This window comes from Halomonas citrativorans (assembly GCF_014898005.1).
Lineage (GTDB): Bacteria > Pseudomonadota > Gammaproteobacteria > Pseudomonadales > Halomonadaceae > Vreelandella > Vreelandella citrativorans.
Genome location: NZ_JABUYX010000005.1, coordinates 173,014 through 227,289 on the forward strand (window position 1 = coordinate 173,014; position 54,276 = coordinate 227,289).

A 54,276-nucleotide genomic window follows, 5' to 3' on the forward strand; every position below is an offset into this window, starting at 1 on the left:
TGCCGCATCCGGGGGCATAAAACGGCTTAGTTCATAAAGCTGCCGCCCTGCTTCCACCGGATCAAACAGCAATCCCCACAGCGATATTACCGCTGCAATGGTAGGAAATAGTGCCAGCAAAGCGTAAAACGCGACACCAGCCGCCAACATGGTAAGGCGGTCACGCTTAGCGGCGCGCAACACCCGCCATACAACATCAAACCACCCATAACGTGGAATCTCATCGGGCTTTTTGGCACGTCTCCCTCGGTGGTTCTGTGAACTCTCGTGGCTCATGGCGACCCTTCCCAGATTAATAACAGTGCCAAAACAATGGCTAACGCCATCATCAAGCCGCTCGTATGGTGGCGCATCCAGCTTTCCATAGCCGTTAGTTGAGTTAAGCGCGCCATCATCCGCTTTTCAATGGCCAGAGCAATACCCACAGACGCTGCTTTAACATCGCCACACCACTGCCCAGCAGAGCGAACCCCTACCAAGGCATTTTGAACGAGCCACGCATAAGGCCACCATAAGTCGCCGGCAGGCAGGGGGCGTATACGCCAATGGCGCGTTAACCACCATCCCGCCCACGTTAACACGATGCCTACGGGCAGTGGCCACATCAGGCTAAACCACTCTTTCAACGGGGGGATTTCCACACTCCCTTGAGGGAGCGGTAGCCATATCGGCGTCACAAGAGCGGCCGTTAATGCAGCAAGCCAGCCACCCCACTGACCAGGATGGCTGCCACCGGTGCTGCGCTGCTGCCACTGCCGCCAGAGACTGACACTCACCAACGCAGAGGTGCCAATTGCCGCCCAGGTTAACAGCGCGACCAGTTGCTCATGATGCATCTCATACAGCGCGCTTTTGACGCCCCACTTGCTGACGAGCCCAGCGCCAAAGGCGCCGGTAAGCGACAAGGCAGGCAGCGCCAGCAGCACCCAGACAAGCGCCAACGGCCACCGAGGTAAATGCTCACTAACGCTGGTCCCCATAAATAGCGCGCCTTTGGCCAGCGCGTGGTGAGCCGCAAAGAGGACCACGCCCGGCAGCAACAAGGGCCACACCTCGGGCGCTGCCAATCCCATAGCGACCATGGCGGTCAGCATGCCCATTTGGCTGATGCTGGAGTAAGCTAATACGGCCTTGGGATGCCTCTGCCATACCCCATACAGCGCCGCGCCAAAGGCAGCGGCCAAACCAGCGATCACCATGATGTCGCCAAGCCGGGTGAGCGCACCGGAAAGCGAGGTTTCCCCCAGAGGTAATACGTAGATCCAGCCAAGCAGCCCGGCCTTGATCATCGCGCCGCTTAACACCGCGCTGGCCGGAGCGGGGGCCGCCGGGTGCGCAAGCGGTAGCCACACGTGTAAGCCGATAACGCCTGCCTTCACGCCCAGCCCAAGCCACAGTAAGCATGCCATTAAGGCGCCATACTCAGCCGTGGCGATCCCCTCACGTACGCCTGCCAGCAGTACGGTTTCCGCACTACCGGCCGCCCACAGCAAACCTCCAAGAATCAATCCTTCGCCGACCACCGCGAGAATCAAATAGGCCCTCGCCCCCAGTTTCGCATCCGGCGTACCGTTATGTACGACCAGGCCATAGGCGGCAAACGTCATCAGCGCAAAGCCCAGGTAAAAAGTGGCGATATCCTGGGCGATAATCAGAAGTACGTTACCGACAAACGTTAATGGCCATAACAGAGCCAGGCACAACAACCGGCGCTCAGCGGCACTGTCGCCCGCTTGGGCGCTGGCCTGCTCCTTGGCAAAGTATCCACGCGCATGAATCGCTGCAAAACACCAAAGCAGCGCGGTGAAAGCAAGCCAAGGGCGGCTCAGTGCGTTAAGCGACCAGTGCCCACCCAGCATCCAGGCATCTATCACCCACTGGGCTTCCCCTATATACGCCAACAGTAGCGCCGGCCATGCCGCACTGAGCCAGCCCCACGAGAAGTAGCGGCGCTGAGCAGCGGGTGTACGATAAGCCTTCCATACGCCCATCAACGACACGCAGACCGGCCAGCAAAGTGTTATCACCAAGAGTAGCGTTATCATTGCAGGTACTCCCCCTCGGCTACACGCGTTGCCCAATCCAGTGGGCTAAACGGCAACCCGGCAAGTGCGCCAGCAGCGATACTGAGAACGGCAGTAAACACCGCAGGCCAGAGCAGCCAACCGTGAGTTTCCAAACGCCCAAGACGCTGATCTTTTGGCCAGCTCCCATTGCCATGGGCAGGCCCAACACGAAACCAAAGACGATGCACGATCGGCAGAAAATAGAGGGCATTTAGCGCACTGCTTGACACCAGCACGGCGACAACCCAATACATGTCGGCCTGAATGGCGCCAATTCCCAAATACCATTTAGTGATAAATCCGGCCACAGGCGGTAGACCAATCATGCCAAAGGCGCCCACTGTAAAGGCCAAGCTGGTGAGCGGCATACGCTTACCCGCTCCATCCATCTCATCAATGCGGTGGATGCCCAGCTCTTCTGCATAAATACCCGCACAGAAAAATAGCGTTACCTTCATGATCCCTTGGTGCAGTAGGTGAGCAAGCGCGCCAATGGTGCCAAAAGGACCCACCAGGCTAACCCCAAGCACGATATACGACACTTGGCTGATGGTTGAAAAGGCCAGTCGCGGCTTTAACTCCTGCTGCGCGATGGCGCGTATTGAGCCGTATATAATAGTGATCGAGGCCGCCACTGCTAGCACCGTCGTAACCCCAAGCTCTACGCTTAGCTCAATGCCATACAAGTCGTAAATAATTCGCAAAATGCCAAAGGCACCGGCTTTTACCACCGCGACTGCGTGCAATAGTGCGCTTACCGGTGCCGGTGCGACCATGGCCCTGGGCAGCCAGCCATGCAGCGGCACCATGGCAGCCTTAACGGCAAACCCACCCACCAGAAGCGCAAATATAAACGTTAGCAGGCTGCGGTGGTCTACTAAGTAGCCTTCTAGACCGCGCTCGGAGGCGAACGAATGGTCGCTCGTTAAACTATATAAAAGCACCGTACCCAACAGCAGTACTACGCCTGCGGTCAGGGTGTAACGTAGATAAATTCGCCCAGCATTTAAGGCTTTATCAGTGCCCGAATGGACCACCAACGGATAGGTGGACAGCGTCAGCATTTCGTAGAAAATCAGAAAGGTAAACAAGTTACCGGCCAGCGCAATACCCAGCGTACTGGCAACACATAAGCTGAAAAACCCAAAAAAGCGCTTACGGTTCGCGGTTCCTTCCAGATAACCAATGGCGTAAATCGTAGTGCATAGCCATAAGAGCGACGAGAGCCCGGCAAACATGACGCCCAACGCGTCAGCACGCAGTACAAAGTCGATATTACCGACCACCTGAAAGCTGAACACGGCCTCCTCGCCACGTGCTACGAGCGTTACCATTAGCGCCACCAGGCTGATTTTGATGACAGCCGCCAGCAGGTTGATACTGGTACGCATCCGCCTGGATGCTTCAGGCAGTATAAAAATAATCACTACGGCCAGTAGCGATGCAGCCAACGCAGTCAAGGGTAGCCAAGCGATATTCATGCGTGATCTCCATGAAGAAGCTCAAGCGGAAAGTGCGCTAAAAGCCCTAACGCTAACGCCGCCATGGCTAAGCAAAGCGCAACCGCATCCATACCCGGAGCAAGAGGCTGAAAACGGTGGCGCGGGGCCTCCTCCAGGAACGAATAGCGGAAAAAGCGAAAAATATAGGCGGCGGTTAACAGTGTACCTATAAGCAATACTGCCACTGCCAGCCACTGGTGGGAGAGCACCATGGCTTGCAGGAGCAGCCATTTAGCCGTAAAGCCCGCACTTGGTGGCAGCCCCATTAAAGTTACCGACGCAATTCCAAAAACCAACAGTGAAAGCGGTAGGCGGCGGCTGGTGCCAGCAAGCCCCTTTAGGGTCGTTTCACCGGTGGCCATTATCAAATTACCGGCGGCTAAAAACATCGCGGCTTTCGCTAGCGCATGGCCTATTAACTGCAACCAGAACCCTTCCCACGCCAGCGCCTTTACCACTGATGCTACATTGGGGCCTAGCAATAAGGGGAACACCACCATCAAGTAGCCCAACTGCGCCACGGTTGATGAAGCCACCACTGTTTTGAGCGTTTCAGCACGCCAGGCAATTAAGCCACCCCATATAATGGCCAACATGCCCAGCCAAGCGATTAATCGCGGCGCCCAAAAGGTGTCCGGTAATAAAAGACTCCACAGCTGAAGCAGCACGAATAGCGATGCTTTAACCACCAGCCCAGCATGCAATACGCTCACAGGCGTCCAGGCGCTGGAATGCACCGGAGAAAGCCAAGCATGAAGCGGAAAGAGAGCAGCTTTCAAGGCAAGCCCCGCCCCTATTAGCGCCGCTGCGATCCAGACAATCGGCCCTGGCTCAATAACCTGCGCAAGCCCGACCAAATCAAGCCGCCCCCAAGTGCCCAACAGCAGCGCGACGCCCAGTAAATAGGCAAGCGACCCCACCAGCGTAAGCAACAGATACCGCATACCGGCCAACAACGCCGCGGCCTTACCTGAAAGCAGCAGCATGCCTACCGCAGCCAACCCCATGGCCTCCAGCGCAAGGTAGAGCGTGATCAAGTCAGTGGCCAGCCAAATCAACGAAAGCGCGCTGACCATAACGCCCATCAACGGCCATATCCAACGGGCCAACGGTTCGGGTGCCGAAAGCCGCAGCGAGCCTGGGGTATAAAGCGCCGCTGCCGCTGCCAGCCACTGCGTTAACAGTAACATCAGCACGCTTACCCCGTTTAAGCGCAGCGCAACATTAATTCCCCAGGTTTCCCAGCCCCAGTGCAGTAGCCCTACTTGCTGGTAGTCGATCAATAACGATAGCCCGGCGGCCAATACAGGAACGCATGCCAACGCGATAGGCCACATTCGCTTAGGTGGCCAGAGTGCGGCTAGCCCACCGAAAACAAGCGGCAAACACACGGCGGCAGCCAATGCCCAATGGCTAGTTAAAAGCGGCTCGAATGTACTGTCTGTCAGGCCAAATCGCTCTATCATTTAGCCTTCTCCTCACGCCCGTCATCCTCTAACAGGGCCTCTTGCCCTTCAAGCTGGTAAAGCTTTCGGATCACTAATGCCCCCAGCAGTGATCCGAGCCAGGCGATCACCAGGCCCACTATAACCAGCGCCTGCCCTTGGGGAATTGCGCCTGCGACCCCGGCCAAGAGCAGAAACACACCCGACCCCAGTACGTTAAAGGCAAGCAAACGGCGCAATAAGTGGCGCTGCCAGGCAAAAGCGCCCATTGCTGTGGCCACCACCGCCACTCCGGCCAACACCAGAGGGTGCTTTGCAGGCGAGTAAGCCATTTCAGGTAGCACAAGGAAAATGGCAACTCCGACCATCAAACACCAGGCAAGCGCTAACACAATGCGCGTGACTCTATGCGTTAGTGGCGGCTCAAAATGATCGTAACGGGGTAATTTAGAAGCGCTTGAGGGAAAGATACCTAACGCGTAAAAAAAGCAGGCGACGGTTAATACCGTGCCCAATAGCCCTTCGACAGCCGCTAACCAGGGCATCCCCAGGGTTAGCCAGGCAAGCGCCATTGTGAGCGTAAAGGCAAAAAAGGCGCGACACGCACGCACCAAATGGCGGTCAAATAGGCAAATCAGCGCTGCTATCAAAAGACACAGCGCTAATACAGCCTCGATGAGGTCGACAGACGAGATTACTGCCATTGCTATCCTTGCAGCGGCTTATAGACAAATTACTTTGCCTATCTTTTGATCACTTGTCGATGTAAGGATTACTTCAGAAGAGTGCTCAACCACTGACCAATATCGCCCACTTGCTGAGGGCAAAGTGCGTGAGCCATAGGATACTGGCGATAGTTGGCGGTGTAGCCTTGGGCTTTTAAGCGCTCAAACCCAGCCCGTCCCAAACTCTCTGCCACGATAGGGTCCATATTACCATGATGCACCTCAATCGGAATTGCCTTGTTGGCATCACTCAATTCGATACTGTCTGCCGTGGCAAAGTAGGTCGACATTGCCAGCAACCCACCTAACGGCAACGGAAAAGATAACGCCGCCTGATAAGCCACCGCGCCCCCCTGAGAGAACCCTGCCACGATAATCCGCTGGCTATCGATACCGTGATCAATCTGTTCCTGTATCAGCGCCTGAATACGCTTGGCAGAGCATTTCAGCTGTACTTCATCAACACGGCGCCCGAGGTCCATCGCCAGAATGTCGTACCAGGCGGGCATCACCATGCCGCCGTTAACGGTCACCGGCAGCCGTGGCGCGTGCGGCATAATAAACCGTACGTGGGCATCTTCAGGAAGGTTAAGCGCGGGCACCAGAGGCTCGAAGTCATGCCCATCGGCACCTAAGCCATGAATGATAAACACACAGGCATCGGCAGGTTGACCGTTTTTCGGTTCAATAATCAGTTCGCCTGGGTCCGTCATGATATTTATCCTTACTTAATTGAAAAAGCACGCGATTAGGGCGCTTGAACGCTTAGCGCAAGCGGCGATGAAACATTAACAGACCCTAACGTAAACCGGCATTCACAGCGAGTGATTACGCTTAAAAGGGCCACACATGAGGAATCAATATGAGTGCGATGGCCCCGGTTAGCACGTTTAGGCCACCGCCTACGCGCATAAAATCACTAATACGATAACCGCCGGGGCCATACACCATTAAGTTGGTTTGATAGCCAATAGGCGTTAAAAAGCTGGCCGAAGCAGCAAACATTATTGCAATCACGTAAGGCATTGAGCTTACGCCAAGGCTCTCGGCGGCGGCCATGACGACCGGAAAAATGATCACCGCCGCACCGTTATTAGTGACAAGCTCGGTTAGTAGCGCCACAACACAGTACGTACCTATCAAGAGCAGCCAAGGGTTACTGCCTACGACATGCAGTATGCCACCGGCAATCGCATCTGCGGCGCCCGAACTCTGCAGCGCAGCCCCCACACCAAACGAGGCAGCAATCGTCAAAAGCACTTGGCTATCCAGCCCGCGCCGGGCAGCTTCAACCGAACAGCAGCCGCTTAACAGCGCCAGTGCAGCGCCCAGCATCGCGGCATTTAACATGCTCAAAACGCCGAATGCAGCCAGCAATACTGCCCCCAGCAGAATCCCCCAGGCGAGCGGCGCTTTTTCATGAACAGGCCGCGCAGAGCCGTTTAGCTCACTGATCAAGAGAAAGTCTTTTGACTGACGGTGGCGTTCAATAAATGGAGGACGCGCTTCCAGTAGCAGCACATCAGCGGGCTGCAGGCGTACCTGCCCCAGATTGCCGGTGACACGCTCACCGCCTCGGCAGATAGCCAGTACGGCCGCACCATAAAGCGTCCTAAAGCGGCCGTCTCGAATGCGCTGGCCAATGAACTGGCACTGGTTCGACACTACGGCTTCGACCAAGCGGCGCTCTTTGAACTCTTTTTCCAGGCTGGAGGTATGATCATGCGAGGGTATTAATCCACGAATTTGCTGTAGTTCGACAGCGGCATCGCTGGTGCCCACAAACACCAACCGGTCGCCACCCTTTAACTGCTCACCAGGCCCCACAACACTCACAACGTTACCGTCACGCTCGATCTCAACCAGAAACAGCTCTTGCAAGTGGCGCAGCCCGGCCTCCTCCACCGTTCGATTAACCAGAACGCCTTCCCGATCAATCTCCATCTCAATGGTAAATTCACGCGGGTTAGCGAACGCATTGGCCAACCCCTCGCGAGCAGGTAACAGGCGCGGCCCAAGAATCACCAGATAGGCAAGTCCTACCACGGCGACCGGCACACCCACCCAGGCAAGGTCAAACAGGCCCATGGTCACATTGGGATAACGCTCCGTCAGCAGCCCATACACCACCAGGTTGGTGCTGCTGCCAAACAAGGTAATCGTACCGCCAAGAATGGAGGCGAAGCTTAACGGCATCAGCAGCCGCTGAGGGGAGCGTCGCAGCCGCCGACTCCAGCTCATAACCGCCGGTATATAGGTAGCCACTACAGGGGTGTTATTTAAAAAAGCACTTAAAGAGGCCACCGGTAACAGTAACCGCACCAAAGCCCCCCGCTCAGTTTTAGGGCGCCCCAATACATAGCGAATAATAAGATCGATACCGCCCGTTTCACGGATGCTAGCCACCAGCACGTACATAAAAGCGACCGTAAACAGCCCACTGTTGGAAAAGCCGCTTAACGCCTGAGCTGGCTCAATAACACCCAGGGTCATCAGTACAATGACAGCGCCAAGCAAAATGATGTCGGGCCCTAACCTCGAGACGGTCATTAGCGGGAAGATGGTGGCAACCACCGCTATCGCAATCCATGCATCCAGTGTCATAACGCGACATTCCTAACAAAAAGTAATGCGCTATTGTGACCTCAACCACATATTCTAAAAAGTTATTTTTAGAAACATTTAAATACCAAAATAGAATAAGAAAATTCACACACAAAAACCCCCGCTCGTGAGCGTAATGCTGTTCGGTTAAGGTTTGCCGATGACCGAACAGCATTACCGCTTCGGCGGGGTCTTCCTATCTCAAGCCCTTGAGAATAAATAAGCGCCCTAGTAGGCAGTAGGCGATATATCCATGGTGCCACTGGAATCGATCGAAATACGGTATCGCGTTTCTTCATTCTCTCGCGCCAAGAATTCAGCCTCCTTCAGCCCTCCGCCGTAAGCGCCCCCTGAAAGGCATGCAGTCGATCACTGGGGACGCGCTTAGCGGCATCTGACGATATGGGCGTTCTAATCAATCTTAGCTTTCAAAGGAAAGGCGGCGCTAGCTTGTTGGAATCAAGCTTTACTCCCAAATTGGGAGGCGCTACAATATCCCATATTGGGAGATGGCATGAGAGTCATAGCAAAGCGTACGCTGAAAGAGTTTTGGGAGCAGGGCTATGGCGATGCCGAAACCCCGCTGACCGAGTGGTATAACATGATGCTAAAGGCATCTTGGGAAACACCACAGCAACTAAAGGCTGATATTAGAACAGCAAGCATCCTGAAAGGTGGGCGCGCTGTTTTCAATATCGGTGGCAATAAGTACCGGGTAATCCTATCCATTCGTTATGAGCAGCAAATTGCCTGGGTTCGATTCGTCGGCACCCATGCTCAGTACGATAAAGTTGATGCGGAGACAATATGATGAACATTCAGCCCATCCGTAATGATAGCGACCTTGATCGCGCTTTCGCTCGCCTAGAAGAGCTTTGGAGTGCCGCGCCGGACTCTCCTGAAGCCGATGAAATTGAAGTGCTTTCCATCCTTATTGAGAAGTACGAGGATAAGCACTATCCCATTGGCCCGTCCGACCCCATCGAAGCTATCAAATTTCGCATGGAGCAACAGGGACTAACGCAGCGCGACCTTGAGGCTTATATCGGTCCTAGTGGCCGCGTCTCTGAGGTATTGAATCGTAAGCGCAAGCTAAGCCTGGGCATGATAAAAAGACTTCATGACGGCCTGAAAATCCCTTACGACAGCCTTATGAATCAGGTCGCCTAACCAGCAGACCCCGCTTCAGCGGGGTTGAATCCTTCCTGCCCATCAAAAGAATCTAACCGCAATGTCTGCTGTATCTGATTTGCTCGGTAGTGGCACCTGTGACGCTTTCTAGCTGGGAAGTGGATAGCAAAAAGCCTTGGCGCTAGGCTCGTAATGCTGTTCACTTAAGCGGCGCCGCCTTGCGATTTACTGGATAGCGGGTTTTGGATATTTTTACCGTCCTCGGCCTTGATGGTCGAGGACGGTCATCCAGAAAGGTGAAGAGCAGACTCTATCCATTCGACAGGGATATGCTGGGCAAAGGTGCTGAGGCCAGTGAAGGAATGTAGCTCATCAATATCGAGCAATGTCTGTTGAATAGGCACAAAAAAATCCGGTATCCAATGAAGAATACCGGATTTTCTTAGAGCCTTCGGTCATCGTTAACCGAACGGCATTACGCTCACGAGCGTTTTTTCAGCTTACTAACGCTTGGCGCTAGCAGCAAACATCAAACGCTGAGAATTAACCCAGAACTTTGATGTTGGAAGCCTGAAGGCCTTTCTTACCCTGAGTGACGTCGAAGGAAACCTTCTGGCCGTCTTGCAGAGTTTTGAAACCGTCAGCTTGAATTTCAGAGAAATGCGCGAACAGGTCGTCGCCATTGTCGTCCGGAGAAATGAAGCCGAAACCTTTAGTGTCGTTAAACCACTTAACGGTACCAGTTGCCATGATCGAAATCCTCGATGTAGCTTAATGTAAAGCCGGGAAATACCCGAATTGCAGTGGGTAGAACAAGAAACTTTCACCAGACTCACGCTTAGGCGTTCGATACTGCTGACAACGTTCGACTTGCTAACCAACTGCGTTTAAGAATGCGCCTAACCAGGTCGCACGTCAACACTATGCTTAAAAAAAAAGTTAATGCAACACATTTTCCTCTAAAATCCATTTAGCCGCTTTTTCTGCAATCATTAACGTGGGCGAGTTTGTATTACCGCTGGTGATGGTGGGCATTATCCCCGCATCCGCAATGCGTAACCCCTTGACGCCCAGCACTCGTAATTTAGCATCCACAACGGCCATCGGATCATCAGCACAACCCATCCGTGTTGTGCCTACGGGATGAAAAATGGTGGTACCTATGTCGCCTGCCAAGCGCGTTAGCTCGTCATCACTTTGATACTCAAGCCCCGGTTTAACCTCCTCGGGAGCATATTTGGAAAAAGCCGCTTGCGCTGCAATGTGCCGAGTAACGCGCAGTGAATCAGCGGCCACCTTTCGATCCTCGTGGGTACTTAAATAGTTGGGCGAAATAGCCGGAGCATCAGCTGGATTGGAGCTTTTCAGGCGGACTGTTCCGCGACTGCTCGGATTTAAGTTGCATACGCTGGCGGTAATGGCCGGATAAGGATGTAGCGGCTGCCCAAATGCCTCAAGGCTTAATGGCTGAACGTGGTACTGAATATTAGCGTGCTCATACTCGTTAGAGCTGCGCGTAAAGGCGCCAAGTTGTGAAGGTGCCATGCTCATGGGGCCGGTGCGCTTGCACAGATACTCCCAGCCAATGCCTGCTTTACCCAGCAAAGTGCCTGCTACCGCATTGAGCGTTTTTGCATTGGTGACACGATACACTGAACGGATCTGAAGATGATCTTGCAGGTTCTCGCCTACACCCGGCAGGTCATGCACTACCTCAATGGCGTGCTCTTCAAGATGCGCTTTAGGCCCAATACCCGATAGCTGCAAAAGGTGCGGCGAGCCAATGGCACCGGCACACAAAATTACTTCTTTGCTGGCGCGGGCGTTCAGGTTTTTCCCGCGCTGGGTAACGTCTACTCCGTTACAGAGTGGACTGCCCTGACCATCTTCAAAGCAGAGCCGATTCACCTGGGTAGAGTGCCAAAGCGTCAGGTTGTTACGTTTAAGCGCGGGGCGTAAAAACGCCTTGGCGGTGTTCCAGCGCCAGCCATTACGCTGGTTGACTTCAAAGTAAGCAACACCTTCATTATTGCCACGGTTAAAATCCTCGGTGCGGGGAATACCGGCCTGCACGGCCGCCTCGGCGAAGTCGTCCAACACTTCCCACTTCAAGCGCTGCTTTTCAACCCGCCACTCACCGCTATCGCCGTGAAACTCGCGCTGCTCGGCATCCGCATCGCCTCCTTCATCCAGCCGGTAGTGGCTTTCATGCTGCATAAAGTCCGGCAGGCAGTTCTCCCACCGCCAAGCATCATCACCCACGACCTCAGCCCAGTGGTTGTAGTCGCGCGCCTGGCCGCGCATATAAATCATGCCGTTGATACTCGAACAGCCGCCCAGGGTTTTACCCCGCGGGTAAATCAGCGAACGGCCGTTCAAGCCTTGTTCTGGCTCGGTGCGAAACAGCCAATCGGTGCGCGGGTTATTAATGCAGTACAGATACCCCACCGGAATATGGATCCAGTGATAGTTATCGCGCCCACCCGCTTCGATTAGAAGCACCCGATTATTCGGATCGGCGCTTAACCGGTTGGCCATCAGGCAGCCTGCGGTGCCTGCACCTATCACAATGTAGTCAAATGCCAAGGTTTGTTGTTGTGTCATTTGCCTTGCTCCGCATCGACTTATTTGGCCGTCGGCATCACAAACTCAGCCCCGTTATCAATCGAGTCTGACCAGCGCTGCATAATTGACTTCTGCCTAGTATAAAAACGTACGCCCTCCTCACCGTAGGCGTGGGTATCACCGAACAGTGAGCGCTTCCAACCGCCAAAGCCGTGCCACGCCATCGGCACAGGGATAGGCACATTGATACCGACCATGCCGACCTGAATACGGCGCCCAAACTCTCTTGCCACGCTGCCGCTTTCGGTAAAACAGCTGACGCCGTTACCGAATTCATGGTCGTTGATTAACTGAATGGCCGTCGCGACATCCGGCACGCGTACGCACACCAACACCGGGCCAAAGATCTCTTCTTTATAGATCGTCATTTCCGGCGTGACGTGGTCGAAAAGCGTGCCGCCCATCCAGAAGCCGTCGGCACAGTCACTACCCACCTGGGCAGTATCAAACTCGCGGCCATCCACGATCAGTTTCGCGCCTTCAGACACGCCTTTTTCGATGTAGCCGGTAATACGCTGATGGGCCTGGCGCGTTACGATCGGCCCCATTTCGGCATCCAGCTGCATGCCATTTTTTACTTTTAGCGCTTTAGCACGCTCGGCAAGCCTGGGCACCACGCTATCCGCCACGTCGCCGACCAGTACCGCTACGCTAATCGCCATGCAGCGCTCGCCCGCCGAGCCGTAGGCGGCGCCGATTAACGCATCCACCGCTTTATCCAGGTGCGCATCAGGCATCACGACCATATGGTTTTTCGCCCCGCCCAATGCCTGCACGCGCTTGCCGTGCTTGGCACCCCGCTCATAGATCAGGTTGGCAATTGGCGTCGAGCCAACAAACGAGAGCGCTTTGACCTCGGGGTGATCGATTAATGCTTCAACAGACTCCTTCCCTCCCTGCACCACGTTAAACACGCCATCGGGCAAACCGGCCTGCTTCAGAAGGTCTGCCAGCATTAATGAAGCGCTAGGGTCAAGCGGGCTTGGTTTGAGAATAAAGGTGTTACCCGTGGCGATGGCGATAGGGAACATCCACATCGGCACCATGATCGGGAAGTTAAACGGCGTAATACCCGCCACAACGCCAAGCGGTTGCCGGGTTGTCCAATTATCAATACCGGTACTGACCTGCTCGGTGTAGTCACCCTTAAGCAGTTGGGGGATACCGCAGGCAAACTCGACAACATCAATCCCGCGCGCCACCTCGCCCTGGGCATCGGTAAATACTTTGCCATGCTCTTGGGTGATCGCCTCAGCCAAGGCATCTTTATGCGTATTCAATAATTCCAGAAACTTGAACAGCACTCGGGCCCGGCGAATGGGCGGCGTATCGGCCCACGCAGGAAACGCTGCACTGGCCGCATTTACAGCCGCCTCCACATCGCTTTGTGACGCCAGGGCGACACGGCCGGTGACTTGGCCGGTGGCTGGGTTAAACACATCCTGGGCATCGCCAGAGCGACCTTCGCTGATCTGACCATTAATAAAGTGCTGAATGGCTGTTGTTGTCATCATCACTACCTTTATAAGCAGAACCAATGGGATCTGCCCAGACTAGCGTGATTGTTGGCGCGATCAATTGAGTAAATTTAAACCGGGATATAAGCTCTGCTAATAACAAAATGAAAACCAGGAGGCGCCATGCACGAATACGCGACACTACGGGCATTTGTCATGGTCGCCCGTCTAGGCAGCGTCTCACGCGCGGCTGAGCAACTGCACCTTACCCAGCCCGCCATCAGCCTAAAGTTGAAGCAGCTTCAGCTAAGCTTGGGGCTTACTTTGTTTGAACGCCGCCCCCAGGGCTTAGCGCTAACGCCTGATGGCCATGCCCTGCTACCCTCCGCCGAGAAAGCCCTGGCAAGCGCCTATGCTTTTGAGCAAACGGCCAATACGTTGCACAGCACGCCAAGAGGCAAGCTCAAGATAGGCACGATTGTCGATCCAGAATTTATTCGCCTGGGCGCTTTCCTGCGCCGTCTAATGACGCAAGCACCGCAGCTTGAAACCGAGCTTCATCATGGGATGAGCGGCAATACGTTAAGACGTGTTGAGCAAGGCGACCTGGATGTAGGGTTTTACCTAGCGCCGCCCGGCCTGGGAACCGACCATGAGGTGCTTGCCTGGCGCGAACTGACCCACTTTCACTACTACATTGTTGCCCCGATGGGCTGGGATGCCCAACTGGCCGATACACGCTGGGAAGCCCTGGCCCGCTTGCCCTGGATCGTCACGCCCGAGGACTCGGCCCATCACCGCCTTTTACAACACACACTTGCCAACAGTGGCGTCACACCCAATCGCGTCGCTCAGGTCGACCAGGAGGCCTGCATGCTGGACTTAGTCCGCGCGGGCGTTGGCCTGAGCCTTGCGCGCGATGCTCTGGCTATGACCGAGCGTCAGGAAAGCGGCCTTGTCGTTGCCAGTAATATTCGCCTGCCCTGCGCACTTAGCTTGATTTGGCGCCATGATCGTGCAGAAGAACCTCCCATTGACGCGGCATTACGTACGCTGAGCGAAGTATGGCCCTCGCTTTAAAAAAACTGGCTTTAAAAAGATGGACGGAACTATCACTAATACATACGCCAGCCAACCATTGATAAAAGACGTACGCACTTTTTATTGCCACCCCGGAAATGCCCTTTGGCGGGTCAAATTCAGGAGTAATCGATAACGCCGTTTAGGCTATTGCCACCGGTAAAAATAAAGCGCCGCCAGCATCCTGGCGGCGCTTTTTAGTGTGAAAACGAAAACGCTATCAGCCCGCCTGCTGGGCCTGGTGCTCAAGCTCTTTGGTAACATCTGGGGTAAGCTTTAACGCTTGCGCCAGTTGATCCAACCAAGCGCGCTCCATGGGGTTCTGGTCATCAGTTACTGCGACACTCATTAAATACATTTCCCGGGCAGCCTGGGGCGAGTCCGCTTCGCGGGCAAGCGCTTCGGCATCCAATGGAGCCTTTAGCTGCCTTTCGACCCAGTTATGCATTTCCTGGTCGGCCCCTAGCGCATCGATCTGCTCCGTAATCAGCACCTGTTCCTGCTCATCAACATGCCCATCGGCGCGAGCTGCCATTATCATGGCCTGCAGCAGTTCAAGGCTACGCCGCTCCTGAATCTCACCGCTTAATACATCAACACGCTCGCCTTCTGCGTTACTGCTGGCGGCGGGTTGATTTTTAGCGGTCTGTGAATTCTGCCAGGCTTTCCAAGCCAGCATGCCAACGCCTGCAATAGCGCCATACTTAAGCGCCTTACCGCCCATGCTCCGGCCACGTTTGGAACCGACCAGCATGCCCATGGCGCCACCGCCCAAAAGGCTTTTCATATCGAACCCGCTGGAACTTCCCGACTGGCTTGAGCGCTGATCACTACCGCCCCCGCCCAACTGACGAGACAAGCCCTCCAGCATGCCCTTCACATTGACTCCGCTGCTGCCTTTTTGGCTGCCGCCGGCCTGCTGCATAAGCTGTTGAAGAATTTTACTAGCGTTCATCCTTGTACTCCTTGGGGCTGACAGACTGTACTGACAATGTACGTGCCAACCATGTATGTACTAACAACGAATGTACTCACAAATCCTACTGAGTCTAGAGGACCTACGCCGGTATAACACCCTGTACTTGTACCGTGCTTCCCTGACGGCTAGCACGCACTTCTATACGAACCGGCATTTGCTCTTTGAGTGCGCTGACATGAGAAATAATTCCAATCATGCGCCCGCCCATTTGCAGCTCGCTCAGCATCGCAATGGCCTGGTCAAGGGCATCCTGGTCCAGACTGCCAAAACCTTCATCGATAAATAGCGTATCGAGCTGAATGCCACCGGCATACGCCTGCACCACGTCAGAGAGCCCCAATGCTAGCGCCAGCGCGGCCATAAACGATTCGCCACCCGAGAGCGTCGCGACGGGGCGATTTTTACCGGTATAGGTATCGGCAACATCCAGCTCCAGGCCTGAGGCCTTATTTCCTTTGGAGGGGTCTTCACGGCGCACCAACTGATAACGCCCCCGGCTCATTCGCACCAGCCGCTCGGATGCCTGGATCAGCACATCATCCAACAGCACGCCAAGCACAAAACGCTGCAGGCTAATGCGATGCCCGGTGCGCCCATTGGCGATCTCGCTCAGCGTTCCCCACAGCCGATACTCGGCTTCAAGCTCCGCCTCGGCGGCATGGGCGGCCTTGAGCTTTTGCTGAGTGGCGGTTAGCTGTGCAATCCGAGCCGCCAAGCGCTGGTAGGTTTGATTACAAACCTGCTCATGCGCCTGCGCGCTAGCCACTTGCTCCGCCAGAGCGGTTAAATCAGGCGGCGTTAGCCCCTCAAGGCGTGTCTGGCTATCCTCAAGCTGACCATCCAGCTTGGCCAGCGCCTGCTGAAAGAGGGTGACGGTTTCAATAAGCGCCTGGCGCTCGGGCGCTTCCAGACGGGCCTGAATGAAGTCAGCGTCGTTGTCGAAAGCGCTACTGCTTAGCGCCAGTTGCCATTCGTTTTGGGCCGCGCTTAGCGCCTGAGTCGCGGCGGCGGCGCGCTGGGCACTATCTGACAGTGTGGTTTCGGCGCGGGCCAGCGCCGTTTGTGCGTGATGAGCACTCTCCTGAGCAGATTGCCACGCCGCCTCAGACTGCTGAATGTCGCTTTGCACACGGCCAAGCTCTGCCTGCAGCGCCTCAAGTGACCCATGTGGCTCGGGCAACGCCCTGCGCAGTTGCTCACATTGGGCTTCCAGCTGATGACACCGCTTTTGGGCGGCCTCTAACTCAGGCTGTTGTGCCTTTATCTGGGTATCCAGCGCTTTCCATTCGCTGCGCTGTTGCTCAAGTGTGCGCTCCTGGGTTGCCAACTCTCGAGTAAGCACTTGATAGCGCTCAACATGTCGCTGGCTCTCCTGGCAAGCAGCCTCCAGTGCGCTTAGTGGCTTGGCGCCCCACTCGCCCAGCGTGTGACGCAAGTACTCGCTCTGCTCATCGTTATACTTAAGCTGTTGGGTCAAACGCTGCTGCAACTGTTGAGCTTGCACCAGCGCTTGATGCGCCTGCTCATGCTCCGTGCGTGCGCGCTTCACATCGGCCTGGGTAACGGGGGGCTGCTCTTGTACGGCGGGCGCAGGATGCTCACGACTGCCACACACCGGGCAGGGCTGCTGGGATTCCAGCCGAGCGGCGAGTAACGCGGCTTGGCCCTGGTGCCAGTGCATCTCCTGCTCGGTGGCGCGACGCTTATAGCGCTCAACCGTTTGCTGATGATGCTCAACATCGCTTGCCGCCTGAGCCACTTGCTCGGCCAATGCAGCGCGCTGGGATTCAAGCTCGGCCAGTGTTTGCCGCTGCGCGTGCAGCGCTTGGCGGCTTTTTAACACTTCATCGCAGCCTGCAAGGTGATTGCGCTCTATCTGCTCCGCTTTCAGCCTGGCGGCAAGTGCCTCGCCCTGTTCAGCGATGGTGTCGCGCTGCTGCGTTTGTTGATCAAGCTGCCGATACAGGCTTTGCCATGTTTGTTGCGCCTGGTGTAGCGCCTGCTCTACACCAGTGAGCGCCTGAAACTGCTCCAACGCTTGCTGTAAACGGCCAGCCTGTTCACGGCGTTCCGGCAACTGCTGGTAGCGAGTTTGTGCCTGGTGTAACGCTTGCTGAGCGTGTTGATGCGTCGCCTGCTGTTTTTCAACAGTCGTTTGAGCCTGAACGCGCTCTTGCTGGGTAGCGCTTGCCGTTTGCTGCGCTGTTTGCACGCGGTGAAAGGGTTCGGCCAGCGCCTGGGTTTGCTCATGGGCGCTTAAGCGCTGTTGAGCACGCTCTATTTCCGGCTGCTGGTGTAGCCGCTGGTTTTTTTCTGCGCCCAATGCCGTATGGCGGTCAAAAAGCGCCTGACACTCCTGCCCCTGGCGCTCGGCAGCCTCTGCCTGTTCACGTTGCTGTTTAGCAATGGCTAACGCCTTTTCAGCAGCCTGATGCTCTGGCGCCTGCGTTTCCAGCGCCTCAATAAGCGCTGCTTCACTTTCAATGTCGCTTGCATCCAGAATGCCCTGGACACGGTGCTGGTGATCTTTCACCGCTCGGTCTATCTGGTTGGCTTGGGTGCGCAGATGCTCTTCAATGCGTTGAAAAATATGGGTTTGAAACAGCTGGGAAAAAATCTTTTCGCGATCTTTTGACTCCGCCAGCAACAGCTCCCGGAACTTGCCCTGGGGCAGCACCATCACCTGGCGGAACTGGCTGGCATCCAGCCCCAGTAGTGCCTGCACTTGGGCGGTAGCATCGTTAACGCTACGCGCGACGAGGCACTGATTTTCCTTGCCGTCAGCGGTTAGCCGCCACAGCTGGGCTTCTGCGTTTTGCGTTGTCGTTCCTTCGCCTCGCGCCTTAGGGCGCTCCTGCTGAGGCACGCGGCGCACCCGGTAGCTCTCTCCGCGCAGGTAAAAATCCAGCGTTACTTCAGTTAGCAACGTATCGGCGGCCTGGTCGCAGCGCATCTGGGTGCCCGAGCGTTCTTCTCCCGTGGTCTGGCCATAAAGCGCGAAGCAGATGGCGTCCAGAATCGAGCTTTTCCCGGCGCCTGTCGGGCCGTTGATCAAAAACAGCGGGCTTCTACCCAGCTGAGAAAAATTGATGGTCTCCTCGGCCGCAAAAGGGCCGAAGGCCTGCATGGTGAGTACGAGCGGCGTCATGACTGGCCCTCTTCATCGCGGCTGAGGGAGGTGATGACATCACTCATGGCGCGCGCCTGGTCAGCGCTCATGGCATCACCGCTGGTTTGTTCGAAGAAATCGCTGAACATATCCAGGGCATTAAAGCGCAGCCGTTCGCGATCCAGTTGCTGACGCTGTTGCCCACCCAGCATGCCGGGCTTTTCGAGGTGCAAAACGTTGGGGTAAACCGCGCGCAGCTTGCCCATGGGATCTAAAATAGCGTGGCGGTCGGTTAGCCGAACCAACAAGTAGTCATCGGCACAGAGGTCCTCGCGCCCTTGTCTCAACAGCTCATCAAGTTCGCCTTCCAGCACGCGCACTTCGCGCTTGGGCACCAGCGGGCGATGCTCAATGCCGGTCACTCCCTCGTTACCTATATCCACAAGCGTAACGCCTTTACGCTGCCGAGCTTCTGAAAAGCTGTATTTAAGCAGCGAGCCGCTGTAGCGAATATGCTCACCGCCGCGGTATTGCGGGCCATGCAAGTGCCCAAGCGCGACATAGTCAAAGCCCTGCATGGGCTCCCAGGCAACACTTTCTGCACCGCCCAGGGTTAACGGGCGCTCGGAATCAGATGCGCTGCCGCCATCTACAAAGCAGTGGCTCATCAGTACCGTTGGGCGGGTAGCGTGGCGCTTCTCACCAATACGCGTTAGCAAGTAGCGGTGGGCGCTATCAAAGTCGCGGACCGGTTCACCGAACTGGCTGCGAACGTATTCCGGGTCAGCATAGGGCACGCCAAAAATATCGACCTCAACGCCGTTGATAGCAAGCGTAACGGGGGTATCGCAGGCGCTCAAATCAGAAAGAATATGCAGCCCCGCCTGACGCAAATGGCGTGCACCAAAGCCCAAGCGCTCAGCACCATCGTGGTTGCCGGAAATAATAACCACTGGCAAACCACGCGCTTGGCAAAGCTCGCCCAGCACATCATCAAGCAACGTAACAGCCGCGGAAGGCGGCATCGAGCGGTCATAGATATCGCCCGCAATCAGCACAGCGTCTACGGCTTCGCGGTCGACTATCTCGATCAGCTGGTTTAGCACGTGGCGCTGGTCTTCAAGCAGTGAGATGTTGTGAAACAATCTCCCCAGGTGCCAATCGGCGGTGTGGAGTAGACGCATGGCAGGCTCAACGGCAGGTTAGGTGGTTGCATCATAACAACCTAACCTGACGGCGTTTAGCCTTTACGGGTGAGAAATACTTAAGGGCTCTTGGGCAATTGGCGTTTATGCTCGGTGCGGGTATAGGTGTCAATGATGGTGGTATACGCCTCATCGCTGATGGCATCGCCGACCAGGAAGGCATCAATATCCGCATAAGTCACGCCTAGCGCCACTTCATCCGCCAACAGGGGTTTGAGCGTTTCAAGATCAGCAGTGGGTTGCTTTTCAACCAACGCGGCGGGTGCGCCCAGCGCTGCACCGACGTCACGTATCTGGCGTTTGGTTAGCCCGGTGAGCGGCGCAACGTCACAGGCACCGTCACCATATTTGGTGAAAAAGCCCATTAGTGCTTCGGCGGCTTGATCCGTGCCGACCACTAGGCCACTTCGTGCTCCGGCCGCTGCGTATTGCGTCACCATACGCTGGCGCGCCTTGATATTGCCCAACACAAAGTCGCGGTGAGCGTCGTCTCTAAATGTTAGCCCGCCCTCTTCCAGTGCGGCCAACAGGGCATCACTTGCCGGTTTAACGTTAACGGTCAGCACATGGTCGGGTTCAATAAACGACAGTGCCTTCTGCGCATCGTCTTCATCCTGCTGAGTACCATAAGGCAACCGCATCGCGTAAAAAGAGGCGTCGATGCCCTGCTCACGCGCCTTATTAACCGCTAACTGCGCCAAGCGGCCACCTACCGTGGAATCCACGCCGCCACTAATGCCTAATACCAGCGCATGCTGCCCTGTATCGGTCATTTCGCGACACAAGAAATCAACGCGCTTATCAATCTCTTGCTGCGGGTCAATACGCGGCGTTACCTGTAAAACCGTTTGAATATGCGACTGGATTGCCTGCTGATCTACCATCCTGGCCTCCTTGCGGTCGAACGTTGATCCATAGCGGATAGCGTTTTGTTCAGGCTAGAGCAGAAATGTGTTTGGTTCTACTCATCTAATGGCGCGCTACCGTTCAATACATCACGATGATATTTAGGAATGCACTCCAATGCATAGTGCGCGGCGGCTAGGCGAACGTCGTTACGATCACCGGAAAAGCGGCGTGTCTCGGTAATCATGTAAATCTTTTGCTCATGGAGAAAAGCCCAGGCAAAGCATACCGTACCGACGGGAATATCATCGTGCGGTTCAGGGCCTGCAATCCCGGTATTGGCGACGGTTATAGTGGCATCGTTATTATTAAGTGCCCCTAGCGCCATTTCTCGAGAGGTTTCTTCACTGGTAAGCCCATACGTATCAATCGTATCGAAGCTGACCGACAAATAACGATTTTTTGCCTCCGGGGAATAAACCGCCAGCCCACAGTCAATGCACTGCCCGCTACCGGGCACACGGGCCAGCTCAGAGACAATCAGCCCTGCGGTGCATGATTCGGCAGTGGCCAATTTGAGTTTTTGCTGCTGTAGATAATCAGTAATTTGCTTAAGCAATTCCATTGCGTATCTCCTGACAAATCACAATCCCTGTCGTTTTATTCTTCCTCTTAAAAGGTAGCTGTTCTCGAAGAGGGCTGAAAAATCAGCCAGCAAGTTCATCATTTGTTAAAAAGCCCTTATCCATTGATAAGGGCTTAGCGCTGTTTCTTCCCTCCATCCGCGTAGGAGCTGTTCTGTAAGCGGTAGTCATGGCGCACCTCTACAATGACCAGGGCATTTGCCCTGGTCATGTGCTGAACTAGCCGGAAGGCTTTTTAACTAGAAGCTTTTTGAAAGCGTAATCGCACCGTACTTGTCCTGCTTTTCCTGGCCATCAAATTCACGTGTGCGCTGAACACCGGAAAAAACGGCTTGCCACCCATCCCAGGCAATGGCAAAACCAGCGGCCCCTTCTCCTACCCACTCTTTACGGTCAACCGAGTGACTGCTGGAAAACACGTTGCCATCCAGAGTGAGGTTATGCGCGACGTAGTAGCCTTCGACATTAGCGAATACATACCACTGCCAGCCCGTTGTACTCGTCATGCGGCCACGGTTACTGGGGTTGGGGGTAAGCGTCGGGATACCGCTGGCATCATCACCCCAGCGAACGCCATAACCCGCACTGGCGTAGGTATTGAGATTGCCCAAGGCAACGCTGACACCGGGGCCATGAGCCAAGCGCTTACCGGCCAGAGGCACGTTATGCCACCACTGACGACGCATGGTCAGGTTAAGCAACGGCTCATCCTTTAACTGGTTATGCCAGCCACTTGGACGTTCGCTATTGGTAATACGGTGTACCTCACGCTGAATGCTGTCAGCAAGCGATGATGGGCCTACTAGGCCGGCCTCTATATGAAGATCAGTGGCTTGCTGCCAGCGTCCTACCGGAACATCTTCATAAAGTGACATACCCGCATAAACCAGGCCTGCATAGGGGCGGTCGTCCTCAATTAGCTCAGAGCGCTCGATATCATCCGGCGTATAAATCTGGTGCACCAATCGGAAAGCAACTGAATCTGCCTGGCCTATCAAACTATCCGGCAGCGCCGTAGCTAAACGCTGGGTCCAGTTTTCCGGGCTGGGCTTAAATGCCCAATTAAGCTCGAAGCCGCTGGTAAAGTGCCCATCGTCACTGCTCATTAGACCGTCATTTTCATGTGTCACAGAAATGACGTTGTTATCTGCATTCGCCAAGGCAGGGAGTAGACTCATTGCTGCTACAAAGGGAAGCAGGCGCCAAGCAGGCAGGCAGACGTTGTACATTGCTCATCCCTTGAGTGAGGGTTAAAACCAAAGTAGCGCTCTCGAAGAGCGCTAGCAAACATTGCTGATTGTATGTAAACATGCAAAAAGATAGCAAGGAAATATTATTCGCCAAACATCAATAACAACCCAGCACCCGTGGCGCAAGGCGCTGCCTCCCTGCTGTTCCAAAGGTGGGTAACAGTAGGCATAGCCAGTTCATATGCCCTCGCTGCGCGCACCATCCGTTGGCAGTACCTTGCTGTATGTCTTTAAAGAAATAGCCTAGCGGTCCCTTAACAGCCACTGCGGAGTAATTTCATGCTGGCCGTTTTCATCAGTGATAAACAGCGAGCCCTCACTCACCATAACCGCCCAGTTAATAGCGCGCGGGAGGTTCTGAGCAATCACTGCCAAGGCTTCTTGAGGCAAGGTCGCTACGTGAAGGTTTTTAAGCGTTGCCACGCCTGAAAGTACTTTGTTTTCCCATATATCGGTGCGCCCGTAGGCAAGCAGCGATACGCGCTCGGCGCGCCGTGAGCACCAGATTAGGCGTTCGGCATCCGGCAAGCCTACTTCAACCCAATGCAGCACCCGCCCATCCAGGCTCTTTTCCCATAGTGCGGGTTCGTCCACATCGGAAAGCCCGCGCCCAAATGCAATCGCCTCGCTGTACCACAATATATAAGCAATCAGCCGCGCACTCATCCGCTCTTCTGTTTCAGAGGGATGGCGTGCCACGGTAAAACGTAGCGTTTCATACACCCCACGATCCAGGTCGGTAAGGTTAATATCAACTTTGTAAGGCGTCGCACTAAGGGCCATCAGAATATCCAGCGATAAATTTTGGCTAGTTTACCTGATGCGCGGCCCGATAGGCGCTAGGCATTCCGATAATCAGCCGTTAGGGTGCTGTGTTTTAACGTATCGGCTTCGTGATGAGGCTCATGCCATTTTTCGTCGAGCGCTGCTTGATACCACGCCTGCATCGCTGGCAGCGTCAACAGGTGCTTTGCATAAGCGTTCGAAGCCTCGCTTAAAGGCAAGCCAAACGTTTGTACACGGAAAACGACAGGTGCGTAGAAGGCATCTACCGCCGTAAATTCGTCACCTGCCAGGTAAGGGCCACCAAAGCGTGAAAGGCCTTCTTGCCAGAGCCTATCCAATCGAGCGAGATCAGCTCTGAGCCCAGCAGAAACATCCTGAAGCGTGACGGGCACGCCGCAGTTCATGGGGCATTCGTTACGTAACGTGGAAAAGCCGCTATGCATTTCGGCGCTGGCCGAACGTGCCCAGGCACGTACTGTCACCTCTTTTGGCCATACCCGAGCATGCTGCTCGGCAATGTATTCAACAATGGCCAGCGAATCCCAGACGGCCGTCTCGCCATCCACCAGGCAAGGCACAAGCCCAGAAGGCGAAAAGCGAATAAACGTATCTCGACTCGCCCCATTGCCACCCTCAAAGGCCATAACGTGTTCCTTAAAAGGGATATTAAGCGCTTTCATAAGCACCCAAGGCCGCAATGACCATGAAGAGTAATTCTTGTTGGCAATGTAGAGATCAAACATGGTTACCCCTTTTTTACGTCAAATAAGCAAGGATGGCTACGCTAGTCGCATTATGTCGCCTTTCTTTATCCCATAAATTGCCTGTTTCATCGCCTAACAGATTCTTTTTTTACTTTATTTAAACCAAGGTCGTGTATGCAAGAAAATATCAAGCTGTACGATGTTACCGATAACATAGCCAGCAATTAGCACTATCATTGGGAGTACTCGCATGGATGAATGGACGCAAACGTTGTCCACAGGACCGTTGCTAGGCATTGCCGCCGTAGCGGTCTTGTCCCTTTTACTATTGATCATCAGATTCAAGATGCATGCGTTTGTGGCGCTGATGTTGGTGAGCTTACTGACGGCGCTCGCCACACAGATTCCAGTCAATGCGATTGTTCCCACGATGGTGGATAGCTTTGGGGGGACGCTGGGCGCTGTTGCTCTACTGGTAGGGTTAGGGGCAATGCTTGGCAAGCTTGTTGAGCATTCAGGCGGTGCCAAAGCGCTTGCCGATAAAATGATTGATCTCTTCGGCGAAAAGCGAGCGCCTTTTGCCCTCGGCATCACGTCGCTGCTAATGGGCTTTCCGATATTTTTTGATGCCGGTTTGATCGTCATGCTACCGATCATTTTTGCCGTTTCGCGTCGTTTGGGTGGCCCTATCCTTCTTTATGCCATGCCTGCTGCCGCTGCGTTTTCGGTTATGCATGTTTTCCTGCCCCCTCACCCAGGCCCGGTTACCGCATCGGAGCTTTATGAGGCAAATTTAGGGTTATTGCTGCTTGCTGGCGTGGTGATTGCGTTCCCCCTTTGGTGGATATCAGGCTATATGTGGGGGAAAATTGTCGCAAAGCGCTACCCCTTCCCTCTCGCAGACTCCCTGTTCGGCGATGTCAGCGATGACCACGTTATCAACCCGCCTTCTGTCAGCGTTGTTATCAGTATGCTGTTGCTGCCGATTGTGCTGATCTTCATGAACACCGGCTTAAACTTTCTGCGCTCAATGGGCGTTGTGGATAGTGACGCGCTATGGTTCCAACTGCTATCAGCCGTCGGCAATACGCCGGTAGCGCTGCTTATTTCAACGTTGGTGGCAATGTTAGTGCTAGGCCGTCGCCAAGGTATCGGAGGCAGTGCATTAGAAAAAATACTGGATTCTTCTCTGGGGCCGATTTGCTCGGTAGTACTGATCACAGGCGCCGGCGGTATGTTCGGTGGCGTACTCAGGGCATCCGGCATTGGCGATGCGCTATCAAGTTCGCTCAGCGATATTGGTTTACCGATCATCCTGGCGGCTTATGTCATTGCGGTGATTATGCGTTTAGCCCAAGGCTCAGCAACTGTCGCCCTGGTAACCGCCGCCGGGCTCATGGCCCCCGCCGTGATTGGCGGTGACTTTACATCCATGCAGGTAGTGGCGATTACCCTAGCAACAGCAGCGGGCTCTGTCTTTGCAGGGCATGTCAACGACTCAGGGTTCTGGTTAGTTGGTCGCCTTTTAGGAATGGACGTTAAGACAACGCTCAAGACCTGGACCGTTCAGCAGGCGCTCGAATCCGTTGTCGGCTTTATATTCGCGGTTATTATTTTCATGCTGTTTTAGGTGAGCACGATGACAAAAGCACTTTTCGATATTAACGGCCGCTTGGCACTGGTAACCGGATCCTCAAGGGGGCTGGGCAATGCGCTTGCTAGGGGGCTTGCTTCCCAAGGAGCTCATGTCATTGTGCATGGGCGGGACCTGGAAAGCGTCAAGGAGGAAGCCCACAACATCGCCCAAGAGACAGGCGCCAACGTTGAAGCCATCAGCTTTGATGTCACTGATGCCAGGGCGACTCAGCAAGCCGTAGAAGCACTTATCGATCAGTTTGGCGTTCCGGATATCCTGGTCAACAATGCAGGGCTTCAACGCCGAGCGCCGTTCAATGAGTACTCTACGTCAGATTGGGATGCGCTCATCGCCACCAATCTTTCGAGTCTGTTTTACGTGTCTCGTGCGTTGACTCCAGCCATGAGTGAACGTGGCTCAGGTAAGGTCATCAACATCGGCTCGGTACAGTCCAAACTTGCCAGAGAAACCATCGCCCCCTATTCGGCAACCAAAGGTGGGGTTGTTCTACTCACTCAGGGTATGGCTGCTGACCTTGCTCGCTTCAACATTCAGGTCAACTGCATTTCTCCCGGCTACTTTAAAACTGAAATGAATACCGCGCTATGGCAAGACACAAGCTTTAACCAGTGGGTGGAAAAACGCACTCCGGCACAGCGCTGGGGACATTTCGACGAACTGGTGGGCACGCTGGTCTATCTCTGTTCGGATGCTTCAAGTTTCGTTTCTGGACAAAATATTTTCGTTGATGGCGGAATGACCTCGGTGGTTTAACACCTGGAAATTGCCTTTGGGGATGAAGCACCATGCAAGCATTAGTTATTCACGGTAAGCAGGATCTACGCGAAGAAAATATTGATCTTCCAGCGCTCGCTCCCGGAAAAGTGCGCTTACGTATGTCTTTCGGTGGAATATGTGGCTCGGATCTTCATTATTATCATGAAGGTGCCAATGGTGCTTTTGTTGTTCGTGAGCCATTGATTCCAGGTCACGAAATGTCAGGAGTAGTCGATGAAGACCCAAGCGGGCAATGGCCGCTTGGCACACCGGTAACACTGCACCCCGCCACATTCGGGCAAAGCCAAACCGGTATCGAAGATAAGCCCCACTTGTGGCCCAACGGAGCCTATTTGGGCTCCGCGTCAACCTGGCCACATACGCAAGGGGGCATGAGTCAATTCCTTGATGTCGATGCCAGCATGTTGCGTGCATTGCCCGATACTCTGCCACTCAAACGTGCAGCCTTAGCAGAGCCACTTGCTGTGGGTCTGCATGGGATCGAAGTAGCCGGAGGTGTTGACCAAAAGCGCGTATTGGTATGTGGAGCTGGACCTATAGGTCTACTCGCTGCCGCTGCTGCACTTGCCAGGGGCGCAAAAGAGGTATGCATTACCGATATTCTTGAGGGACCGCTGTCACGTGCAAAAATACTCGGGGTTCATCGCACCATTCAGGTGGATAGGGAAGAGCTCCCCGAGGAGGCATTTGACGTGGTGCTTGAGTGCACCGGCGTTCCCGCCTCTATCAATAAGGCTATTCTCGCCGTGCGCCGCGCTGGCGTTATTGCTCAAATAGGCATGATGCCTGCCGCTCCGCAGCCCATTGCGCTTGCATCGCTGATTGCGAAAGAAGTTCAGCTTAGAGGCTGTTTCCGGTTCAATAATGAGATTGATGAAGCTATCGCGCTACTGGCAGCTAATTCAAACTTTGATCACGTTATTACGCATGTATTGCCCGCCGCCGATGCTCAACAAGCCTTTGCTATAGCCAAAGATGCGGAGGTGTCCGGCAAGGTATTGATCGAGTTATGGAAGTAACAGATCAACGATTAAGATAATTGATCCCAAAGGGGGGGCGCTACCGCCACCCCCTCAATAATTAACGGAAACCAACCGACGTACCTATCACGCCAACCTGACTAAAAGCTGGCCTTACGCTTCTCTATAAATGCGCTCATGCCCTCTTTTTGTTCCTCACCGGCAAAGCAGAGTGCAAATAGGCTAGTCTCCAGGGCCAGTGCACTATCAAGGTCCTGGTCCATCCCGTCATGAACGGCCTGCTTGGCACCGCGTACCGACTGAGGGCCATTGCCTTTTAACTGTTGGGTAAGCTCTTCGACATAACTTTCAAGCTCTGCCTGAGGCATTACGCGGTTCACCAGACCGATGCGTAGCGCTTCTTTCGCGTCTATCTTGCGCCCTGTCGTCACAAGATCAATCGCCATGGCAGGGCCTACGCGGCGCGGCAGGCGTTGCGTACCACCAAAGCCTGGGATGACACCCAACAGGACTTCAGGCTGGCCAAATACCGCGTTGTCGCTGGCTACTGCCCAGTCGCAGGCCAGTGCCAATTCGCAGCCGCCGCCAAGGCAAAACCCGTTCACAAGGGCGACCACCGGCACCGGAAGCGTTTCAAGTCGTTTAATGGTTCGTAACGCCTGGCTTGCAAAGGCGCGCGCTTCTTCCGGCGTTTTATCACGCATTTCGGTGATATCCGCTCCGGCGACAAACGACTTTTCACCGGCGCCAGTCAGTAATACGGCGCGCAGGTTTGGCTGATTCTCAAGCTCAGTCAGGTGGATCTCTAGCGCGGAAAGTACATCGCTATTTAACGCATTCAACGCCTTGGGGCGGTTGATAGTCAGGCGGACGATACCCTCGTTATCGACCTTTTCAATAACTGATTCGCTCATATTAGCTCCTTCATTGTTATGGTGACTTACATCGTTATGACGGCTTAACTGGCCTGCCTTGCAACCCTAGCGAACGCTTGGTTGGGGGGCAATCACTTCTTTTCTCGCCCGCCAGAAATACAATCGCCGCCTCCAGGGGCGGCGATTGTCACAATAGGGCGATTAGCCAATCTCGAAATCACTCAGGCATTGAATGCCTGCCTCAATTACTGCCCGCTGGGCACGCCCAACAGGGAGCCACTGGGTGATCACAAACTGTGCGCTTAGAAGTTTTGCCTTATAGAAAGGGTCTGTTGTGCCCTGCCCAATGGCCGCCTGCGCACTGAGTGCCGCTTGCCCCATTTGCCAGGCGCATAACACATGGCCTGCCAGGTTGAGCAGCGGGGTCGCATAACCCTGTACTGCATCAGGCCCTTTTTCCGGGTCTTTGCCCTGCTCAAGTACCTGCTGCTTGGCAGCACGTAAATCCTCAAGCCCGGCAGCCAGCGCCTGTCCCAAATGAGCCAACGCAGGTTCAGCCTTGAGACGTTCAACCGTGTCGGCTACTTCGTTTAGTAGACTGGAAAATGCTTCGCCATTATCACGCTGTAACTTGTGTCCTGCTAAATCCAGCGCCTGAATGCCGTTAGTGCCTTCATAAATGGGTGCGATACGAGCATCACGCAGCAGCTGTGCCGCGCCGGTTTCTTCGATATACCCCATCCCGCCGTGCACCTGAATACCTAACGAGGCGATCTCTACCGCTTGATCCGTTGAGAAGCTTTTTACCACAGGAATCAGGATATCCACGCGAGCCTGAGCCGCCTGGCGTTCACTCTCGTTTTCAGCATGGCGGGCGGTATCCAGCTGTGCTGCACAGTACAGCGCTAACGCACGCAGCGCATCGGTGCGCGCGCGCATGGAAAGCAGCATGCGCCGCACATCAAGATGCTCACTGATGGGGCACTCTTTACCGCCTCGCGCTGCCGACAAACGCCCCTGATGGCGCTCTTGTGCGTAGGCAAACGCGTGCTGGCAGGCGCGTTCGGCCACGCCGATCCCTTGGATACCCACTTTATGACGCGCCTCGTTCATCATGGTGAACATGTGATTCAGGCCGCGCCCTTCTTCACCCACTAGATAACCGATTGCCCCACCCTGCTCGCCAAAACTTAACGAACAAGTCGGTGAGCCGTGGATACCCAGCTTGTGCTCAATGGCGGTGCATAAAACGTCGTTACGCTCGCCCAGGGTGCCGTCATCATTGACGAGAAATTGGGGCACCAGAAACAGCGAGATACCTTTATTACCTTCAGGCGCATCAGGTTTACGCGCCAGCACAAAATGAATGATATTTTCAGCGGCGTCGTGCTCACCCCAGGTAATATAGATTTTCTGGCCACTTATCCGGTAATGATCGCCTTCAGGTACTGCCTTGGTACGCACTTTAGAAAGATCCGACCCTGCCTGGGGTTCGGTCAGGTTCATGGTGCCTGTCCAGGTCCCTTCTACCAGATGGGGTAAATACGTCGCTTTCAGCGGCTCGCTGCCATGATGGGCCAATGCTTCAATGGCGCCAGCGGTTAACATGGGACAAAGCCCTAACGCCATATTGGCACCGTGGAGCATTTCCTGAACGGCACTGGCCACCACTTCAGGCAAGTTCTGCCCACCTAACGCTTCCGACACGCCGATGCCGTTCCAGCCGCCTTCTACATACGCCAGGTAGGCCGCCGCGAATCCATCAGGCGTCGTTACTCGCCCATCCGGGTGATGTTTGGCGCCTTGATGATCACCGGTAGCATTCAGCGGCCCCCAAACGTCACCCGCTAGCTTGGCGGCTTCATCCAGCACCGCCTCAACAACGTCGGGTGTGGTCTCTGTAAAATTGGACAGCGTCAGCGAGTGATGCCCGAGCAGTTCTTCGAGCACAAAACGCAAATCGCGTACCGGCGCGACGTAGTGATTCATGGCAAAACCTCGATGTAGAAATAAAACAGTCGTTTGTTATAAACCGTTATATTCGATAGTAGTTTCCTGCCTATCGTTACACCATTAGCCCAACGTCTCACCTCTTTACGATACAGACCCGCTACCAAATTACTTAAGCGTTCTTAACTGTTCGACATCGTCATAGTAGGCAATTCGGGTTTCTTCCTCGGCAGGCGGTCCGACTACCGGCTCCGCTACGTCCACGTTTGGCACTGCATCCGACAAATCTTCCAGATGCTCGTGCTCAAGCGCCCCTTGGACAAGCTCCTCGGTAATCACAAGCTCTGCCCCGGCCGCAGTCATGGGCGTCGTCGCGGTAAACGGCGCCACCGGCATCGGGGCGGGGCGCACGCTGCGCCGCCAGGCAAAAAAGAGCAGGAAGAACAGGCTGAGCCCGCCAAATGCCCAGAACAACCCGGCATCGCCCACGGCTGTCATAACGGGTGAAATCATCAGCGGGCTTAAGGTTGCCCCGATAGAGTTAATCAGCAAAAGTCCTTGGCTCATACGTACAAGCGCCCCGGCGGGTGCTCGGTCGGCAGCATGACTGACGGCCACGGGGTAGAACGCAAACACTCCACCGCCCAGCAAAAACAGTAGTACCGCCAGCAGCGGCGTGGAGAGCGGTAGCCAAAGAATTGCTGCCGACACCAGCACACAAAAACCACTGATCCCGATAAGTACCATTTGGCGGTCGTGACGGTCTGACCAGCGCCCAATCGGATACTGCAGCAGCATGGCTCCCAGCACCACCAGCGCCATCATCTGGCCGACCTGATTCACGCTCATTCCAATGCGCTGCAAATAAAGGGGCAGCAAGGTGTACGCCGCCGCGACCACCATGCCCGACCCCAGGCTACCCAGCACGCCCGTTGGGGTTAACATGATTAATCGATAAGGAGGCAGCGGTTCGGCGTGCTCAATCAGAGGGGTAACACGCGGAATCATCGCCATTGGCAGCACAGAAAGCGACGCCAGCATACCGATCACCATAAACGGTGCCGTCCCGCCCATGGCATTGGTGACGCCCAGCAATAGCTGACCAATGACACCGGCGGCGTAAAGCGAAATCATGTAGAGCGCCAACAGGCGGCCACGCACTTTTTGCTCGCCTGCCGTGAGCAGCCAGCTCTCAATGACCAGATAGACACCGACCGTTGCCCAGCCGCCAATCAAGCGCAATGCAAACCAGGCCCAAGGGTCAAAAAAGAGCCCTTGAAGAAGCACCGTCACGGCAACCAGCGAGGCGAAACTGCCATAGGCGCGAATGTGCCCAATACGTAGCAATAACCGGTCGTTAAACAAGGCGCCCAAGGCCAGGCCAATAAAGTACGCTGACGAGACAATCCCGATCACCGTCGCAGACCCGCCTGCCGCATCCAGGCGTACCGTGATCAAGGTAGCCAAAAAGCCGTTGCCAATGCCTAAAATAAACAGGCCCAACAGAGGCGCAAACGCCATAGCCAGTAATTGCCGCGACATGAAAACCTCAACTTGCCAAACACGTTGTCAAAAAACAGGGTCAAAAAAAGCGGACATAGCTGTTTAAGGGCCGTTGCCACCTTTTACACAACCACAGGCAAGAAACGGGCGCGCAATTATTGCCCTGGATAGCATAAAGTCAACGCTTTTTCATAGCCTGTTCGTATCGATTAGTGTTTTCTCAAAATAACCGTATCTTTTTCAGGAAATTCGACTGTTAGTTGATGCTGCGCGGCCCACCATTCAAAGGTTGCCTCACTGAAAAAACAGATATGGGTGGGGTCATTAATATAGTGCCAGTTGGCAAATGCTGCTTGAGTGGTCACTCGCTTGGTCATGATGCCCAGATAGCCACCAGGGAGTAGCTGAGCCACCAACTGCGCCAGCACCTTTCCGGGCATGGCTAAATGCTCAACGACTTCAGTCGCGGTGATAAAATCATAGGTGTTCTGCAAAACGGACATGTCGGGCGCATAGAAGATGTCGAACACCGTCATGGGGTGGCCAACTTCCTCGAACATCACAGACAGCGTGGGGCCAGGCCCTGAACCAAAATCCAACCCGTTGGCACCTTTCGGCAGTTTGGCTAGCAACGGGGTGAACAAGCGCCCTAAAAATCGCCGGTATCCCATATCTTGCGGTGAATTTTGATGCTGGTCATACTCTGCTTTTTCATCCGCTACGCTTAAATGCTGCTCGGACGGCACAAACACCAGCCAACACGTGGCACACTGGTAATATTCACGACGATGATTTTGATGATAGAGCGAGACCTTAATTTCACCGCATAGCGGACAGCATTGCATCGTCGTATTCTCTGTTTTTCGGTTTTGCATTTAAGGAAAGAGGCATGCTCTCAGGCTTGGATCATCTTGTTGTTACTGTCACAGATATGGGTCGCGCGGTTGATTTTTACTCGCGAGTTCTCGGGCTAGACGTACGCTATCGTGATGCCCAACGGGTAGATTTAATGCTGGGCGATACCGCCCTACGACTCCATCAAACCGACACCGACATCGAGCCTATTTCTGCAACCCCTACGCCTGGCAGCCTGGATTTATGCCTACGCTGCCAATTGCCGCTGGATGAATTCAAACAGCATCTAGACGTGCTGGGCATTGAGGTTGAACTTGGCCCGGTGGCTCGCCAAGGCGCCAATGGCGCGATCGAGTCCGTTTATCTGCGCGACCCCGATGGTAACCTTTTGGAGATTTGCCGCCCGGCTCGCTAATGTTACCGCCAGTATCTTGCTGGTCAGTGACTAATGCTTAGCGGCGTCGTGCAAGGTATTATAGGGCGTTAAGAACCTTCGCTTTATTGTCTCATCCGTATTAAAGGTAAAAAGACATGCAAGATAACCGTCATGACTCGCCGATTGAAGGCGAAATTATTTCAGAACACACTACCGCCGAGCCAAGCAAGCAGCACGACACCACAATGGCCATGGTGGTTTATGCGCTTTATCTGGCAAGCTTTGTTGTCGGCTTCACCTCGGTTGTCGGCGTCATCATTGCCTATGTCTATCAAGGCAAAGGCCCGGCCTGGCTGGACGAACACTACCGCTATCAGGTTCGCACCTTCTGGATTGGCTTGCTGTACGCAAGCATTAGCTTCCTGCTCACCTTTGTACTGATCGGCTTCCCGCTTTTATTTGCACTGGCGGTTTGGTTTATCGTTCGCTGCGTTAAAGGGTTTAAGGGCTTACAAGATAAACGTGCTCCGAGTAATGTGGACAGCTGGTTAATCTAACGAATGACGGAACACGCAACGACATCAGACAAGCGACTCTCCCGAGCCACGGCGATTGCGTGGCTTTGGCGCAGGCTTTCGCGCTGGCCCCTGCCGCGCCTGTGGCGTTTTGCCTCCACGCTTGGTCCTCTCGTTTACTGCTTTAGCCGCCGTGAGCGAAACGTCACCGATATTAATCTTAAGGTGGTATACCCCGCGCTTGACCAGCGTAAGCGCAGGGCGCTCGCTAAACAGAGCCTTCGTCACTCCACCGCCACCATGATGGAGCTGGGCTATGCCTGGATGGCGGAGCCTGATCGCGTTGAAGCAAGTATTGTTGAAGTGCATGGCCGCGACAAGCTGGACAGCGCTCGCGCGCAGGGCCGTGGTGTTATTGTTCTGGCGCCGCATTTTGGTAACTGGGAAGTGTTGAATTTCTGGCTTTCCAGCCATTTCCCTTTCACCGCTATGTACGAGCCTCCCAAAATAACCAACCTTGAGCCGATTATTCGCCATGGCCGCGAACGGATGGGCGCACAGTTAGTGCCCACTAACCCGCGGGGCGTTGCAGCACTGCTTAAAGCACTTAAGCGCAGCGAGGCCATCGGCATTCTGCCTGACCAGGAACCCGACTGGGGCAGCGGCGTCTTTGCGCCGTTTTATGCACGCGATGCGTATACCGCCACGCTACTCCCCAAACTGGTGGCGCGCACCCAGGCACGCGTTGTCACAGGCGTTGCCCTGCGCCTGCCTGGGCGCGGCTTTGCTATCCATTTTCTGGACGCCGACGAGCGGGTGTATAGTGCTGACGAAACAGTGTCTGCGAGCGGGGTTAACGCCAGTGTTGAAGCGTCAATTGCGTTGGAACCCGCCCAGTACCAGTGGGAATACAAGCGTTACCGCAAAGTCATCGAAGAGCAGCAGCAAAACCCCAACGCCAACGACTTCCGGCTTTACTAGGGTTTCTCTGAGTAGGTACTGATTTATCAGACCTACTCATCGTCATGACGTGCATAGACATCATCGAGCCTTTCGATATCGTCTTCCCCCAGATAGGCACCCGACTGAACCTCAATCAGCTCTAACGGGATTTTACCGGGGTTCTCTAAGCGGTGAAGTGTGCCAATCGGGATATAGGTCGATTGATTTTCACTGACTAAGAAGCTGCGCTCTCCCACGGTTACCTGTGCCGTTCCGCTTACCACGACCCAATGCTCGGCGCGATGATGGTGGCGTTGAAGGGAGAGTCGGCCGCCGGGTTTCACCGTAATATGCTTAACCTGGTAGCGCTCACCACTATCAATTGCTTGAAAGTCACCCCAGGGGCGATGTACCTGGGGCGCTGACTGAAGCTCGCGGCGCCCTTTACTGGCTAACACCGCGACTAATTGTTTTATGTGCTGGGCCTGGTCCCGATGCGCCACCAGCACGCTGTCAGAGGTTTCAATCACAAGCAAGTCGTTAACCCCCAGCGTGGTCACCAAGCGATGTTCGGCCATCACGAGTGAATTCGTAGTCGAGTGCAAAAGCGCATCACCTTGCACCACATTGCCCGCTTCATCCGCCGCGGCCATCTCCCAAAGCGCATCAAAACTGCCTACATCGCTCCACTGAGCATCAAGGGGGATGATGGCCGCAAAACGGCAGTGCTCCATGACGGCATAATCAATCGAATTGGCGGGGCAGCGCTGAAACGACGCTTCAGCGAGCCTTAGAAAATCCAGATCGCTGTGAGCGCCATCAACAGCGGCCCGGCAGGCAGACAGCATCTCGGGTTGAAGGTCCGCTAGCTGCTCAAGATATGTCGAAGCGCGTAACAAAAACATGCCGCTGTTCCAAAGCGTATCGCCTTGTTCAAGCAGTTGAGCGGCGCGCTCGGCATCCGGTTTTTCAATAAACGAGGCGAGCCGATAGCCCTTTTCCAATGCGTCACCACAGGCGATATAGCCGTATCCCGTTTCAGGATGCGTAGGCACAACGCCAAAGGTGACTAAATAGCCCTGCTCTGCCAAGGGCACGGCCCACTCGACACTTTGTTGAAAAGCGCTCACATCGCCAATGACATGATCCGCCGGCAAGACCAACAGCAGCGGATCGTCTCCTACGGCCCTGGCTAACAACGCCGCACAGGCAATCGCAGGCGCTGTGTTACGCCCTTCCGGCTCTAGCACAATACGCCCCGCCTGGTTCGCTTCACGCAGTTGCTCAGCCATAAGGAACCGGTGCGCCTGATGGCCCATAATAAACGGCGGTGTCGTACTTATCCCCTCCAGGCGATCCAGCGTTTGCTGAAGCAGGCTCTTCGACGAGGTTAAGCGCAAAAACTGTTTGGGCATTTGCTCGCGTGAAAGCGGCCACAGCCGTGTGCCGCTTCCCCCGCATAGAATCACCGGCTGAATCATAGTCTCGTCCTTGTAGGCAAAGTGTTACCGGCTGCCAAATGCTTCCCGTAACCAGTGGCGAAGCTGGCTCATTCGTGCGGCCTTTTCAGGATTATCCAATGACGGCAGCGTGCCCTCCACAAATCCATACGTGCGAAAAGGCGCCAATAACGCTGGGTCACCTCTACAGCGTAGTCGACAAACCAAGCGTAATGATCACGTATCCGCTCACTATCCTGCCAGACCACCTCCGGTGGGTCACTCGCGTGCTCCCAAGGCGCAAAAATAGCCCAGCGGCGCCTGCAAGCATCGCGCAAAATGCCCATATTTGGCCTACATTACCTACTAGCAAGTGAAAGATTGAGCGCAACAACGGCAGGTCTACATATACGTTAAGCGGGCGTCCAAATGCCGTGTAAGTGGCGGCATTACCCAGGTTGGCGACCATACGTTAGATGAACAGTGTGCATAAAGGATTTAGTGTACAAAATTTGTTCAAACATGCTGGTAGTGATGTTAGCTCACCCTGTTTTAGTCAGCCGTCGAAAGGAACTCGCCTATGCGCTGTACGACGTTGAAGAGCCCGGAGATCGGAAAGTGGATATTACTGCTTGGCTGCTTTACGGCATTGCCAGCCAGTGCCCACACAGATGACCATTTCAATGCGGTCATTGAGCAGGCTAAACAGCTTGCTGAACAGGCGTATCAAGCGCCTGAAGAATCACTACCCTCGGCCCTAAAAGAGATTGATTACGACACCTATCGACAAATCCGCTTTTCGCCCGACCAGGCCTACTGGCGTGATGAAAGCCCCTTCAATTTACAGTTATTTCATAGCGGATTTATTTTTCAAACGCCTATCACGCTGAATATCATTGAGGGCGATGACGTTACTCCGCTGCCCTTCTCCAGCGATGATTTTCAGTACGATGACAATGCTGAGGCGCTTCTTGAGCAGGATTTAACCGGCAGTGGCCATGCCGGATTTCGGCTGCACTATCCCCTCAACAATGACGATTACGCGGATGAGTTCGCGGTCTTTTTAGGCGCCAGCTATTTCCGTTTGGTGGGCCAGGACCAAACCTACGGATTATCAACGCGAGGATTAGCGGTCGACACAGCGTCATCTGAAAAGGAAGAGTTTCCAGCCTTTCGGGAGTTTTGGCTATATAAGCCAGGCGAAGATGCCGATGAAATCACGCTGCTCGCTCTGCTCGACAGTCCATCGTTAAGCGGTGCTTACCGAATAACACTGCGTCCTGGTGAGCAAACCAATGCCGAGGTAGAAGCCGAGCTATTTGCCCGTCACGATGTCGCCAAGCTAGGTATAGCCCCGCTTACCAGCATGTACACGTTTGGCGAGTCTAGCCATGAAAGGTTTGATGATTTTCGGCCGCAGGTACACGACTCTGACGGATTATTAATACATACAGGCGCTGATGAATGGATTTGGCGCCCGCTCAGTAACCCTCAAGAGACACATATTTCAAGCTTTGTGGATAACGCCCCCCACGGTTTTGGGCTGATGCAGCGTGAGCGCGACTTTAGCCGCTATTTGGATATGGAAGCGCATTACCATCAACGGCCCAGCCAATGGGTAGCGCCTATTGATGCATGGGGCGCAGGTCATGTTGAACTAGTAGAAATACCCACTCCGGATGAAACCCACGACAATATTGTTGCCTATTGGGTCGACGATGAGCCGCTTAACGCTGGGGACTCACGCCACCTTCATTATCATACCCACACACTCAATGATGCCCAGGACCACGACGTAGGCCGAGTCATTCGCACCCGTCATGGCAAGGCCACCATTGAGGGGAGCGCCAGTGAAGGCGCTACATTAGAGCGCCAGTTTGTTGTCGATTTTCAAGGCGGTGCGCTTGACGACATTGCCCCAGACCAACCCGTCAAGCTCGACATTAGAACCCAAACCGGCAACGTCACGCAGCCCCATGTTATGTCGCTCCCCGATAACATGTGGCGCGCCAGCTTTCGAGTTCCGCCGACAACTGAACCAAGTGATATCCGCCTGCGTTTAATGCTCAACAACCAGCCCATTAGCGAAACCTGGAACTATGTGTGGTATCCCGATGCGTAAATCTATTGAACTTACCCCGTTGATTCCGTGGTTGGCCTTTCGTCGCGCATTGCTGACCGTGCTCGTCATCAGTTCCAGCATTGCTGGCTGTGTGGTGATGTTCAAGGTTATTTCCTTTTTGGAAATAGGCTGGCAAATCACCATGTTGGTACTGTTTGCACTAACGTTTAGCTGGATCGCCTTGGCGTTTTGGGGCGCTGTGTTCGGTTTTATTGTGTGCGCCCTGCGGCTAGATCCCTTAAGCCTGCGTCGGCAAGTGCCGCTTTCGCCTAACGGCAATTTACTGGTGAGTAAAACAGCGCTGGTCATGCCGATTTATGCAGAACCTCCCATCCCCACTATTGCAGGCCTCGAAGCGACCTGTCGCTCGCTAATTGAGCAGGCACACACCTCCTCGAACCGTCCTGAGACGCTCTTAAGCGAACACTTCGACGTCTTTATTCTGAGTGATACGCAGGACCTCAACAAAGCCCAGGAAGAGGCCGCCCACGTGGCAGCACTTCAGCAGCGCCTTGCCGGCCAATTGGCGGTTCACTACCGTCGCCGAGAGAACAACCATGAGCGTAAGGCAGGTAATATTGCCGATTTTTGCTGCCGCTGGGGACGCCGCTACGACTATATGGTGGTTCTGGATGCGGATAGCCTGATGAGTGGCGAGACGCTGTTAACGCTTGTTCACCGTATGCAGCGCGAGCCCGGTGTCGGCTTGATTCAAACCGTTCCGATTCCAGTTGGCCAACGCACGCTGTTTGGCCTTTTCACGCAGTTTGCCTCTGCACTTTACAGCCCGATGCTGGCCGCAGGCCAAAGCTTCTGGCAAGGCGATGCTGCCAACTACTGGGGGCATAACGCCATTGTGCGCACGCGCGCCTTTATGGCCAGCGCAGGCTTGCCTACCATTCCCGGCAAACCGCCGCTTGGCGGGGAAATTCTTAGCCACGATTTCGTTGAAGCCGCACTGTTAAAAAGAAGTGGCTGGCAGGTACTTCTTGATACCACGGCCACCACCGCCGTTTCACGCCATGACCCGTATGCCAGCGCCTCGCATAACAGCTTTGAGGCCATGCCCAGCAATATGCTCGACTTTGCCAAGCGTGACCGTCGTTGGCTGCAGGGAAATTTACAGCATCTACGTTTGCTAACGGGCGCGGGCTTTCATCCCATCAGTCGGCTACATTTTTTCTTCGGCGCCTTTGCCTATTTATCATCACTTGTGTGGCTCGCTCTGCTGGTGTGTACGAGTCTCCTGGTCGGCTACCAGGCGATTGATGAGCCGACAGAGCAAATGCTGCCCAAATCATTATCCGTAGGACTACTGACCATTACCTTGGGGATGCTGCTGGCACCCAAGTTTTTGGGGTTTTTACTGGCACTCGGACAGTGTCCTCATGCTTTTGGTGGCAGGCTTAAGCTATTCACCAGCATGGTATTGGAAATACTCTTTGCCGCGTTGATTGCACCCTTGATGATGGCATGGCACAGCCTGTTTATTATCACCGTGCTGCTAGGGCGCTCTATTGAGTGGCAAACCCAACCCCGAGGCGAGCGCTCTTTACCTTGGGGAGAAGTGTGGCAGCATGCTGGTTGGATGACGCTATGTGGCCTTGCCTGGGCGGGAGCTGTCATGCTGTTTTCCGCCTCAGCCTTTGGATGGCTATCGCCGGTATGGCTAGGCCTGCTGTTAGCCGTGCCGATCATCAAGTACTCCAGTAGCAGCACGTGGGGCGGCGTTATCAATCAGCGCTTAGGGCTGCTACAAACGCCTAGCACGCGTTTGAGCCCATCTTTGCTGGATGAATTTAACACCCTTATGGCGCGCGACAGTTCAACCTTGCCTGCCATGGCCGATGGTTCTCCGTACGTTCTTAATGCGCTGCCTTCTGAATTGTCTGGCGAGATGCCGCCTCAGTCGCTAAACCAGTTTAGCGTCCACGCGCCGTCGTCCCCGGCTGCCCAGACGAAGGAGCCTCATTAATGCCTAGCCAGCTAGCACATCGGCTAAGCAGTTCGATGCTGGTTTAACGCAGCCTGTGGTTCGCCACAGGTGCAGATGGCCTGCCCTCGGGCGACCTGTATGCCTGCCGAGTGGATCATCCCCTATCGGCGCGTGCCCACAGCGGGTGATGGTATGTGACAGCTTTTCAAACGTTAATTTTCGACCTAACCTGCCAACAGCGCTGTGGTTTCAAGCACAGGAGCGCTATGGTTACAAAAACGTGTTTACTAAAACGTTGATCAGGACCGGCTATCACACCCTCCATGCCAAGCTCCGTTACAAGGAGCTTACGCCAGGAATTCAGGATTTATGATTTACGATTGGCAAGCGCTTAGTGTTCCCGAGTTAGCGGCGGTCGCCGAGCGCGATCCTGTCGCCGTTTTAGTGCTGGGCGCGATTGAGCAGCACGGCACACACCTACCGTTAGGCACGGACCTTATTATTGGCGAAGGGCTGCAGGCTGCTATGCTGAGCGTTCTTGACCCTGCTCTAGAGGTCGTTTGCTTACCCTCTATTGCGGTGGGCGCAAGCGACGAGCACGCTAACTTCTCTGGCACGCTTAGCCTTCCTGCGTCGCTCGCGATTGCCACACTTGAAGCGTATGGGAAATGCGTCGCTCAGGCGGGCATCAACCGGCTGGTACTCATCAACAGCCATGGCGGTAATAAAGCCATTATGGAGTTGGCCGCGCTCACCCTACGCCAGCAGTTTAATATGCGCGTCGTTAAAGCGACGTATACGCGGCTACCACCGCTTGAAGGTGCGGTTGATGCCCAGGAGCTGCGTTATGGATTACACGGCGGGCTGCTTGAAACCGCCATGATGCAATACCTGGCGCCAACCACCGTCAATCTGGACAACTATCAGGCTGCCCCGCTCGGCACGTTAGAAAATTGCCGACTGGTAGGCCCGGAAGGGGCCGCCGCATTTGCCTGGCTTGCCGAGGACTTAAGCCAGCACGGCGTGGCCGGTGATGCCCACCAAGCCACGTCGGCATTGGGTGAGCGTCTGGTACACCATTACGCTGAGCAACTGGCAACCGTGATCACGGAAACAGCTCGGCTGCCTGCGTTTTAAGCGTGTTAATTACTTACTACCCGCAATGGCCTGGTGCGTTAGCGCCCATGTCGGCCTAATACGTCGCCGAAAAGATGGCCGGCTCGATTGGCTTTTGCGCTCAGGTAGCGATGATTCTGGTCGGTGACGCTCCCATAAAGTGCTTGACGCGATACCACCACAATCCCGCCTTCACGCAGGGCAGCGATCTTCAATGGGTTATTCGTCAGTAGCTGCACTTGAGAGATCTTCAGCGCATTAAGCATGTCCACCGCCACGGCGTACTGGCGCTCGTCGTCACCAAACCCCAGCACTTGGTCAGCATCCATGGTGTCCAGGCCACCGTCTTGCAAGGTATACGCGCGCAGCTTGTTGGCAAGCCCAATACCACGCCCCTCCTGGGCCAGGTAAAGCAATACACCGCCGCCCATAGCTTGAATGTCCGCCACGGCATTACGCAACTGCTCGCCACAGTCACAGCGCAGGCTGCCAAACAAATCGCCGGTCAGGCACGCAGAGTGCAGGCGTAAGGGGACCGCCCCTTCCAGCGTTTCAGGCTGCCCGATCACTACCGCCACATGCTCGCGTAGCCCATCCGGCTCGCGGAACAGCACAAAGCGACTTTCAGCAGCGTCTTCCAGCGGAATCCTGGCTTCGCTCACCCGTTTCAGCATACCCGGTGCACCGGCCAGGCACTTTGCAGCGTCTCTTGCATCAACCTCCAACAGCTTGCCTTGAGCAATTTCCTGCGCCACCGATTCAGCCGCCTGGTCACTCACATCGGCACATAGCGCGGCTGGAATTAGCAAAGCACGGCGCATGAGTGCGACCGCGCCACGCTCACCTGGCCCTGCGGGTTTAAGGCCACTTAATAAGGAATGCGCGGGTCGGCTCGCCGTTTGAACCACCGCGAGCGCCTGCAAATTATCTTCGTTCACATGCTCAACCAATGGCAAACAGGCTGCTTCCGCCGTTAGTGACATGCCCATCGCCTCCAGGCGATGGCGCGTTAATACCAGAGATGGTCGCGTCCCTGCGAGTTTGGCCAGCATATCGACCGACTCAATGCCCTCTAATGCCTGTACCAGCAGACGCTTTTCCCCCGTATTAAGCACAACCGGCAGCCCACGGCGAATGTCGAAAATAGCGCGTTCAATGTGATACATAGTGGCCTCCTGATTGCCTGGTGCAGCGGGTAGCGTACGCTTGCGTTGAACTATACGGCCCCGCAAGATAAGACTGTTTTCTCAGCGTGGAGGCGTTATGTCCGACACCCGTCACCATAGTGGCTGCATTGGTCCTAAAACATTGTTGGAGAAGAAGACGTCGCTGGATATAGACACGGCGTGGGCGTGGCTGTTGGCAATACGTGAAGGCCGAACAACCGAGGCGCCATTGCGGCTCGACGCTGAGGGCAACTGGCACCGTCAGAACGCTATAACACCGGCGGCCACTGACCTGCTGGACTGCTTGGTGCCGCTGGCAAGCCGCCCCCACTGGGTGATTGCCCAGCTGGGGCAAAGCCTGGACGGGCGTATTGCGACGCAGAGCGGCCACTCGCACTACGTCAACGGCCATGAGAGCCTGATTCACCTGCATCGGCTGCGGGCGCTGGTGGATGCCGTTATCGTCGGCGCCGGTACGGCCAGTGCTGACGACCCCCAATTGACAGTGCGTCATGTCACCGGCACGCATCCCACGCGGGTAGTGCTTGATCCGCGCGGTCGTGTGCCCGCAGGCATAAAGCTGTTCCACACCGACTCGGCGCCCACGCTGCACATCGTGGGGCCGGATACACCGCCGCCGCCCAATTCGCGGGTTCAGCGCCATGTACTGCCGCTGAATGCGCAGGGGCAGTTCGCCCCAAATGATGTAATCACGCTGCTTAATCAGTGTGGTTTGAAGCGCATTCTGGTGGAAGGGGGCGGCATAACGGTTTCCCGGTTTATTGAAGCAAACGTCATTGATCGCCTGCACCTTCTGGTCGCCCCACTGCTGATCGGCTCGGGCAGGCCGGGGCTTCAGATGACGCCTATCGAGACGCTTGGAAGTGCTCTGCGCCCGACGATGCGAACGTTTCGCTGTGGAGACGACACGCTGTTTGATGTGGTACTGAGAGCCACCACCTTTACCTGACGGCTGGGCACGGTGACGTTTATCCAACGCCACCCAAATGCCCGGCAGGCTTGAAAGCAGTACTAACACGCCATAAGCAAGGGATACCGCAACCCCTTGAGCAGTGGGCAGCCCCACCAGCGCCCAAGTGGCCACAGCGGCCCCTTCACGCAGTCCCCACCCGGCAACGGACAGCGGAATTAACATGGCTAACAGAAGCACCGGCGCCAATGCCAAAATTTTCGACGCCGCAAGCTCGACACCAATGGCCCGCGCCGCACAGACCATAACGACCCCATAGCTCATGACAATAACGAGCGAAGATGCCAGTTGTAAGTGCCACACCCCGGGGCTAAAAAGGCCTCGCTTGATATCCACCCCCATCGAATGACACCACGCCGGTAGCCGCGATGAAGGCAAGCGCACTACTCCTTGCCACACGGCCACGCCTGCAAAGCACAGCCCACCAACAATAGTGAGGCTAACCGGCCAGCCAAGCACGGCGTGCCATAGCGGAGAAAGTAACAGGGCCGCAATGGTTAAACCCACCACAGCCACCTGCCCAGAGGTGCGCTCGATAATTACCGCCCGCCATGCGCTACCCCGTGAGCCTGCTTGTTGAGCGTGCCGATGAGCGCGGCCAGCATCGCCTAAAATGCCACCAGGCAATATCTGATTCACTAACAAGGCAAGATAGTACTCCCGCAATGCATAGCTAAACCGCAGCGGAGCCCCCACTCGGTTGGCCGTCAACTGCCATCGCCACGCACTGAGCATAATTTGAACCACGCTAATCAGCAGCGCCACAACGACCCAGCCCAACGATAAGCGCTGTACCTGGCCCATGATGTCACGGGGCTCTACAAATAACGCGATCACCACCAGCAAGCCAGCGCTCATTAGCCCGCGTCGAACCCAAGGAGAGCGCCATATCCGCTGCATGTTCATCGGGCTACGCCCTTTTTTCTGGCGTTGCTAGCAGGTCGCAATGCCCCACCCAAATGCCTACTTCACCGGAAGCCACCAAGTGTGTACGTCGCTCACGCCACTCACCAATACGAGTAGCGGCCTCTGGTGCCTGCTCTGTCGCCGCTTCCGCCCAGCCGTTAATGAGCGCCGTCATTAAAGATTGATGTAAACGGTTAGCCGAACTCAACAGCCAAGGGGTAGCAACCTGTTCAACCTGATAATTCGCTTGTTCAAGCGCATTAACCAGCGTCTCGTGAGCCTGCCCGCCCAAGGCATCACCTAATCCTTTGTCGCGATGCTGATGCGCCATAAACAGCGCCAGTAGCCAGTGGTCATCATCATCGGATAACGGCTCATCATCGGCATCGGTAAAGCCCCACTCTCCGTTCACGCTAAGGGCCATTAAAAGCGCCTGATCACGTGCCTGACAGTGCGTTACGAGCGTTTCGATCCAACCTTGCGATACAAGATCCAGCAGTGCCGATGCGGTTATCAGATCCGCATCCTGCAGAGGCACATGAACAAGCGAATCAAGCGACGTGCAGAGCGTTTCTACCCAAATGCCCGCCTGGGCATTTTCCAACTTGCCGATGCTGTCGCGGGCGTCGTTGAGTAGTTCAGCGTCATGGTCAATGAACGTCCAGTGCTGCGGGGTCGGTAGAAAAGGCACGAGGAAGCGCATATTGCTTCCTCTGCCTGACCCTAAATCGACCAGCCTCGGCGTCTGAGTGCGTTCGTTTAGCCATATAGCGGCTTTTTGAGGAAGCTGCTGGCTTCTAAACGTAACGTCCGCCTCTTCACGTAGCGTGAGCCAATCGGCCTCAAACTGGCTGCCATTATGAAAAGAGGGAGCCGGGTTCAGCGCTTTAGCAAACGCAGCACCGGCATGCTGCCAATCGCTAAGCGTTTCACGTACCGCTTCTGCACCGGCTTTAAGCGACGCTCGCAGCTCGGGTTCATCGCAGAAACGGCTCAGTGCATGTGTCAGTGCTTTTACATCCCCAGGTGTTACTTTAAGGCCTGCGCCTTCCGGCAAGGTTTCATCAAGAGCGCCCCCGGTCGTGGTAATGACAGGCAGGCCTCGCGCCAGCGCCTCGGTGACCACCATGCCATAGCCTTCGTACCAGGAAGGCAGTACCAGGGCATGCGCGTTTTCGTACGTCCTGGTTAAGGTCGTCGCGTCGCACTCGCCGTGCAGCTGCACACAAGACGCAAGCCCATGCGCCTCAATCAACTGCGCTACCCGGTCGGCAAACGCCGCATCACGTGCGCCGCCATAACAGTTACACTGCCAGTTTCTCTGGTTTAATCCCGCCAACGCCTGGACCAACACATCCTGCCCCTTACGCGGAACAAGCGTTGCCACACACACAAACCGCAGCGGCTCGCCAAGCGCTGGGGCGGCGTTAATGGGGACAACGTCCACCCCAGGTTCAACAACACTAACCGTGGCCGCTATAGGCATGGCGTAGCGGTTTGCCAACGCCTTCAATCGGCGCTCAGTAAACCGGCTGGTCACGATTATTTGTGAGACGGCGGCAAGCGCCGTAAGCTCAGACTGATGAAATTGCTGCTGCTCGGATTCGCTTAGCCCTTGCTCATCCCCCAGCGGATGATGCACCAGTGCTGTTATCATCAACCGATTGGCCTGCTCAATAATGATGTCCGGTAACATCCCCATGGCGAGACCATCGATCACCACGTCCGTGGCCTCGGGCAAATCGTTTAGTGCCGTAGCCAATTGCTCGGCAGCCTCCTGGTCGGCATTAGGGAAGCGGCCTGATAAGCAGATGACATCGACGGTGCGCCCTTCCTGACGCAGCGCTTCGATAATGCGCGCATCGTAGATATAGCCGCCGGTGCGCTGATCAAGCGCCCCCGCGATAATAAACGTCAGTGGTTCACTCATAGATCGCCTTCATAGCTTGCCCAGGCAATATGCGACTCATGCAGTTTGACTTCCATACGAGCGATGCCTTGCGCGGTTTTCCCCATTCGGCCCTCGCCGATGGCATCGGCCAAACGGCTGAAGATAACGCTGGCCATAAACTCGGTTGAGGTGTTTTTACCCTTAAAGGCTTCTTCGTCATCCAGATTGCGATAGTTCAGGTGTGACAACACCTCCTTGAGCGTTTCGCTGGCGAGGCCGATATCAATCACTAATCCGTCCTCATCAAGCTCCGGGCGCTGAAAGACCACATCAACGACATATGTTGCCCCATGCGTGCGCTGGGCAGGACCAAAAATGTCACCTTTAAAGCTATGCGCAATCATAAAGTGATCACGAACACATAGACGGTACATAAACGCTCCTGATAGTAAGCTGTAGTGATTAAGCGTGAGCGGGGTAACGAAGGCGGTGGCATAGCACATCACTGCCCGCAGAAAAGAGTTTGGGAGCAAGCTGGGGCAAGGCGTCAAAGTCGCTCTCGCCACTAATCAGTGCGTCTAATCGGCTATCGTTTAACAGGCTCAAGGCCAACATTAAACGGCGCTGAAAGTCCCAGCGCGGGCGCAATTTAGCGGGTAGCTGGCCCACCTGGCTGGCGCGCAGGCTAAGGCGCTGTGAATGAAACGCACCGCCCAAGGGGATACTCACCTCCCCTTCGCCAAACCAGCTCATTTCGATAATTCGGCCTTCGTTGCCGACCTGGCTTAGCGCTTGGCGTAAGCCTTCGGGGTGGCCACTGGCGTGAATGATGCAGTCTTGATCGTTGGGCGCTTGTTCCGGGGTACAAAAGACAAGGCCTAAACGCTCAGCGAGCGCTTGGCGCTTCGGGTTAATATCAATCAGCGTGACGCTCACGCCGGGGATCTGTGAACACAGGTAAGCCACCAGGGCGCCTACAACACCGGCCCCGATAACACTGACGCGTTCCCCAAGCATTGGTTCGGCGTCCCAAACGCCGTTAATGGCCGTCTCCATATTGGCGGCCAGCACGGCGCGCGGCACCGGTATATTGTCAGGAATAGGCAATACGGCGGAAGCAGGAACGACATAGCGATCCTGATGGGGATAGAGACAAAATACTGTTTTGTTAAGCAAGTGCGCAGGCCCTTGCTCAACAACGCCGACACTACAGTAGCCATACTTGACCGGCGCGGGAAAACTACCTGCCTGAAAAGGGGCCTGCATACGCTCCACTTCACTTTCGGGTACGCGAGCGTTGAATACCAGCGACTCAGTGCCACGGCTAACGCCACTGAACAGGGCACGTACGCGTACGTCTTCCTCCCCTACGCTGGTGAGCGTCTCTTTTTTAAGCTCGCCAGCCCTTGGGCGCGTTACCCAGAAGGCAGTGGCCGTATCGTTCGCCGACATGTCATTTCCCTATTATTCGCGTTTTCATCCAACCAGTTGGGCGCCTCTACCGTTAATCTGGCATGGCCAACGTATGAAATTTTTGTGGCGTACCGTAAAGCTTAGCCCAGAAAAGACACAGGTCGATGAATGCGGGCGCCAATTTCGTTTAAGAACGGTTAAAAATGTACGCAGGTACTTTTCAGGGACATCAATACGCTATGATTAATGGGGTAGACAACCGCAGAGCCACGTATAAGAAGCGTATATATAAAACAGGCTCACCCATCAATTGACTGCGGGCGGGATATCCGCTTTGCGAGACACAATGGTTCGAATTACCACGCTCGCTTCTAGCCATCTTTTATCGAGCCGCCTCTACAGCGCCAGCGAACTAGCGGTGGGCAGTTTGCTACTGCTGGGGCTGGGCAGCCTGCTACCCACATTGACGGTAACGGCTTTGAACTGGGGGCTAGCGTTTGGCACCTATGCGTTTATTAGCCTTTGCGTATTGATTTTCTGGTCGGGTGGCGCACTTGGCTGGGCCAACAGAATAACGTTACTGCGTGCCGTATTAGTCGCGTTGGTGGCGGGGGCGCTGGCCGACAATGTATTCACTCATGCCATTTGGCTATGGCTTGTTACCGCGACCACCGCGCTGATGCTGGATGGCGTGGACGGCTGGATAGCCAGAAAAACGCAGAGCTATAGCACGTTTGGCGCCCGTTTTGATATGGAGCTGGATGCGCTGCTTATCCTGTTGCTCTGCGTGGGGTTAATTCAACTTGAATCGTTAGGGCTGTGGGTACTTTTGATTGGCGTTACGCGCTATTTATTTGTGGTGGCTAGCTGGCACTTTACGTGGCTTTCAGCCCCTTTATTTGCCAGCAGGCGCCGTAAAGTGGTGTGCGTTTGGCAAGTATCCGCCCTGCTATTGGCGCTCACCCCGCTGACGCCCACGCTCGTTGCGAGCCTATTGGCGTTTAGCGCACTACTCTCACTTGCCTACTCCTTTGGCATCGACACCTGGTGGCTTTATCAACAGCGCCGACGCCAAGCACTTTAATGACCTGCACGTTACTTACCCTGCTACTGATGGGCGCTATGCCTGGCATAGCGCCCAATGATTTACTCGCTAATTTGCTGCTGTAACGCATTCAATTCTTCAGTATGGCGTTCCAGCTCAAGCGTTGCCTCTTCCAGCTTAACGCGCCTTTTTTCAATGTCATCGTCATCGCCTTCATTGAGCGCTTCTTCAAATTCCGCCTGGCGCTCTTGAACCTCTGCAAGGCTCTCTTTTACTTCATCCGTTGCATCATTTAGTACACTTTCATTCGTGCAGTTATCGTCAATCGCATCTAACGCGCGCTGCAGGCCTTCCTCTCGATGCTGATTACCCTGAGCCTGGGCATGCGCTAACTGCTCACGAACATCGGCTGCCTTGCTTTCACATAAATCATCGGCGGCAGCGGCGACCGGTGGTAACAACATACCCGTTAATAAGGCAACAACACCTGCCTGAATCATATTTTTTTTCATGTTTTTCCCTATAACAGCTCATTTGATAAATACTGACTCATCGCGGGTTAGATACACAAAATGCCTGGCAGTTCGCGGTCGCCACTCTGTTTAAACGTTGCTGACGCAATGACCAAGGACTCATCACCCGTGCGTATGGCCAATGTTGGCTACCGCCTCCTGGATTAGATCATGATAAAAGCGTTACATTAACCCTCAAGAAGATGCGCACAAGGACCGTAACCGTATGATCAATCTCGCCATTTATCGCCCCTTGATAGCCCCCCTGCTCATGATGGTGATGCCTACCGCAAGTTATGCAGCGGCAAATATTCAAGTGGCGGCGGCAGCTTCGCTTACCGATGCACTTAACGAAGCTATCGCGACCTATGAAGCGCAGCATGATGTATCTGTAACGCCGATCTATGCATCTTCATCCACCCTTGCCCGCCAAATTGCCAACGGCAGCCCGGCGGCGCTGTTTATTTCAGCAAACGTTGAGTGGATGGACTGGCTGGAAGCCCAAGGCATTAATGTTCAAAAGCGCAGTGATTTACTGTACAACCGCTTGGCGCTGGTTTCAGCAAGCCCAGACGCTCCCGAGCATTTCACACCAGGCGAAGACGCCCGCATCGCCACGCTGCTGGGTGAGCGGGACCGACTCTCGGTCGGCGACCCGGACCATGTGCCGGCAGGCATCTACACCCAACAGGCGCTTGAAGCGCTAGGAGAGTGGGAGGAGCTACTCCCAAGGCTTGCGCGTGGCAACGACGTACGCGCAGCCCTTACACTGGTGGAGCGCCAAGAAACGCCTGCGGGTGTTGTGTATCAAACCGACGCATTAGCCAGCCAACAAGTAAGAGTATTGGGGCTTTTCCCGCCTGAAACGCATGCGCCTATCACCTACCCGATTGCCTTAATCGACGCCGAGCAGAACGATGCAGCGATTGCTTTACGCCAATGGCTTGAGAGCGAAGAAGCACTGAGCATCTTTGCACAGTACGGATTTGATACCGATATGGATGCCCGGTGAGCCTTTCGCCTGCTGAGTGGGAGGTCATCCGCCTAAGCTTGTTAATCGGGCTGGCCGCCATCGCCTGGATTTTACCGCCGGGAATTGCCGTGGCCTGGTGGCTGGCGCGCTTTGAGTTTAGCGGTAAAGCAGTGGTGGACGGCTTGATTCACCTACCACTGGTGTTGCCGCCTGTAGTAGTCGGCTATTTATTGCTGGTGACGCTGGGTAGACAAGGCGTTATTGGCCAATGGTTGTATAGCACGCTGGGCGTGTCGCTGCCGTTTACCTGGCAAGGCGCTGCGGTCGCCAGCGGCGTAATGGCGTTTCCACTGCTGGTACGCGCATTACGGCTCTCCCTTGAAGCAGTTGACCCCAAGCTTGAAGCCGCCGCCAGCACGCTGGGCGCTAGCCGATGGCGGGTGTTTACCACGATTACGCTGCCGCTGGCCGTGCCCGGCCTGTTAACCGGCACGGTGCTCGCTTTTGCGCGGGCGCTTTCCGAGTTTGGCGCAACGATTACCTTTGCTTCCAACATCCCCGGCGAAACCCGCACCTTGCCGCTGGCGCTTTACACTCTGATTCAATCACCCGGCCAAGAGGCCGCCGCCGCGCGGCTGTGCCTAATCGCCATTGCCATTGCGCTGGTATCGTTAATTGCCTCGGAATGGCTAGCCCGGCGCACCCGACAACGCCTACAGGAACGCGATGGCTAACGTAACGACTACTCCTCAGGCCAGCGACCCACGACTCAAACTGCAGGTTGAACAGCAGTTGGGGGATTTTCATCTTTCAGTTGCACTCAACTTGCCCGCGACAGGCGTAAGCGGCTTTTTTGGCCCCTCCGGCAGCGGAAAAACCAGCCTGCTTAGGCTGATAGCCGGGCTTGAAAGGCCAAAACAGGGCGTCCTAACACTGGGCGAGCAGACCTTGCTGGATACCCGGCAAGGCATCTTCGTACCGCCGCACCGTCGGCGTATTGGCGTTGTATTTCAAGAAGCGCGCCTGTTTCCGCACTACCGCGTGCGCGGCAATTTAATCTACGGCATGCGTCGCCCAGCTTTGCAGCGCTTTGCCGAGATAGTAGAACTACTGGGTATCGAAGCCTTGCTGGAGCGCATGCCCGGCACGCTTTCAGGGGGTGAAGCGCGCCGTGTGGCCATTGGCCGAGCGCTACTCAGTGACCCCCAACTGCTTCTTATGGATGAACCGCTAACCGGGCTTGATGGCGCGCGCAAAGAGGAGCTGCTGCGCTACATCACCCGGCTCACCCAGCAGGTGGATATTCCGGTTATCTACGTTAGCCATGATGCCGAAGAGATCACGGCGATTGCCGATCATTTGGTGGTAATGAAAGCCGGACAGGTTCGCGCCAGCGACACACTGGGCGCCCTGCTCCAGCGCTTTGATCTAACCCATGAGCTGGGGGGATTTGATGCGGCCTCGCTACTGCAAGGCGAAGTAGTCGCCCATGAAAACGCGTATGGCCTGACCCATTTAGCGCTTGATGACGAACATCAGTTGGTACTGCCTGGCACCTCAGCGCCGATTGGCAGCCGCTTGCGAGTACGTATTTTGGCCCGCGATATTGCCTTGGCGCTTACTCCACCCGCCAACACCAGTTATCGCAACCAGCTCAGCGCCACTATCACTGATTTCATCACCCTCCCTGAAGCGCCTTATACGGTGGAGCTGCGTTTAAGCATCGGCCGGTTTTTCTTACGCGCCCGGTTAACGCGTAAATCATGGGATGAGATGGGGTTGGCAAAAGGCATGCAGGTCACGGCACTCATTCGCAGCGTGTCGTTTACGGCATGTTAAGTGTGTCTGGCTGAACGGATACGTTGCCTCTGCTATCGCTCACTTTCGCGCTGATCCAGCGTCTGATGTATCAGAGTGATCGCGTAAGCAGCGGTGTTATCCGTCGAATCGTTGGCCGCCAAATCGTTGGCCGCTAAGTCATTATCCGCTGACGTCGACAGGTTATTTTGAACAGGGCTCTCTAAAGCGGGCGCCTCAAGATGATTCTCGGCCGGGTGGGCAAGCCGAGCGCGAATACCAGCGATTGCTTGCTGCTCTTGCTCATTTGGCGAAGCCTGGCTAAACCGACGCTCCAGCAGATGCGCGGCGTACGCCAGGGTCGAGGCGTACTTCAAGTTCTGATAAGCCCACCGGTGCGTCGCCCCGAACGAGATGAAGCTTTGCATGGGGCTTGCAGCATCAACGAAGCTCGCCCGTGCTGTATCAAGCGCGGTGACGGATCCTATCAGACGTGAATGACGCTTCGCGTCGCCCTCTTCGGCGATGATATCCCCCAGTAGCTTTTCAAACGCTGATAGAAAGCGATCAAATGCCTGACGGGCCTGCTCGCGAGTACTCTGCGGTAAGACGGCAAGCGAGACGATGATTCCCGCGAAGGCCCCCACCAGCGTTTCTTCCAGCCGCAGGACAAGCAACCCCGGCGTAAACTCTCCCAGAATGCCGTAGATGAGCGAAAGAGCGATGGTGATTAGAAACGTCATCATCGCGTAAGAGAGCATCATCAGATAAAACGCTGCAAAGATCGAGATCGCCACCAGCGGTATGGTCCAGTAGAGATTGCTATGCACCAGGGTAGCAAGCCCAATACCCACGCAAATGCCCACAGCAGTACCCAGCGCCCGGTTAAGCCCACGAACGGCGACAGCACCCCGCGACTGAGTATTGGAGAAAATCAGAAAGGCCGTCATCACCGCCCAGAACCACCTTTCTGGAGACAACGCGAGACCCACAATCATGGCAATGCCGGATGCCAGTGTTACCTGAACAGCTTGCCTGAAGAATGGATTGGCGAGAAGGCTTCCGTGCGGCGACGAGGCCGCGGCAGGCACCGAAGGCGGGCGCTTGGGAGATGAAGCCGAAGAGGAAGTATCGATAGAAGCGACATCGGCACGCACTTTTACTTCAACATCCCGCAGCTCAGTGAGCTGCTTTTCAAGCACGGCAAGCTCGGGGCCGGATGTTTTATGATCAACTTTTAGCGCGTCATCGAGCACCCTTTCGATAGCAAGTCTCAGGTCAAACAGGCGCATCGCCAGTAGATCGGCTAATTTGATATCCATTGCTTCCGACATGGCGGGTAGATAGCTTTCGCATAAGAAAGTCGCCTCCTGCGCCCGACGTGCCAGTCGGGTCGTTTCACGCAAGTCGATCGCCATTCCAGCCTGCAGCGAACGTGCGACCCCGGCCTGCAACCGGTCTGCAGAGAGCAGGGAGGCACGTATCGCCCGTTCAAAATCTTGAACGGGCCGTTCCGGCAGCACAAAATTGCGGACGAAATGCGCGATAAAGCCTGATAGCGCTAATGAAATAGCGATATCCATTAGGTCCGTATCAGGCGCCTTCAAAAAGGCAGCGATGACACCGCACATAAAGGTGAACGCGCCGACGCCCTGCCAGCGAGCGCCAAACTGGCGTATAAACACTGCCCAAAAAATGACCCCAAGCAGCACGGCACTAATGTGAAGAATCGAGTGTTCAACTAGCGAAATCGCCGCAATAACGGCGAAGCCGCAGAGTGCGGCAAAAATGCGGGAAACAGCGCGTTTGCCAGCCGTTGCATCCTTTATGGCCACCGCTCCTTGAAGCGCAGTAAGCATCGCAACGGCATAGGCTGGCGCAGGCATGGGAAACCAGCGATGAAGAAGGAGAAGCGCCAAGCAGACAAGCCCCATCGTGAGCATTGTGCGCACAGCCAAGCGAAGCCGAACCCGGCCAGGGTCAGACGTCAAAATACTCAGTCTGAAACGGCCAAGAGCACAGGTTGCGAAATCGTAAGGTCTAATCACCATTATTGACAGGGCTCGGTAGTAAGCAATCGGGTAGAAGCGGCCAACAAACGTCTCATATTCACTCCAGCCACTTTTATAAAGCCGAGACGTCTGAGACACATCGTTATGGGAGAGGGTGTTCAAAACTTTGTGTCAGTTTGGTCATTATAGGTCGATATGACCGTCCAGGCGTTTTGGGAAATGTATCGCCATTTGCGACAGCGTCAGGTTCCAATTTTGCACAGGGTGAGTCCAGCGTTCTGAGGCCTTGAGGATACCCGCATACAGCAGTTTCAACAGGCTATTTTCGTTGGCAAACCCACCCTTGGTCTTGGTGAGTTTTCGGAACTG

46 protein-coding genes and 2 pseudogenes (1 of these 48 only partly in view) are annotated in these 54,276 nt (G+C 55.1%); 17 read left to right on the forward strand and 31 right to left on the reverse strand.

What is annotated here, in order from left to right:
- From INT20_RS08470 to INT20_RS08500, 7 genes are all read right to left on the reverse strand, one after another.
- Positions 1 to 276, reverse strand: the 5' end (the start) of a protein-coding gene (locus tag INT20_RS08470; protein WP_172117273.1) for a YihY/virulence factor BrkB family protein. 720 nt of this gene lie to the left of the window's left edge; only the first 276 of its 996 coding nucleotides appear in the window; it begins with the start codon at positions 274 to 276; the stop codon falls past the left edge of the window.
- Positions 273 to 2,045: a proton-conducting transporter transmembrane domain-containing protein gene (locus tag INT20_RS08475; RefSeq protein WP_193054528.1), complete on the reverse strand. Its 1,773-nt coding sequence runs from the start codon at positions 2,043 to 2,045 to the stop codon at positions 273 to 275. Before INT20_RS08475 ends, INT20_RS08470 begins: the two co-directional genes overlap by 4 nt.
- Complete coding sequence (locus tag INT20_RS08480) at positions 2,042 to 3,547, reverse strand: complex I subunit 5 family protein (RefSeq protein WP_193054527.1); 1,506 nt, start codon at positions 3,545 to 3,547, stop codon at positions 2,042 to 2,044. Before INT20_RS08480 ends, INT20_RS08475 begins: the two co-directional genes overlap by 4 nt.
- A complete protein-coding gene (locus INT20_RS08485) occupies positions 3,544 to 5,034 on the reverse strand; it encodes a complex I subunit 5 family protein (protein WP_193054526.1) in 1,491 nt (496 codons plus the stop codon). Before INT20_RS08485 ends, INT20_RS08480 begins: the two co-directional genes overlap by 4 nt.
- A complete protein-coding gene (locus INT20_RS08490) occupies positions 5,031 to 5,717 on the reverse strand; it encodes an NADH-quinone oxidoreductase subunit K (protein ID WP_193054525.1) in 687 nt (228 codons plus the stop codon). The genes INT20_RS08485 and INT20_RS08490 overlap by 4 nt, the downstream gene beginning before the upstream one ends.
- Positions 5,718 to 5,785: 68 nt before the next feature.
- A complete protein-coding gene (locus INT20_RS08495) occupies positions 5,786 to 6,451 on the reverse strand; it encodes an alpha/beta hydrolase (protein WP_172117278.1) in 666 nt (221 codons plus the stop codon).
- Positions 6,452 to 6,572: 121 nt separating this feature from the next.
- Positions 6,573 to 8,342, reverse strand: coding sequence for an SLC13 family permease (locus INT20_RS08500; RefSeq protein ID WP_172117279.1), 1,770 nt, complete (start codon positions 8,340 to 8,342; stop codon positions 6,573 to 6,575).
- A 514-nt stretch (positions 8,343 to 8,856) separates the two neighbouring features.
- Here INT20_RS08500 and INT20_RS08505 point away from each other — a divergent pair.
- Both INT20_RS08505 and INT20_RS08510 read left to right on the forward strand, forming a co-directional pair.
- Positions 8,857 to 9,153, forward strand: coding sequence for a type II toxin-antitoxin system HigB family toxin (locus tag INT20_RS08505; protein ID WP_193054524.1), 297 nt, complete (start codon positions 8,857 to 8,859; stop codon positions 9,151 to 9,153).
- Complete coding sequence (locus INT20_RS08510) at positions 9,150 to 9,512, forward strand: helix-turn-helix domain-containing protein (protein ID WP_226912098.1); 363 nt, start codon at positions 9,150 to 9,152, stop codon at positions 9,510 to 9,512. Before INT20_RS08505 ends, INT20_RS08510 begins: the two co-directional genes overlap by 4 nt.
- A 504-nt stretch (positions 9,513 to 10,016) precedes the next feature.
- Here INT20_RS08510 and INT20_RS08515 read toward each other — a convergent pair.
- The 3 genes from INT20_RS08515 to INT20_RS08525 form a co-directional block, all read right to left on the reverse strand.
- Entirely contained in the window at positions 10,017 to 10,223 is a 207-nt protein-coding gene (locus INT20_RS08515) for a cold-shock protein (RefSeq protein WP_054641278.1), read from the reverse strand.
- A 189-nt stretch (positions 10,224 to 10,412) separates the two neighbouring features.
- Positions 10,413 to 12,077, reverse strand: a complete 1,665-nt coding sequence (locus tag INT20_RS08520) for a GMC family oxidoreductase (protein ID WP_193054523.1) — start codon at positions 12,075 to 12,077, stop codon at positions 10,413 to 10,415.
- A 20-nt stretch (positions 12,078 to 12,097) separates the two neighbouring features.
- Positions 12,098 to 13,609, reverse strand: a complete 1,512-nt coding sequence (locus tag INT20_RS08525) for a CoA-acylating methylmalonate-semialdehyde dehydrogenase (RefSeq protein ID WP_193054522.1) — start codon at positions 13,607 to 13,609, stop codon at positions 12,098 to 12,100.
- A 129-nt stretch (positions 13,610 to 13,738) separates the two neighbouring features.
- On the opposite strand from INT20_RS08525, the gene INT20_RS08530 reads away from it, so the two are divergent.
- Positions 13,739 to 14,635 carry a LysR family transcriptional regulator gene (locus tag INT20_RS08530; RefSeq protein ID WP_193056782.1) on the forward strand — a complete coding sequence of 299 codons (897 nt, stop codon included), beginning with the start codon at positions 13,739 to 13,741 and terminating at the stop codon, positions 14,633 to 14,635.
- A 220-nt stretch (positions 14,636 to 14,855) separates the two neighbouring features.
- Here INT20_RS08530 and INT20_RS08535 read toward each other — a convergent pair whose 3' ends face one another.
- The 8 genes from INT20_RS08535 to INT20_RS08570 form a co-directional block, all read right to left on the reverse strand.
- Complete coding sequence (locus INT20_RS08535) at positions 14,856 to 15,590, reverse strand: tellurite resistance TerB family protein (RefSeq protein ID WP_193054521.1); 735 nt, start codon at positions 15,588 to 15,590, stop codon at positions 14,856 to 14,858.
- Between the two features lie 103 nt (positions 15,591 to 15,693).
- Entirely contained in the window at positions 15,694 to 18,762 is a 3,069-nt protein-coding gene (locus INT20_RS08540) for an AAA family ATPase (protein WP_193054520.1), read from the reverse strand.
- Entirely contained in the window at positions 18,759 to 19,907 is a 1,149-nt protein-coding gene (locus INT20_RS08545; protein WP_193054519.1) for an exonuclease SbcCD subunit D, read from the reverse strand. The genes INT20_RS08540 and INT20_RS08545 overlap by 4 nt, the downstream gene beginning before the upstream one ends.
- A gap of 80 nt (positions 19,908 to 19,987) precedes the next feature.
- Positions 19,988 to 20,812: an ammonia-dependent NAD(+) synthetase gene (nadE, locus tag INT20_RS08550; protein WP_193056783.1), complete on the reverse strand. Its 825-nt coding sequence runs from the start codon at positions 20,810 to 20,812 to the stop codon at positions 19,988 to 19,990.
- Positions 20,813 to 20,889: 77 nt separating this feature from the next.
- Positions 20,890 to 21,399: a CinA family protein gene (locus tag INT20_RS08555; RefSeq protein ID WP_193054517.1), complete on the reverse strand. Its 510-nt coding sequence runs from the start codon at positions 21,397 to 21,399 to the stop codon at positions 20,890 to 20,892.
- Positions 21,400 to 21,657: 258 nt separating this feature from the next.
- Complete coding sequence (locus tag INT20_RS08560; RefSeq protein WP_193054516.1) at positions 21,658 to 22,647, reverse strand: lipid A deacylase LpxR family protein; 990 nt, start codon at positions 22,645 to 22,647, stop codon at positions 21,658 to 21,660.
- Between the two features lie 264 nt (positions 22,648 to 22,911).
- Positions 22,912 to 23,451, reverse strand: coding sequence for a YaeQ family protein (locus INT20_RS08565; protein WP_193054515.1), 540 nt, complete (start codon positions 23,449 to 23,451; stop codon positions 22,912 to 22,914).
- A 56-nt stretch (positions 23,452 to 23,507) separates the two neighbouring features.
- Positions 23,508 to 24,197: a glutathione S-transferase family protein gene (locus tag INT20_RS08570; RefSeq protein ID WP_193054514.1), complete on the reverse strand. Its 690-nt coding sequence runs from the start codon at positions 24,195 to 24,197 to the stop codon at positions 23,508 to 23,510.
- A 211-nt stretch (positions 24,198 to 24,408) separates the two neighbouring features.
- Between INT20_RS08570 and INT20_RS08575 the strand changes: the two genes are divergently transcribed.
- From INT20_RS08575 to INT20_RS08585, 3 genes are read left to right on the forward strand one after another with little or no spacing between them, the layout of a single operon-like run.
- A complete protein-coding gene (locus INT20_RS08575; protein WP_193054513.1) occupies positions 24,409 to 25,788 on the forward strand; it encodes a GntP family permease in 1,380 nt (459 codons plus the stop codon).
- 9 nt (positions 25,789 to 25,797) lie between these two features.
- A complete protein-coding gene (locus INT20_RS08580) occupies positions 25,798 to 26,568 on the forward strand; it encodes a glucose 1-dehydrogenase (RefSeq protein ID WP_193054512.1) in 771 nt (256 codons plus the stop codon).
- A gap of 32 nt (positions 26,569 to 26,600) precedes the next feature.
- A complete protein-coding gene (locus INT20_RS08585; RefSeq protein ID WP_193054511.1) occupies positions 26,601 to 27,611 on the forward strand; it encodes an L-idonate 5-dehydrogenase in 1,011 nt (336 codons plus the stop codon).
- Positions 27,612 to 27,712: 101 nt separating this feature from the next.
- Here INT20_RS08585 and INT20_RS08590 read toward each other — a convergent pair whose 3' ends face one another.
- From INT20_RS08590 to INT20_RS08605, 4 genes are all read right to left on the reverse strand, one after another.
- Positions 27,713 to 28,486, reverse strand: a complete 774-nt coding sequence (locus INT20_RS08590; protein WP_193054510.1) for an enoyl-CoA hydratase-related protein — start codon at positions 28,484 to 28,486, stop codon at positions 27,713 to 27,715.
- A 162-nt stretch (positions 28,487 to 28,648) separates the two neighbouring features.
- On the reverse strand, positions 28,649 to 30,436 hold the full coding sequence (locus tag INT20_RS08595) for an acyl-CoA dehydrogenase (protein WP_193056784.1): 1,788 nt from the start codon (positions 30,434 to 30,436) through the stop codon (positions 28,649 to 28,651).
- 129 nt (positions 30,437 to 30,565) lie between these two features.
- Positions 30,566 to 31,939 (reverse strand): MFS transporter, encoded by a 1,374-nt coding sequence (locus INT20_RS08600; protein WP_193054508.1) that lies wholly within the window; start codon positions 31,937 to 31,939, stop codon positions 30,566 to 30,568.
- A gap of 170 nt (positions 31,940 to 32,109) precedes the next feature.
- On the reverse strand, positions 32,110 to 32,745 hold the full coding sequence (locus INT20_RS08605) for a class I SAM-dependent methyltransferase (protein ID WP_193054507.1): 636 nt from the start codon (positions 32,743 to 32,745) through the stop codon (positions 32,110 to 32,112).
- Positions 32,746 to 32,789: 44 nt separating this feature from the next.
- On the opposite strand from INT20_RS08605, the gene INT20_RS08610 reads away from it, so the two are divergent.
- The 3 genes from INT20_RS08610 to INT20_RS08620 all read left to right on the forward strand — a co-directional run bounded on the left by INT20_RS08610 (position 32,790) and on the right by INT20_RS08620 (position 34,627).
- The gene (locus INT20_RS08610; RefSeq protein WP_087109765.1) at positions 32,790 to 33,170 is read left to right on the forward strand and encodes a VOC family protein; all 381 of its coding nucleotides are present in this window, start codon (positions 32,790 to 32,792) and stop codon (positions 33,168 to 33,170) included.
- Positions 33,171 to 33,286: 116 nt separating this feature from the next.
- Positions 33,287 to 33,688 (forward strand): DUF4870 family protein, encoded by a 402-nt coding sequence (locus tag INT20_RS08615; RefSeq protein WP_172117296.1) that lies wholly within the window; start codon positions 33,287 to 33,289, stop codon positions 33,686 to 33,688.
- A gap of 3 nt (positions 33,689 to 33,691) precedes the next feature.
- Positions 33,692 to 34,627, forward strand: coding sequence for a lysophospholipid acyltransferase family protein (locus INT20_RS08620; protein ID WP_193056785.1), 936 nt, complete (start codon positions 33,692 to 33,694; stop codon positions 34,625 to 34,627).
- A 32-nt stretch (positions 34,628 to 34,659) separates the two neighbouring features.
- On the opposite strand, the gene INT20_RS08625 is transcribed toward INT20_RS08620, so the two are convergent.
- A complete protein-coding gene (locus tag INT20_RS08625) occupies positions 34,660 to 36,069 on the reverse strand; it encodes a mannose-1-phosphate guanylyltransferase/mannose-6-phosphate isomerase (protein WP_193056786.1) in 1,410 nt (469 codons plus the stop codon).
- Between the two features lie 538 nt (positions 36,070 to 36,607).
- Here INT20_RS08625 and INT20_RS08630 point away from each other — a divergent pair.
- The 3 genes from INT20_RS08630 to INT20_RS08640 all read left to right on the forward strand — a co-directional run bounded on the left by INT20_RS08630 (position 36,608) and on the right by INT20_RS08640 (position 41,222).
- On the forward strand, positions 36,608 to 38,149 hold the full coding sequence (locus tag INT20_RS08630) for a glucan biosynthesis protein (RefSeq protein ID WP_193056787.1): 1,542 nt from the start codon (positions 36,608 to 36,610) through the stop codon (positions 38,147 to 38,149).
- Positions 38,142 to 40,124: a glucans biosynthesis glucosyltransferase MdoH gene (gene mdoH / locus INT20_RS08635; protein WP_193056788.1), complete on the forward strand. Its 1,983-nt coding sequence runs from the start codon at positions 38,142 to 38,144 to the stop codon at positions 40,122 to 40,124. Before INT20_RS08630 ends, mdoH begins: the two co-directional genes overlap by 8 nt.
- A 330-nt stretch (positions 40,125 to 40,454) precedes the next feature.
- Positions 40,455 to 41,222, forward strand: coding sequence for a creatininase family protein (locus INT20_RS08640; RefSeq protein WP_172117301.1), 768 nt, complete (start codon positions 40,455 to 40,457; stop codon positions 41,220 to 41,222).
- Positions 41,223 to 41,260: 38 nt separating this feature from the next.
- Here the strand turns inward: INT20_RS08640 and ribA are convergent, their stop codons facing one another.
- On the reverse strand, positions 41,261 to 42,367 hold the full coding sequence (ribA, locus tag INT20_RS08645) for a GTP cyclohydrolase II RibA (RefSeq protein WP_193056789.1): 1,107 nt from the start codon (positions 42,365 to 42,367) through the stop codon (positions 41,261 to 41,263).
- A gap of 97 nt (positions 42,368 to 42,464) precedes the next feature.
- Here ribA and INT20_RS08650 point away from each other — a divergent pair, with 97 nt between their 5' ends.
- A complete protein-coding gene (locus INT20_RS08650) occupies positions 42,465 to 43,337 on the forward strand; it encodes a RibD family protein (RefSeq protein WP_193056801.1) in 873 nt (290 codons plus the stop codon).
- Between the two features lie 111 nt (positions 43,338 to 43,448).
- Here INT20_RS08650 and INT20_RS18065 read toward each other — a convergent pair.
- The 4 genes and pseudogenes from INT20_RS18065 to INT20_RS08665 all read right to left on the reverse strand — a co-directional run.
- Positions 43,449 to 44,264, reverse strand: a pseudogene (locus tag INT20_RS18065) (lysylphosphatidylglycerol synthase transmembrane domain-containing protein); the annotation flags it as partial.
- A gap of 4 nt (positions 44,265 to 44,268) precedes the next feature.
- Positions 44,269 to 46,194 (reverse strand): glycosyltransferase family 4 protein, encoded by a 1,926-nt coding sequence (locus INT20_RS08655; protein WP_193056790.1) that lies wholly within the window; start codon positions 46,192 to 46,194, stop codon positions 44,269 to 44,271.
- Positions 46,191 to 46,589 (reverse strand): 6-pyruvoyl trahydropterin synthase family protein, encoded by a 399-nt coding sequence (locus INT20_RS08660; RefSeq protein ID WP_087109789.1) that lies wholly within the window; start codon positions 46,587 to 46,589, stop codon positions 46,191 to 46,193. The genes INT20_RS08655 and INT20_RS08660 overlap by 4 nt, the downstream gene beginning before the upstream one ends.
- A gap of 28 nt (positions 46,590 to 46,617) precedes the next feature.
- Positions 46,618 to 47,607 (reverse strand): zinc-dependent alcohol dehydrogenase, encoded by a 990-nt coding sequence (locus INT20_RS08665; protein ID WP_193056791.1) that lies wholly within the window; start codon positions 47,605 to 47,607, stop codon positions 46,618 to 46,620.
- 307 nt (positions 47,608 to 47,914) lie between these two features.
- On the opposite strand from INT20_RS08665, the gene INT20_RS08670 reads away from it, so the two are divergent.
- Positions 47,915 to 48,652, forward strand: a complete 738-nt coding sequence (locus INT20_RS08670; RefSeq protein WP_193056792.1) for a CDP-alcohol phosphatidyltransferase family protein — start codon at positions 47,915 to 47,917, stop codon at positions 48,650 to 48,652.
- 62 nt (positions 48,653 to 48,714) lie between these two features.
- Here the strand turns inward: INT20_RS08670 and INT20_RS08675 are convergent, their stop codons facing one another.
- The gene (locus tag INT20_RS08675; RefSeq protein WP_193056793.1) at positions 48,715 to 49,125 is read right to left on the reverse strand and encodes a DUF1090 domain-containing protein; all 411 of its coding nucleotides are present in this window, start codon (positions 49,123 to 49,125) and stop codon (positions 48,715 to 48,717) included.
- 226 nt (positions 49,126 to 49,351) lie between these two features.
- Here INT20_RS08675 and modA point away from each other — a divergent pair, with 226 nt between their 5' ends.
- Genes modA through modC form a run of 3 tightly spaced genes read left to right on the forward strand, consistent with a single transcriptional unit; the run spans position 49,352 to position 51,937 of the window.
- Positions 49,352 to 50,137 (forward strand): molybdate ABC transporter substrate-binding protein, encoded by a 786-nt coding sequence (gene modA / locus INT20_RS08680; RefSeq protein ID WP_193056794.1) that lies wholly within the window; start codon positions 49,352 to 49,354, stop codon positions 50,135 to 50,137.
- Positions 50,134 to 50,832: a molybdate ABC transporter permease subunit gene (gene modB / locus INT20_RS08685; RefSeq protein ID WP_193056795.1), complete on the forward strand. Its 699-nt coding sequence runs from the start codon at positions 50,134 to 50,136 to the stop codon at positions 50,830 to 50,832. Before modA ends, modB begins: the two co-directional genes overlap by 4 nt.
- A complete protein-coding gene (modC, locus tag INT20_RS08690; RefSeq protein WP_193056796.1) occupies positions 50,825 to 51,937 on the forward strand; it encodes a molybdenum ABC transporter ATP-binding protein in 1,113 nt (370 codons plus the stop codon). The genes modB and modC overlap by 8 nt, the downstream gene beginning before the upstream one ends.
- Positions 51,938 to 51,969: 32 nt before the next feature.
- Here modC and INT20_RS08695 read toward each other — a convergent pair whose 3' ends face one another.
- Complete coding sequence (locus INT20_RS08695) at positions 51,970 to 54,069, reverse strand: FUSC family protein (protein ID WP_193056797.1); 2,100 nt, start codon at positions 54,067 to 54,069, stop codon at positions 51,970 to 51,972.
- A 21-nt stretch (positions 54,070 to 54,090) separates the two neighbouring features.
- A pseudogene (locus INT20_RS08700) lies at positions 54,091 to 54,276 on the reverse strand (IS256 family transposase); the annotation flags it as partial.

Coding starts and splice junctions, on each gene's coding strand:
- INT20_RS08630 (WP_193056787.1), top strand. CDS start 36,608: ATGCGCTGTACGACGTTGAAGAGCCCGGAGATCGGAAAGTGGATATTA.
- INT20_RS08555 (WP_193054517.1), bottom strand. CDS start 21,399: ATGGAATTGCTTAAGCAAATTACTGATTATCTACAGCAGCAAAAACTC.
- INT20_RS08530 (WP_193056782.1), top strand. CDS start 13,739: ATGCACGAATACGCGACACTACGGGCATTTGTCATGGTCGCCCGTCTA.
- INT20_RS08615 (WP_172117296.1), top strand. CDS start 33,287: ATGCAAGATAACCGTCATGACTCGCCGATTGAAGGCGAAATTATTTCA.
- INT20_RS08660 (WP_087109789.1), bottom strand. CDS start 46,589: ATGTACCGTCTATGTGTTCGTGATCACTTTATGATTGCGCATAGCTTT.
- nadE (WP_193056783.1), bottom strand. CDS start 20,812: ATGGTAGATCAGCAGGCAATCCAGTCGCATATTCAAACGGTTTTACAG.
- INT20_RS08560 (WP_193054516.1), bottom strand. CDS start 22,647: ATGTACAACGTCTGCCTGCCTGCTTGGCGCCTGCTTCCCTTTGTAGCA.
- INT20_RS08500 (WP_172117279.1), bottom strand. CDS start 8,342: ATGACACTGGATGCATGGATTGCGATAGCGGTGGTTGCCACCATCTTC.
- INT20_RS08605 (WP_193054507.1), bottom strand. CDS start 32,745: ATGCAATGCTGTCCGCTATGCGGTGAAATTAAGGTCTCGCTCTATCAT.
- INT20_RS08600 (WP_193054508.1), bottom strand. CDS start 31,939: ATGTCGCGGCAATTACTGGCTATGGCGTTTGCGCCTCTGTTGGGCCTG.
- INT20_RS08675 (WP_193056793.1), bottom strand. CDS start 49,125: ATGAAAAAAAATATGATTCAGGCAGGTGTTGTTGCCTTATTAACGGGT.
- modC (WP_193056796.1), top strand. CDS start 50,825: ATGGCTAACGTAACGACTACTCCTCAGGCCAGCGACCCACGACTCAAA.
- INT20_RS08495 (WP_172117278.1), bottom strand. CDS start 6,451: ATGACGGACCCAGGCGAACTGATTATTGAACCGAAAAACGGTCAACCT.
- INT20_RS08505 (WP_193054524.1), top strand. CDS start 8,857: ATGAGAGTCATAGCAAAGCGTACGCTGAAAGAGTTTTGGGAGCAGGGC.
- INT20_RS08595 (WP_193056784.1), bottom strand. CDS start 30,436: ATGAATCACTACGTCGCGCCGGTACGCGATTTGCGTTTTGTGCTCGAA.
- INT20_RS08640 (WP_172117301.1), top strand. CDS start 40,455: ATGATTTACGATTGGCAAGCGCTTAGTGTTCCCGAGTTAGCGGCGGTC.
- mdoH (WP_193056788.1), top strand. CDS start 38,142: ATGCGTAAATCTATTGAACTTACCCCGTTGATTCCGTGGTTGGCCTTT.
- INT20_RS08665 (WP_193056791.1), bottom strand. CDS start 47,607: ATGTCGGCGAACGATACGGCCACTGCCTTCTGGGTAACGCGCCCAAGG.
- INT20_RS08475 (WP_193054528.1), bottom strand. CDS start 2,045: ATGATAACGCTACTCTTGGTGATAACACTTTGCTGGCCGGTCTGCGTG.
- INT20_RS08565 (WP_193054515.1), bottom strand. CDS start 23,451: ATGGCCCTTAGTGCGACGCCTTACAAAGTTGATATTAACCTTACCGAC.
- INT20_RS08525 (WP_193054522.1), bottom strand. CDS start 13,609: ATGACAACAACAGCCATTCAGCACTTTATTAATGGTCAGATCAGCGAA.
- INT20_RS08515 (WP_054641278.1), bottom strand. CDS start 10,223: ATGGCAACTGGTACCGTTAAGTGGTTTAACGACACTAAAGGTTTCGGC.
- INT20_RS08620 (WP_193056785.1), top strand. CDS start 33,692: ATGACGGAACACGCAACGACATCAGACAAGCGACTCTCCCGAGCCACG.
- INT20_RS08650 (WP_193056801.1), top strand. CDS start 42,465: ATGTCCGACACCCGTCACCATAGTGGCTGCATTGGTCCTAAAACATTG.
- modA (WP_193056794.1), top strand. CDS start 49,352: ATGATCAATCTCGCCATTTATCGCCCCTTGATAGCCCCCCTGCTCATG.
- INT20_RS08520 (WP_193054523.1), bottom strand. CDS start 12,077: ATGACACAACAACAAACCTTGGCATTTGACTACATTGTGATAGGTGCA.
- INT20_RS08510 (WP_226912098.1), top strand. CDS start 9,150: ATGATGAACATTCAGCCCATCCGTAATGATAGCGACCTTGATCGCGCT.
- INT20_RS08625 (WP_193056786.1), bottom strand. CDS start 36,069: ATGATTCAGCCGGTGATTCTATGCGGGGGAAGCGGCACACGGCTGTGG.
- INT20_RS08485 (WP_193054526.1), bottom strand. CDS start 5,034: ATGATAGAGCGATTTGGCCTGACAGACAGTACATTCGAGCCGCTTTTA.
- ribA (WP_193056789.1), bottom strand. CDS start 42,367: ATGTATCACATTGAACGCGCTATTTTCGACATTCGCCGTGGGCTGCCG.
- INT20_RS08490 (WP_193054525.1), bottom strand. CDS start 5,717: ATGGCAGTAATCTCGTCTGTCGACCTCATCGAGGCTGTATTAGCGCTG.
- INT20_RS08610 (WP_087109765.1), top strand. CDS start 32,790: ATGCTCTCAGGCTTGGATCATCTTGTTGTTACTGTCACAGATATGGGT.
- INT20_RS08585 (WP_193054511.1), top strand. CDS start 26,601: ATGCAAGCATTAGTTATTCACGGTAAGCAGGATCTACGCGAAGAAAAT.
- INT20_RS08655 (WP_193056790.1), bottom strand. CDS start 46,194: ATGAGTGAACCACTGACGTTTATTATCGCGGGGGCGCTTGATCAGCGC.
- INT20_RS08580 (WP_193054512.1), top strand. CDS start 25,798: ATGACAAAAGCACTTTTCGATATTAACGGCCGCTTGGCACTGGTAACC.
- INT20_RS08670 (WP_193056792.1), top strand. CDS start 47,915: ATGGTTCGAATTACCACGCTCGCTTCTAGCCATCTTTTATCGAGCCGC.
- INT20_RS08575 (WP_193054513.1), top strand. CDS start 24,409: ATGGATGAATGGACGCAAACGTTGTCCACAGGACCGTTGCTAGGCATT.
- INT20_RS08480 (WP_193054527.1), bottom strand. CDS start 3,547: ATGAATATCGCTTGGCTACCCTTGACTGCGTTGGCTGCATCGCTACTG.
- INT20_RS08540 (WP_193054520.1), bottom strand. CDS start 18,762: ATGACGCCGCTCGTACTCACCATGCAGGCCTTCGGCCCTTTTGCGGCC.
- INT20_RS08590 (WP_193054510.1), bottom strand. CDS start 28,486: ATGAGCGAATCAGTTATTGAAAAGGTCGATAACGAGGGTATCGTCCGC.
- INT20_RS08535 (WP_193054521.1), bottom strand. CDS start 15,590: ATGAACGCTAGTAAAATTCTTCAACAGCTTATGCAGCAGGCCGGCGGC.
- INT20_RS08570 (WP_193054514.1), bottom strand. CDS start 24,197: ATGTTTGATCTCTACATTGCCAACAAGAATTACTCTTCATGGTCATTG.
- INT20_RS08545 (WP_193054519.1), bottom strand. CDS start 19,907: ATGCGTCTACTCCACACCGCCGATTGGCACCTGGGGAGATTGTTTCAC.